Origin of the sequence: Bifidobacterium tissieri (assembly GCF_002259645.1) — a bacterium.
Lineage (GTDB): Bacteria > Actinomycetota > Actinomycetes > Actinomycetales > Bifidobacteriaceae > Galliscardovia > Galliscardovia tissieri.
Window position 1 is genome coordinate 115,344 of sequence record NZ_MWWV01000004.1, and the last position, 57,671, is coordinate 173,014.

Genomic DNA, 57,671 nt, shown 5'->3' on the forward strand with positions numbered 1-57,671 from the left:
GCGAGACCATCATGACGAAGAACCGCCGACGGCCGAAGCGTCGCCCGAGCCGGAACAGGTAGAACCGTTCGGACAGCACGCCGAAGATGATGGCCGAGCATGCGCTGAGCATGGCCGCCGCGCCGATCATGCTTTGCGCGGTGCCGATATCGAATCCGCAGAAGCGCGTCCAGAACACCGACAGGTAGGTGCCGGTGAGGATGGCGCTGCCACCGCCGTAGACGTCGCCGATGGCGAATCCAAGCGCATCGCCGAATGTGATCTTGTCGTGTGATTTACGACGTGAGTCGTGTGAATGGAATCCGCGTGACTGGAATCTCACCGGTCACTCCTTCTCTGCCTCTGTATGCTCATGCGCGCGTGCGCGAATACGGGTGACATGCTACCGCGCGGCATCCGCGACATGAAATCATTCGCCACTTCTTTCCAAAAATGCGACGGCGCGCTGGAAACTGCGAATCTCCAGTCCGCACCGATCGCTGGACGAAGCATGGTCTCACGTCCTCACGCGACGCGGCGTAGGACCGATGCGGCGGACCGATGCGGAGGTAACGACCGGCAGACCAGTGCGGCACAGGGTACAGTGCGGTACAGGTGAGCCGCGCTGTACGTTTTAGTACGGCTGGTTGCCGTGGATGATGATGCCACGCTCGTGCTTGAGGAAGTTGCGCGCGGACTCGCGGTCGATGTCATGGCCACGTTCGAGGCTGCGGTAGACGACGGCGGTCTGCGCTCCCCAGCTGAGGGTTTTGAACGCCTCGTGCGAATCCCATCCATCCTGGGCGATGCCGAGCGTGGGCTCCTGCACGTATCCGTATCCGGCGGCGTTGGCATAGCCGTTGAACGGCAGTCCCCAGGCGTGGTGCTGGTCGAGCAGCGCGCAGTAGGCGTCGGCCTGCGGGAAGTCCTCCTCGCGCGTGCCGGCCTTACGTGCCAGATCGTCGGCGGTGGAACGTTCGTAACCGGAATCCTCCGGCGGTGTGGGCAGCGGCATGTCAGTCCTCTCCTCATGACAATCCATCGTGCCTGCGGAAATGTTCCGTGGCACGTCATGGAACACGGTGCACGCCCGAGCGAAAACGGACGCTGTTTTCCAGAGTCTTTTTTACACCCATTGCCGGTCAACACCACCATCGGTCCCGCGCCTCGGAACACCGGACTCGTCGCCCGGCGGCGACATCGTCAGATGCCGCGGGGACCGGTGCTTTCACGAATGACCAACTTGGTCGGCGTGCTCTGCACCGGCGTACCCATCTCACCCTTCGAGAACCGCGCCAGCAGCGTACGCGCGGCCTGGGAACCGAGCAGACGGGTGGACCGATGAATCGTGGTCAACGCGGGCCAAGCCAGACGGCCCACGATATCGTCATCGATGCCGATGATCGAATAGTCGCGCGGGCACTCATATCCGTTCTTGCGCATGGCGGCGATGAATCCGAGCGCCATCATGTCGTTGTAGGCGACCACCGCACCGGTCGGGTTCCTCAGATATTCGCGGGCCATCTGGAAGCCGCCCTCGTATGTGGGCACGCCCGGCCAGAACCGTTTGATCTTCAGTCCCTCCTCACTGCACGCCTGCGTCAGTTCGGTCCAGCACACGCCCGCCGACCATGAATGCGCCGGTCCGTCAAGATAGGTCAGACGATCGAAGCCGAGCCCCTTGAGATGCGTCGCCGCCTGCCGCATACCCTGCGACACGTCAGTGACCACACTGGAGACTCCTCGAATTATGCGATTGGTCACCACCACCGGCTTGACCTGCGCACATTTGCGGATCATGGAATCGGGCATACGGCTGGACGCCAAGATCGCCCCGTCGGCGTAATACACGGCACGATCGAACGCCACCCGTTCCATGGACGCCGACTCGCACGACTCGCTCACCAGCAGGCCCATGTCCTGACGGGCGCATTCCTGTTGCACGCTGCGCACAATGTCAGTGAAGAACTGATTGGTCATATCCGGCACGATGATGGCGACCAGACCCTTGTGGCCACTGGACGGTCTTGATTCGACCGGGATCTCATGGTAACCGAGCTCGTCGGCGACCTGGAAGATGCGTTTCGTGGTGGCCGGGCTCACGCGTCCCGGCATGGAGAATGCACGCGAGACGGTAGATGGGGAGACTCCGGCGGCTTTCGCAACATCGCGAATCGTGACCTTGTTCATTTCCACTCCATAACAACTAGTGTCTTGTATTCAGGCACGTCTTTGTGCCCAGTGTATGCGCAATGCGAGCGGCATGCGCACTTTTCCGATACGGCACAGTCGACGTGTCGTGTCATCCGAATGCCGAATGAGGTGACGACGATTCCGGTTCCGTGCCGTCCAGGACTCCGGTGCGGCCGTCATCGTTCTGCAGGTATGCGAAATCGCACCCCGAGGCACACAGCCCGGGGTGCGATCAACCGATCACAGGAAAGCACGAATCCGGTATGGCGGCTCCTTTCACATTGCCGGGTACTGCACCGGATGATTATCAGGTGCAGTGAGCATGAGCTAATCAGTGATACGACTACTCGGTGATGCCGTCCTTGAAGATGGCGATCTCGTGCATGCCGTACTCCTCGTTGCGCGTGATCTCCTCGCCGTTGACGGTGGCCATCACATCGGCGATGAAGTCGGGCAGCACATCCTCCATGCGCTCGCTGAGCAGACGACCGGCGTTGAAGTCGATCCAGCGCGAATGCTTGGTGGCAAGCGGCACGTTCGTGGCGACCTTGTACGTGGGCACATACGTGCCGTACGGGTTGCCGCGACCGGTGGTGAACAGCACAATGTTGCAGCCGGCGCTTGCCAGCGCGGAGGAGGCGACCAGATCGTTGCCCGGCGCCTGCAGCAGGGTCAGTCCGGGCTCGGTGGCCTGATGACCGTAGGCGATCACGTCGGTGACCTGGCACTTGCCGCCCTTGCGGATGCAGCCGAGGGACTTGTCCTCCAGCGTGGTGATGCCACCGGCCTTGTTGCCCGGGGACGGGTTCTCGCCGATCGGCTCGTTGTACTTGCGGAAGTAGTCCTTGAAGTCCTTGATGAGCTTGACCACGTCCTCGAACGTCTGCTCGTCCTTGGCCTGACTCATCAGCACCTGCTCGGCACCGAACATCTCGGGCACCTCGGTGAGGACCACCTTGCCGCCCTGTTCGGCCAGCCATTCGGCGAACTTGCCCACCAGCGGGTTGGCGGTCACGCCCGACAGGCCATCGGAGCCGCCGCACTTGACGCCCACGGTCAGCTCGCTGATCGGAATCGGCTCGCGACGATCATGCAGGGCCACCTCGTTGATCTGCTCGAGCAGCTTGGCGGCGGTCTCGTACTCGTCGTCCTCAAGCTGGCAGATCATGAACTTCACGCGATCAGGGTCGTACACGAGCCCATCCTGCAGATCCTTCATCACCTCGTCGCTCGGCTCGGAATCCACGCCGCAGCACCCCATGAGCGGGGTCATCTCGGACTTGAACTGCGGAATCTGGTTGTTCTCACAGCCAAGACCCACCACCAGTACGCCGCCGGCGTTCGGATGCATGGCGATGTCCTGCAGAATGCGCTTAGTCATCTCATGATCGCCGCCCAGCTGGGAGCAGCCATACGGATGATGCGCAATGATGATCGAATCGAACGCGCCGCGGTCCGGATGCAGCGCCTCGAACTGCTTGGCGATGTTGTCGCACAGCGAGTTGATGCAGCCGACGGCCGGCACGATGTACAGGTCGTTGCGCACGCCCACCTTGCCAGTGGCACGACGGTAGCCCTGGAACGTCAGATCACTGGGCTTGCTGCCCGGCTTCACCACGTCCGGCACCGGATCGTACGTGTACTGCAGATCAGGGCCGAGATTCGATTTAGTGTTATGCGTGTGCACCCAGGAGCCCTTGGCGATGTCGCACTTAGCATGACCGATCGAATAGCCGTACTTGATGATCTGCTCGCCCTCGGGAATGTCTTCGATGGCGACCTTGTGACCACGGCCGACGTCCTCGAGCAGAACGACCGGTTCGGCAAGGCCCTCCACCACGACGCTCTCGCCCTTCTTCAGGTCGCGGGCGGCGACGGCCACCTTGTCATGCGGATCAAGATGGATGGTATCCATGATCAACCTTCCTCAACGTATAAAACGTATAAAAACAGCGTGAACGCGTGAAACATGATGCGCTCCCCTCGGCCGTGCCGCACACTCACACACGCCTTCACGCGCGGGATGCGGCACGACCGGGAGGAGTCAAACAAGCGGGAGACTGGATCAGGCCAGCGCCTTGATCAGCGGGCGCATGCCCTCGGCCTTGATCGCGTCAAGGTTCGCCTGCACGGCCTCGGCAAGACCCTCGACCTCGGTGAGATCCTGACCCCACACGGAGGCGTCGGCGAGAATCGTCTCGGCGTAATGCTCCGACTTGGCGGCCTCCTCGAACTTCGCGACCACAGCCGGATCGTCGGAGATGTTGACCGCGCCCTCGGCCAGACCGCCGTAAGTGTAGATCAGACCGGACAGAGCCAGCACCAGACGCTTGGGCAGACCGTTGCCATCCTTCACGTTGTTGAGCAGCACCGGCAGGCAACGGGTCACGTACTTGGCCGCGGAGTTCAGGCCGATCGCGTCGAGCGCATGCTTGACGAACGGGTTGGCGTAGCGCTCCAGCACGGCCTCGGCGAACTTGTTCAGCTCGTCCTTGGGCAGGGACAGCACCGGGATGATCTCCTCGTGCATCTCCTTCTCGATGAACGGACGCACGTCGGGATCGTTCATGGCCTCACCCACGGTGGCCACACCGGCCAGACGGGCCACGGACGCCAGCGTGGTGTGCGGGCAGTTCAGCAGGAACACCTTGCGCTCGCGGTACGGCTTCACGGATTCGGGGGTGACCAGGTCGATGCCAAGCTTCTTGGCCGGCAGCGCCTCGTCGATGGCCTCGGCGTCGCCGGAGACGACCCACAGCAGGAACGGCTCGGCCTTGACCATGTTGTTGTCCACGTAGCCCAGCTCGTTCCACAGCTCCTCGGCGCGATCCTTCGGGTAGCCGGGGACGATGCGGTCGACCAGCGTGTTGAAGAACTTGTTGTCGTTCTCCAGCCAGGCCTTGAAGTCCTCGCCGTAGCCGAACTTGTCGGCCAGCTCGAGCAGGTACTTCTTCAGGGTGTCGCCGTTGTCGGCGATCAGCTCGCACGGGATGATGAGGAAGCCGGGCAGGCCGTTGTCGAAGCGACGCTTGAGCAGGTGGATCAGCTTGGCCGGGTAGCTCTTCGGCGGCACGGTCTCGGCAGTGTCGGAATCGTCAAGCGCGATGCCGGCCTCGGTGGTGTTGGAGATGATGATTCGGGCCTCCGGCTCGTCGGCGAGCGCGAGGTACTCCTCCCAGTCGTCGATGGCGGACAGGCTCTTGCCGATGGAGTCGATCAGCTCGCGGGACTGCACCTGCTCGCCGTTCTTCAGACCTTCGAGGATCACGGTGTACAGGTTGTCCTGGGCGGCGATCTCCTTGGCGCGGCCGAATCCGATCGGCTGCACGACGGCCACGTTGCCGCCGAACAGATCGTTGTTGTTGAGCTGCTGGATCGTCCAGTCGACGAATGCGCGCAGGAAGTTGCCTTCACCGAACTGGATGACCTTGATCGGGCGCTTGGCGGCGTCCGCGGTGGTCAGACCCTTCTCGATGGCGACCTCGGCGTTGAGGACAGGAAGATTGTTGTCAGTCATGGTGTGTTCTCCTGCTTTCTGCTTGGTGAAATGCGGAGCATTCGGCTGTGCTGCGGAATTTCAGTGATCACGAAACACCGTTACAGCTTCGTATTCCAGCACTTCGTCTTGCTGGTTCCCAGCGTATGACCGTCGTTGCCAACACGGTGAAATTGTTGCCAACCGTTGCCTCGTTTCGCTGGAATCGGGCTGTCAAGTCTTGACAAACCAGCAGGAGAACGCTATTGACGCGGCTTCTTTCCCGTCACGCCTCCATCAGCCGCTGGGCGATGGACCGGAACTCGGCGGCGAGCGGGGTATCGGCGAGCGCGCCGTCCTCGTTGAGCACCACCGGTCGGCCGGCCTCACCGTCGATGCGTACCTTGGGTTCGAGCGGCAGCGTGCCGAGCAGCGGCACATCGTACTTGAGCGCGGCGGTGAGCTGTTCGGATACCCGCTGGCCGCCGCCCTCGCCGAAGATGCACAGCTTCTCGCCGTTGTGCTCGTAGTAGCTCATGTTCTCGATCACGCCACACACTTTCATCGGCACCTGCAACGCCACGAGTCCGGCGCGTACGGCCACATCGGAGGCGCTCGGCTGCGGGGTGGTCACCACCACGAGTTCGGCGTTGGGCAACGCCTGCGCCACGGAGATGGCCATATCGCCGGTGCCGGGGGCCAGATCAAGCAGCAGCACGTCGGGCTCGCCCCACCATACGTCGGACAGGAACTGCTCGAGCGAGCGCTGCAGTCGGGGTCCGCGCCACAGGATCGCACGATCGGCACCGGCGAACATGCCGATGGAGATGAGTTTCACGCCCCATGCGGTGACGGGCATGAGCATGCCCTTGAGATTCGTGGGGTGGTCGTGCGTGCCGAACAGCGCCGGCAGCGAGAATCCGTAGATGTCGGCGTCGATGGCCGCGGTGTCGTATCCGAGCGCGGCGAACGTGGCGGCCAGATTGGCGGTGACCGACGATTTGCCGACGCCGCCCTTGCCGGATGCGATGGTGAAGATGCGGGTTTTGGAGCCCGGTTTGGTGAACGGGTTCTCCTTGCGCTGCGCCTTGAGGTCGTTAACCAGTCCGGTGAGCTTCTCCTGGCTCATGGATCCGACGTCGATGTGCGGGATGAGCGTGGCGGCCGGGTATGAGGTCACGGCCTCGTTGATCTTGTCGATAATGGTCTGCGTGAGCGGGCATCCCTCCACGGTGAGCTCTACCTTCACGGTGACGTCCACCACGCTGCGTCCGGAGTCGATGACGTCGCGCGGCATCACGTCGATGCCGGTGATCATGCCGAGATCGGTGATGGACTTGCCCAGTTCGGGGTCGATGACCCGGCTCAGTCGGGAACGCACGTTGCGTTCGATGACATCATTCATTCCCGCTGGATTCGTAGCCGCCATGTCGTTCTCCTTGCAATCTCTCGCACGTACATCAATCCATGTGTCACACTAGCGTGAACCGCCGCATGGTTCCAGATATTCGCACAGGATATCCATACGGATATCGTTGTATTTTGTTGCCGCCGTCATGAAACACGCTATGGAAGGACAAGTAAATACGCCCATCCATATCATGATTCGTGACGACTGTGGATTACAGCCACATGCCCATACCACTTATTGGGCGAGTCGCAAGGCCGTGTATTCCGCTGGCATACGTCATGACGTGTGACGACATGCCGGGATCGTGACCGATGCGAGCGCCCGGAAACGAGGTAACGATGCCGAAGTTCTCCCCCATTCCCGCCGAGCCTATCATCGAGAACGGCGAGGGTTCCGCCGCCGACGGCACGCCGATCCGTACCGTATATATGGAGCAGGAGAACGCGCACGTGGCGTTCGCCCTGACGATTCCCGACGACGATCTGCCGCGTATCACGCACTGGGGCCGTCCGCTGCCGGAGTCCGGCCGTGATGCCGCGCTGCTGCATGCCTACGATGCGTTGAAACCGCAGCGGGTGTCCGGCGCATTGAATGAGACGGCGTGGCCGAGCGTGCTGCCCACACAGGCGGAGTCGTGGATCGGCGAACCGCGGTTCGTGGTCCGTCGCGGCGGTGTGGAACTGTTCTGCCGGTTCGCGGTGACCGATGTCGCGACCAGCGTGCGTGGCGACGTGCCGACCGTGACCGTGACCGCCGAGGACGCCGAACAGGGCGTCGGCGTGGTGTGGACCGCGGAACTCGAACAGGGCGGTCTGATCCGTCAGCGTGTCACCGTGCGCAATCTGTTCGGTACGGATGCCGAGCCGTTGGAGATCGGCAAGGTGGAGCTCGGGTTCGCCCTGCCGGCGAGCGCCACGGAGATCCTGACCACCACAGGTCATCATTTGCGTGAGCGTGCCCCGCAGCGTCAGCCATTGACGATCGGTCGTTTTGAGAAGAGTTCGTGGGTAGGACGCCCTGATTTCGACGCGTCGCTGCTGCTGACGGCCGGCGTGCCCGGTTTTGGGTTCGAACATGGTGAGGCGTATGCGGTGCATGTGGGGTGGAGCGGCAATTCCTGCCTGTCGGCCGAACGTCTGCCGTATACGACGGGGGTGATCGGCGGCGGCGAACTGCTGTTCGGTGGCGAGGTGACGCTGTCCGGTGATGCCGGTGATGCTGATGCCGCCGATGCCGCCGAATACACCACGCCGTGGGTGTATGGCTCGTTCGGTGACGGGCTGAATGAGATCGCCGCCCGTTTCCATGACCATCTGCGCCGCCTGCACCCGAATCTGAGCGCCAAACCGCGTCCGGTGATCCTCAACACGTGGGAGGCCGTGTATTTCAACCATGATTTCGATACGTTGAAGGCGCTGGCTGACAAGGCCGTCGAAGTGGGTGCGGAACGGTTCGTGGTGGATGACGGCTGGTTCGGCTCCCGCCGCGATGACACGTCCGGTCTGGGCGACTGGCAGATCGCGCAGGAGGTGTGGCCGGACGGCCCGAAGAGCCTCAAGGCACTGGCCGACTACGTGCATGGCATCGGACTGGAGTTCGGCCTGTGGTTCGAGCCGGAGATGGTGAATCCGGATTCGAATGTGGCCCGTGAGCATCCGGACTGGATACTCTCCCCCACCGCCGACCGTCTGCCGATGCAGGGGCGCCACCAGCAGGTGCTGGATCTGACGAATCCGGATGCCGCCGCATACATCTTCGATTGCATCGATACGCTGGTGGGCAAGCTGGGTATCGACTACATCAAGTGGGATCATAACAAGCTGGTCACCGAGGCGGGCAGCCGTCGCAGCGGTTGTCCCGCCGTGCACGAGCAGACCGGGGCCGTGTATGACATCTGGCGCAGGCTTAAGGAGAATCATCCGGGTCTTGAGATCGAAAGCTGCTCGTCCGGCGGTGGTCGTGTGGATCTGGGCATTCTTGAATACGCGGATCGTATCTGGGCGTCGGACTGCGTGGACCCGGTGGAGCGCGCCGACATTCAGCGGTACACGTCGCTGCTGGTGCCGCCGGAGATGATCGGCGAGCATGTGGGTGATTCGCCCGCGCATTCCACGCGTCGCGCCACGAGTCAGGAGATGCGTATGGCGATGGCATTCTTCGGCCATCTGGGTGTGGAGTGGAATCTGCTGAGGCAACCGCAGGAGAATCTGGATCTGCTGGCCGGATGGATCGCCGAGTTCAAGAAGCATCGCGAATGGTTCGCGATCGACACGATGGTGCATACGGATTCGCCGGATCCGGCGGTGCGCGTGGATGGCGTGGTCAAGCCGGACCGTTCGGCGGCGATCTACCGGTTCACGCAGCTGACCACGTCGGCCACGTACCCAGCGGCACCGGTGCGTCTTCCGGGACTCAAGCCGGATGCGAACTATCTGATCCAGCCGGTTCCGGTGAGTCTGGATGTCACGGGAGCGACCTCCCCCGCCCGTGAGACGATCACCAACAGCCAGTCAACACTCGGCTGGTGGACCGCCGACGGCACGGTGATGAGCGGTGCCCAGCTGCAGTCCTACGGCTTGCGCATGCCGAGCCTGCACCCGGCCAACGCCATCCTGTTCTGGGCGATCGAGATCTGAACCCTATCCTTAGTGTGATCACACTATCGTGGCGTGGTCACACTATTTCGTTGCAATTGCAAGGATCTGACAGGCTTCTGGTTTCTTAGTGTGATCACACTAAGAAACCAGATTCGGGAGGTAAAGGCCCAGGACCCCGAAGGCCCGAGGGCATATAGAGCCTATAGAGTCCGCTGACTATCGGCCCAACACGTATCGGCGTATCGCGCAGGCGGCGGCACCCTGCGCCCATCGTTCCCAGTCGGAGCCAAGAATCTCGAACGGAACCGCGGACGCCCTGCTGGGACGATATTCGGCGATGCCCTGCCGCACCGATTCGATCTCCATGCCCGCCACATACGCGGATTCACCGGCGACGAACACCTTGAGCGGCATGGTCAGATTGGCCACAAGGCCGATCATCACACCGAGACGGAAGCACTCGCGCATCAGCAGTCGTTTCGCTTGGGTCACGCCGGCGCGCGCGTCACGCACATAGTCGTCGAACGTCATGATCGTACCCATGATCTTCGAATACTCGTCGGCGAGCGAATCATTGGTCAGACATTGTGATCATCCGCGATGACCGTTGCCGCGGAAGCAGCGTGGCCCGTCCGGATCGATGAGCAGATGTCCACCCAATCCCAATGTCTTGTCGGGATGATCCACAACACGGCCATCCTCCACCAATCCGTATCCGATGCCCTCGCCGATCGTGATCAACGCGAACCGGGGCAAGCCCACGCCGGCACCGAACCAGTGCTCATACATGAGCAGTGCGTCAAGATCGTTGTTCGTCACCGTATCGAGTCCGGTGACCTCGCGGACCATGGACGATAGATCGCACGGTTCGATCCACGACAGATAGGGGGCCTCGTCCACCACGTCGTCGGTGATGTGAGCGCCGATCCCCAGTCCGATCATGACCGGCTCCTGGAGCCCGCATCGGATGGCATCCTCACGGCATTGTTCCGCCAATGACGCTACCGCCGACGTCACACCGGACGGCGAACGGTCGGAAAACGACACCACATGAGACGATACGCCGTCGGGCATGCGACATTGCGCGTTGACCAGCACGGCGGTGGCGTCACCGCCGCGAATCTTCACCCCCACGAACGTACGGGCGTTGGCGTTCGCCATCAGTGCCGACTGGGGACGTCCCCGCTCCCCCGTACGCTTCCGCGGCTGGAATCCATACGGCAGATGTCCGCCGGACGTGTCGGCGTCGCCTGTCTCACGCACCACACCCAGATGCATGAGATCGGCGATGATGCGCGACACCGTGCCGGCCGACAGATCGTGCATCTGCGCCAGCGTGGTACGGGCGATGGGCCCGTATTCGAGAATGTCCGCGGCAATCCGACGCATGGCCGGCGAACCTTCGAACCATTGGGCTGGATGCGTGTCTCGTTCGGCCATGAAATCCTCCCGCTCTCTACTGTTCCGGTCTTGTGATCGAGCCGGTTTCATGCAACGGTCACGGAATCGTCAATGGACTTGGCTGGAGCTTCACCGGTCTCCAGCAGATGCCGGAACCCGGCTTCGTCGAGCATGGGCACGCCCAGTGCCTCGGCCTTGTCCGCCTTGGAGCCGGCGTTCGCGCCCACCACCACATACGTGGTCTTCTTGCTCACCGAACCAGCGGCCTTGCCGCCACGGGAGACGATCGCCTCCTTGGCGGAGTCGCGTGAGAATCCCTCCAGCGAGCCGGTCACGACCACGGTCATGCCGGCCAGGGTCTGCGGTGCGGTGTTCGTCTCCACATGCGTGCCCACACCGGCGGTGGTCCACGCGGCGAGGATGCGGCCACGCCAATCCTCGGGATCGCGGGCCGCGGTGAACCAACGCACCACGGATTCGGCGATCTCCGGACCGATGCCGTCGATTTCGGCCAGCTCCTCCGCGCTCGCCTTGCCGATCGCCTCCAGTGAGCCGAGCCGTGAGGCGATGAGCCGCGCGGTGGGAGGGCCGAGCCGGCGGATGGACAACGCCACGAGCACGCGCCACAGGTCCGCCTGCTTCGCCTTGTCGATCTCGGCAAGCATCTTGCGCGTGTTCTCGCCCGGCCGGACGTATACCGGCTGTTCGCTGACGCCACCGCCACGCACCGAACGGGTGTGATGATCCACGATCACCGCGTCTGCCGGTACCGCATAGTCGGGGTAGTCGGCGCGGATCTCCTCCGGCGCGGTCTTGTCGTTGATCTTCTTCGCATCCGTTGGTGCCGTCCAGAACGCCGGAGTCCGGTACCACAGTCCGGAGCCGCCCAGACGCTTGCGCGTCTTTGTGGGGCGACCGGTCTTTGGGCTCACGCCCGGACGCACCTCGATGATCGGCACCTCGCGCCACACGACCACGTCGCGCAGTTGCTCCAGGCCAAGCGAGAACACGTCGGCCTCGCTGGTGAGCACCGGGGTCTGCGGTTCGGGCAGGCGCAGACCGTCCACCGGTTCGTACGGTTCGGGTTCCTCCCCCGGCCCGACCAGGATCTCGCGCAGATTCGGCGCATACGTGTCGGCGGAATCTGGTCGGTTCTCCTCCGGGTTGGTCAACGCGATGGCGCTCTGATCGCCAAGATGCTCGATGTCGAACGCCTTGCGCGAGGCGAGGTTGATGATGCGTTCGGTCAGCTGTGCCGGGCAGCTTTCCACATTGGGGCAACGGATGTCCTTGTCGCCCTCCTTGGCGGGGGCGAGCCGGGTGCCGCAGCTCGGACAGTGTTCGGGCATGACGAATTCACGCAGCTCCGACTCCCGGCCCTTGCGACGATCGAGCACCGGGCCCACGAGTTCGGGAATCACGTCGCCGGCCTTGCGCACCACTACGGTGTCGCCGATGAGCACACCCTTGCGCTTGACCTCGAACGGATTGTGCAGTGTGGTGCGGGCCACGGTCGAGCCGGCCACGTACACGGGCTTGAGCACGGCCACCGGGGTCACGCGACCGGTGCGTCCCACCTGCACGGTGATGTCAAGCAGTTCGGTGTTGACCTCCTCGGGCGGATACTTGTAGGCGATCGCCCAACGCGGCGCGCGCGAGGTGGCCCCGAGACGACGTTGCAGTCCCAGATCGTCGACCTTCACCACGATGCCGTCGAGCGCATGTTCGATGTCGTTGCGATGCTCGCCGTAATAGTCGATCATGTCGAGCACTTCGGCGAACGATGTGACGGTACGGTTGTGCGGCGAGACCGGCACTCCCCACTTCTCATACAGCTCGTATGCCTCGGACTGGTTGTGCACCACGTCGTGCGTTCCGCGCGGATGGTCGGCACCCCAGTCGAGCGTGCCGATGCCGTGTGCGTAGAACGTGAGGTTGCGCGTGGCGGTGATGCGGGGGTCCTTCTGCCGCAGCGAACCGGCGGCGGCGTTACGCGGATTGGCGAACGGCGGACGGCCCTGATCCTCCTGGCGTTCGTTCAGGGCCCGGAAGTCGTCGAACCGCATGAACACCTCGCCGCGCACCTCCACCATGTCGGGGATGTCGTCGGCCGGTCCGCCCAGATTCTGCGGAATGTTGGCGATCGTGCGCGCGTTCATGGTGATGTCCTCGCCGGTCACGCCGTCGCCACGCGTCAACCCCTGTTCGAGTACGCCGTTGCGGTAGATCAGATTCAACGCCAGTCCGTCGATCTTGACCTCGCAGCTCATCGGCAACGGCTTGCCGTCCGGCCAATCGAGGTCGCGGATCACCGAATCGTACCAGTCGCGCAACTCGTCGATGCTGAACACGTCATCGAGACTCATCATGCGGGAGGGATGCCGCACGGACGCGAAATCATTCGAGAACGTGCCGCCGACACGATGCGTGGGCGATTGCGGCGAATCCAAGGATGGAAACGCGGCTTCAAGTCGCTGCAGACAGCGCAAGCGGGCATCGTAGGCGGCATCGGACGCTACCGGCGCGTCATTGACATAGTAGGCGATCTGGTCGGTCTCCACCCAGGCCGCCACCTTGGTCCACAATCTGGCGGCCGCCTCGGAACTCATCGAGACGACGTCAAGACGTTCCAGCCGCAAGGCGTCGGCGTCGCTCTGCGTGAGCGCGGCGATCCATTCGAACGATCCGGGTTCCGCGGCGGACACCGGCGTGTCCTCCACGACATCGCCGTCACCGTCAAGATCCCAGACCAGCTGCGCGTCATCACTCGTCATGCGTCGTCCTTTGTATAGCCGAACAATATGGATAGCCGAACACTATAGTCACGACATAGTCACAAATCGCAACACCATGCCCCAGAAATCCATGCCTCAGGAATCCACTGTACCGATAGCTCCCCTCAGCCGGTTGCGGTCGGCGGGATCGCATCCCCGCCGGCCGCAACCAACACCGTACACGTCGTTACGACGCCGTCACGCGCCCAACGACCGCAGGAACTGGATCTGGATGGCGTTCATGCCGTCATTGTCATCGGTCATACGCGCCGCAGCCATCGACAGCGTGCGCGCCGGCACGAACAGCGCGTTGTCCACACTCACACGGGCCGCATCACGTACGATCGACGCCACTTCGTTCTCCGGCCATACCGGCATCTCATGCTCACGCAGCACGGCCTTGGCCTCATCCACGGTATGCGGCACCGGAATGCACTGCGAACGCGCCCGGGCGAACAGCTCGTTGAGCTCGGATTCGATGGACCCCATGGTGCCGGATGCGATGTGATCGCTCATCAGGTAGGCGGCCGCGGCGATGTCGAAATCGTCACGCATCCACTCGGCGTAGGCCAGACGGTAGTAAGCGAATGCGGCGTCGTCGCGGTCGAGGGCCACGCGCAACGCGTTCAGGCAGGCGGCGCGGGCGGAATCCCAGTCCTGCGTGTTGGCCAGCTGGATGGCGAGCCGCAAGTGGGACAGCGGGTAGGCGGGGGCATAGGCGACCATGGCATTGAGGTGCGGCAGTGCCCTGTCCGGACCGGAGATCTGCGACAGTACGTCAGCGAGTTCCATATGCGCGTAGAACAGGTTGTCCGGAATCAGTACGGTCTTCTCGTCGGGCGTGGCGAACAGCCGGTTGTATACCACGCGTTCGGCGTACGAGTTGAAATAGCGGGGCACTCCGCCGGCGGCCGCGAACAGGTTATCGAGCCTGTCCACGGCGGCTTCGGCGACCTCGACGGCCTTCTGCGTCTCGCCGCCGAACAGCAGGTCTCGGGCCTTGACCCGTTCGGCGTCAAGCTGGTCGGCGAGCCCGAAGTCCGGTTCGGGAGTGTCCCGTCCGTCGATGATCGCGCTGGTCACATCGCCGGCCACCTCGTTGAGTTCGGGGTCACCGATGCGACGGATGACATCCATGGCCTGCCGCGCACGCTCCACGGAGGAGAGCGAGTCGTCGAGCACCAGACGGTGGAAGTGGTTGATCGCACGCTGCAACACGTCCACGCGCTGGATGGACAGTTCGAGCGTATCCTGCGCTCCAAGCACCTTGGCCACCGGTTCGGGGAACCGCTGCTCGCTGAGTTCGGGCGCCTCCTGCGCGCCGGTGGGCGAATACATGACGTCACGCAGATCGAATTCCGCGTCGATGGGCCTGAGCCCGGCGTCACCGTCCACGTCCATGGTGGCGTTGAAGGCACGATACAGGTGCTGTGGCCGGGCGAGGCCCTCCTCCTCGATCATGGTGAGGAAGCGCTCGCGGGTGAAGGTGACGGTGACGAGGTTGCGCACGGTGGGGTTCTTGCGCAGGGCGGCGATCGGGTCGTCGGAGTCGATGTCGTCGTCGGACAGTCTGGTGTCCTGCCCGTCGATCGGACCCTCGTTGAACGGGTTGCCGGACAGATCGATGTCGTCCTCCGACGCGGTATCGCCGTCACCGCCGTTGACATTGCCGATCTCGTCCTGCGGCATGGAGAAGGCGACGGCGTCGATGTCCACGCCTTTCATGAGGTCCTCGAACGCCCTGTCCACGGACTCGTCCCCGTCTGGTTCGCCGACGGCTGGACGGTCGGATTCCGTTTCCGTTGATTCGTCATCCGTTCCTGCGGACTGGTGGTCATCGCCCGTCGTGGTGGGCACCTCGGCCTCGGGCGCCGTCAGCTGTCGTGCGGCGCTGCCGTGGACGTCGCCATCCTTGGGGTCGGCCTTGGTGGCGTTGCCGATCGTGTTGCCGGACCGCATGTCTTCGAACATGTGCAGGGCCTCGCTCATCAGCGAGGAGATCGCCGAGTTCTGTTCGGCGACGGCCTCCTCCAGACCGATGGAATCCACATGCAGCGACACGCGTTCCACGTGATCATCCGCGCCGAAGGCGAGCGCCGCGAGCATGAGGCCGACACGCAGGTTGTAGTCGGTGGATAGGGCGGCCCTGTCGGACTGGCTCAGATCAACCCAGCCGCGTGTACGTTCGTCGTATCGGGTGGTGGGCATCATCGACGTTCCCGCGGTGGTGAAGCCGATGGCCATGTTGCCGTCCTGAAGGCTGGCGCGGAATTCCACATCGAAACGGTAGGGCAGGCGGAGTCGTCGCACCAGTGAGGAGAACGTCTGACGGTACACCCATTCCGATCCGTTGGCATCGTGCACGTTCTGGACGCCACTGGCGCGAACGGCCGTTCCGCTTGTGCCGCTTGTGCCGGTGGCGGCCACGGGATCAGGCGATTCGTTGGCGGTGTCCACGGCGGCCTCGCGCGCGGCCTCCACCATGGCGGCAAGCGCCGCGGTGCCATCGTCGTGGATGGGATCGAACTGCTCGCCGGGCGCATCTTCGATGTCCAATGCGGTGATGGCGGGATTGGTCAGTAGCGCCCAGTCGAGCTGTGACGCCTGGGCGCGGGTGACGGTGTCTTCGGTGGGGTAGGCGCCGAGTCGGGCATTGCGTTCCAGCCACATGCTGACGGCGGCGAACCGGTTGAGGTTGCCTTCGATGCGTAGCGAGGCGAGGGCCGCGGGGAATTCGAGTCCGGAGTCCCAGCCGAAGAAGTAGCCTCCCGAATAGGGTGACGTGTACAGGCGCAGCGGCTCGGCGCCGTGCACGGCCTCCAGTCCTTCGATCTGGTCGAGTGCGCCGGCCTCGTTCATCAGGTCGGCGAAGAGGTCCTCGAGTCCGGAGACGCGCATGCCATGGGCCCGTGCCTGCAGCGTGTCCTTGACGCTGCGTCGGATCGCGCCGATGGGGGCTTCGCGCCGGAGTCGACGGAAGATGTTGCCTGAGCCGAATCCGATCATGAACCCGTTGACGCGCGGAAGGAAGTAGACGGCGAAGAACGCGATGGCCATGGCGTCACGGTATTCGAGGTCGGCGCGCAATTCCGCGGGAAGGTCGGCGCGCAATTGTTCGAGCGTGTAGCGGTTGTCGGATTTGAGCCACGAGGCCAGCCACATCATCTCGCCGTCGTCGCCACGACCGACGATGCCGCCCTGCAGCACGGTCATCGTGTCGTTGCCGATGGTGACGCAAGTACGGTCGGTTCCCTCGAGCCGGCTTTCCGTCACGTGGATCTCGTTTTCCTTGGCGAAGAGGAACACGGGCTCGTCGCGCTGCGTGTCCGGGTTGATGTCCGGCCCGGCGAAGACGCGCCCCTTATTGTCCACGAACGCGATCGGCGTGCAATGATTGCGGTCCGTGAATACGGCCAGCGAGAATCCGCGACCGTGCGATTGCGGGAACTGCGCCCATCCCACGGAAAGCCCGTCGGGCAGACCCGGCAGTTCGGTCAGCAGTCGTCGGTTGACCAGAGGGCCGATCCGGCGGGCGTGCGAGGCGAGTTCACGGAGTACACCGCCGTCGACGCCATGCATGGGACCCACACCCGGGGCGCTGTTCGGATGGTTCGGATTGATATTGGTGTCGGCACTGGGTTCGAACGGATCCGCGCCCCCGTTGGCGCCATTGCCGCCAGACACGAACCGCGACGCCATGGTTTCCAACTCCCCCAAGGCCTGGTGCAGAAGCCGTCCATATCGAAAACGTTTGCGACCATGATTACGCCGGTTGGAGGATGAAGTAGACATACCGTTCATTGTCACAATCCTTGACGACATAGCCCGTGTTTCATGCCAGTAGAGAACACTGCACAAGTCGGTTCGTCCCAGCCTGCAGGACGGTCTGCCACCGCCCGCCCAGTCGCATACCCTCCTACAATGGCTGTGTGACTTGCCGTACCAACTCCCCCGTCAGGGCGCATACCAGCATCATGCGTCACCTGACCCGTCATCGCACCGGTTTGCTGGCCGCGGCGATCATTATCATCATCGAGATCACGCTGGGCAATCTGCCGTTCTGGACGTCGCTGGGAGCCCCTTCGCCCACGTCCATGAACGCTGCGCATGTTGAACTTGGCTCGGGGCTGGTTCAAGGCGGTGATGGCGTACTGCGCGTCATCGATCCGACACAGGCCTATATCGACGCGCCCGTCGCGAATGAGCAGGTGCGGTATGTACGGTATGACTTCGGTGGGGGCTCGCCGAAAAAAGCCGACCTGCATGGTGCCGGCTATTCGTTCGCGTGGAATCTACGGATACGTCTTGACGCGGCGGATGACGCCGCGTGGCATACCGGCAAGGTGATCGACGTCAGCCATGGCGTCGCGGCCACGCATGTGATCCGTAACCGGTCGTATGACGGCAACGTCACCCGTCTGCGTCTGTGGGTTCAGGAAGCACAGAACACGCAGTTCCCGTTCGGCCGGGTCATGGTGAATGTGCATCCGTCATTCCGGATCAGTCCGGTACGTGTGCTGGTCATGGCGGCGACGGCGGCGATACTGATCGCGCTACGACCGCGTTCCCGACTGTATGCCATGCCTTTGGATACTACGGATCGCCGGCAGCGGGCGGCGCTCGCGCTGGCGACGGTGCCGTTCCTGATCTCGTTCGGATTCACGATATGGGCCGGCACCCAGCAGGGTGCGCAGGTGTTCCATCGACCGTTCGCCTACACGTATGACATGGACCAGTACGCCCGGCTTGGCGACGCATTGCTCCACGGCCGTCCATGGCTGGATCTTCCCGTGCCGAAGGAGCTGCTCACCGCGGAGAACCCGTATGATGTGGCGTTCCATGAGCGGCTGCTCGCCACTGGCACGAATGAAGTGTACTGGGATCACGTGTATTTCAACGGCCACTGGTACACATATTTTGGTGTGGTTCCGGCGTTGCTGCTGTTTGTGCCGTTCCAGGCGATCACGTCGTTGTGGATCGAGGGCGGGGCGTGGCTGCCGGCGTCGGTGGCCACGATCATGTTCCTGATCGGTTTTCTGGTGTTCGGGCTGCTGCTCGTCGTCCGTCTGTTCACACGATTCTTCCCTTCGGTGAGCGTGGGGTCCACGATACTGGCGATGATCACGTTCATGTGCGGATCGAACGCCTGGGTGCTGTGGATGCGCCCGTCGTTCTATGAGATTCCCACCGCGTCCGCACTCATGTTCACCATGATGGGCCTATGGTTCTGGCTTGGCGCGCGCAGGGGCGACGAATCCGATGGGTATCGATTGTCACGATGGCGGATCGCCGCGGGTTCCCTGTGCATGGCGTTGACGTTGGGCTGCCGTATGACGTTCATTTTCTGCGCGTTGTTCTTCCTGCCGATCTTCGCCGATGAGATCCGCTCCGGTCTGATATTGCGTCCGATCGGCATGCTGTTGCCGAGACGCTGGCGCATGGGCGTGTGGAAGGAGCAGACTCGCGGTCATCGGATTCCTCCGCGGGTGTTCGCCTCGTGGCGCAATGATCTTGCTGCGGCGCTGCCCGCGTTCGTGGTGTTCGCCGACCTGCTCTGGTATAACCTGTGGCGGTTCGGGTCGTTGCTGGATTTCGGCAACGACTACCAGTTCACGGTGGTGGATCTGACCCGATATCGCGAACCGTTGGTCGTACTGCCGCAGATGCTGCAGTACTATCTGATCCAGCCGCCGCGTATGACGGGGTCGTTCCCGTGGTTGACCGTGCCGTATACGCCGGTGCATCCATGGCAGTATCATGAGCGGATCATCGGCGGCCTGTTCTGGATGATTCCGGTATGTCTGCTGGTGTTCCTGATGCCTGCCATGCGTCACACGCTGCGCCGGCATCGCGCGTGGGGACTGGCGTGCATGTCGCTGGCGCTTGGCGTGTTCGAGTTGTTGTTCGTCAGCTACAAGGGCGGTCTGGACTGGCGTTATGTCTGTGATTTCTCATGGCTGATCACATTGCCGGGCATCCTGATGATCCCGATCATGATGGAATGGGTGAAGACGAAGCTGATGCTCGCCTCCCCCGGCATCATTCGTACCGCCCGTCTGGTTCGGGCGAGTGTGATCACACTGGTGTTGTGGACGTTGTTCATGACGGTGGTCAGTTCGTTCATGACCGGCCGTGCCAGCCCGATGATCACGTCGAATCCTAACGTGTTTTACACCGTCCAATCCTGGTTCGTCTGGTGAGATATCGCCGTCACGGAGTGTCCTCGGCGTTGCGGCGCGCTCAACGTACCTTCGTACGCCTTCGCGTGCCGCGCCTTGAGGACACACGCGTGACGGCGATATCTCAGCTCGTTCCGTCTCCGATTTGAACGAGAACGAGGAATTGGGATGTAGCAGACAAGGCGTACGAAGGTACGCCAAATGCTCTGCGGTGCCGATGACTTGGTCCCATAGTGAAAAATCCACACCACGCGTGTGTCATCAAGGCACGGAAGACGAAGGCGTACGAAGGTACGTCGAGTCTTCCGTAACGCAGATGACACTCCGTGGTGTGGATTTTTGCCCTAGAAGGTGGAGGCGTAATAGGCCGCCCCTACAATGCCCGCGTCGTTGAGGAGCTGGGCGGGGACGATGGGGGTTTTGATGTCGATGTAGGGGAAGAACTTGTCGCTCTTTTTGCTGACGCCGCCGCCGACGACGAAGATGTCGGGGCTGAAGTAGTGTTCGAGAAGGTGATAGTACTTGGTGAGGCGCTTGCCCCATTTCTTCCAGGTGAGTTCCTTGGCGCTGCGGACGGAGTCGGCGGCGTATTTTTCGGAGTCGCCTTTGTCGTCGAGGAGGAGGTGGCCGAGTTCGGTGTTGGGGACGAGGACGCCGTTCATGATGAGGGCGGTGCCGATGCCAGTGCCGAGGGTGGTGGCGATGACGAGGCCCTTGACGTCTTTGGCGGCGCCGTATTGGGCTTCAGCGAGGCCGGCGGCGTCGGCGTCGTTGACGACGTGGACGGTGCGGCCGGTTTGTTCGCACATGAGTTCGTTGATGTCGACGCCGACCCAGGACTGGTCGAGGTTGGCCATGAAGTCAAGGGGACGGCCGGGCTTGACGGGGGCGGGGAAGGCGATGCCGATGGGAGTGCCGTCTTCGACTTCGTAGTGGTCGAGGATCTGCTTGACGATGCCGGCGACGGCGATGGGGGTGGATTCTTCGGGGGTGGGGATGCGGAGGCGCTCGCAGGCGAATTTGCCTTCGCCAAGGTCTACGGGAGCGCCTTTGATGCCGGATCCGCCGATGTCGATGCCGAATGCCTGTGCGGTTTCAATCATGTGTCTTCTCCTCAACGAGATTGATCGGTTGGCCCGCATTGCGAACCTGTATGAACGAATGTACCACCGGCGGGGGCGGTTGCGGGCCGTGTCGATCGGTTTTATGCGTGGTTGTGGGAGAAGGTACGGCGTAGGTTCTCGTGCATGAGGATCATGAGGAGGAGGATGACGCCGAGGTAGTAGGGGTAGAGACCGATGGTGATGTGGTTGGCGATGAGGCCGAAGAACGGTGGCGCGGCGAGGCTGCCGACGTAGGCGCAGGCCATTTGGACGCCGATGACGGCTTGGGATTTGTCGGCGCCGAAGTAGGCGGGGGTGGAGTGGATGACGCAGGGGTAGATGGGTGCGCAGCCGAGGCCGATGGTGATGAGTCCGATGAGGGGGATGATGGTGTTGCCGGCGGGGATGGCCATGAGGATGACGCCGCAGCCGACGAGAACCTGGCCGATGCGGATCATGACGTGGTCGGGGAAGCGCATGGTGAGGAATCCGCTGAGGGCGCGGCCGGCGGTGATGCCCATGTAGAAGAGGCTGGCCCAGGCGGCGGCCTGTTCGGCGTCGATGCCGCGGCCGAGCACCATGTAGCTGGAGGCCCAGAGTCCGGCGGTGGTTTCGACGGCACAGTAGCAGAAGAACATGACGAGGATGGATTTGGCACCGGGGATGGCGAGTACGTCGAGGGGACTGAGTGCCTTGTGGGGTGTGGTGTCGTTGGCTGTGTCGGCCTGGTCGGCACTGGGATCCGCGGTGTTGTCGCTGCGGGTTTTCCAGAGGGGCAGGCTGATGAGAATCAGTGCGGTGAGCACGACTTGGAGGATGGATACCCAGCGGTATCCGGAGTTCCAGGTGTGGCCGCCGGTGAGTGCGTAGTTCATGATGTAGGGGCCGGCGGATGCGCCGATGCCCCACATGCAGTGCAGCCAGCTCATGTGGCGGCTGGTGTAGTGGAGCGCCACGTAGTTGTTGAGGGCGGCGTCGACGGCTCCGGCACCGAGGCCGTAGGGGATGGCCCAGAGGCAGATGACCCAGAAGGCGGGCGCGAAGGAGAATCCGGCGAGCGCGAGCGCGGTCATGGCGACGCTGATGGCGGTGACTTTGCCGGCACCGAGTTTGAGGGTGAGCCGGTCGCTCATGAGTGCGGAGACGATGGTTCCGGCGCTGATGATCATGGAGATCATGCCGGCGTATGAGACGGGGACGTCGAATTGCGGGTACATGACCGGCCATGCGGAGCCGAGGATGGCGTCGGGTAGGCCGAGGCTGATGAACGCGACGTAGATTACGGCGAGCAGCAGGTTGCCCATGGGTCTCTCCTTGTTGGGATCGGTACATGCCGTCGTCATTGATGGGTGAAACGCACCTAGGGCATGTACAAACGTACATGCCCTAGGTTAGAACGTTCCATGCGCGAGACACGCCGTAAAACCTACCAAACGGAAGGTAATTTTCGTTGACGTTGTCAGCCGATCGACGTCAACGACGTGGCCACCGCTATTGCAGTCCCAGTCGGCCGCTCTTCCAGGGACGATGCAGTTTGCGGTCGATGCCGCGCATACGCCACATGCGGTTCTGGGTGTCCACATCACTGAGCAGGTATCCCGCCACGAACGGTCTGCGGAATCCTTCGAAGTCCACGCCATGGCCGATCTCGCCGTAGGCACGCATGCATGCCACGTTCGCGAACTCCTCGGCGAGCAGTTCATGACGCCGGTCGGGATCGAGCGAGTCGTCGCATTCGATAAGCCACTGGCGGATCGAAAAAACGCCACGGATACGACGCTCGTCGATCAGCTTCATCATCGATTCGATGATGCGCAGTCGGTTCGACCAGATCATGTCGCGCAGCACGTCGGCCTCGAATCCGAGGTATGTGGTGCCCGATGCGTCGGCGGCATCCTCGAGTTCGGCCGCCGCCTGCTCCTCGAGCCACTGGAATCCCACGGTACGATAGGCGGCCAGGGCCAGGGATGCACGCCATGCCATGGTGTCGGGATGGTTCTGCGCCACCTTGGACGCCACGATCTGATACGGCTCCTGCAGCGTGGAGTCGGTGAACTCCTCCACGGTACGCTTGCCGGGACGGTAGATCGTGTGGGCGGTGCGGCGCAGTCGCACCACGCTCGACTCGGCTACGCGATGGCAGATCTTGGCGAACTTGGTGGGGTCGAGGCTGGCTCCGCCCACGAGGAATCCGTCGATGCCGTATCGGCGGATGATCGACGCCGCGTTATCCGGCTTGATGGATCCGCCGTACAGGATGCGCACCTTGGCCGCCACGTCGGCGCCGAATGTGGCGTTGATGAAGTCGCGGATGTCGGCGAGCGCCGATTCGATCACGGTGGGGTCCGGCGGGGTGCCGGTGCCGATGCTCCATACGGGCTCGTATGCCACGATCACCTTGCTCATGTCCTCCGGGGAGAGGAGTCGCACGGCGGATACGAGCTGGTTGAGCGCGTAGTCGATGCCGATGCCGTCGTCGCGGCCGAGTTTGGTTTCGCCGATGCAGACGATGGGCGTCATGCCGCTGTCGAGCACCACGCGCATCTTGCGGTCGATCTTCTCGTCGTCCTCGGGGTGGTAGCGGCGTTGTTCAGAATGGCCGAGGAGCACGTATCGGCAGTCGAGCGCGGCGAGCATCTGGGCGCTGATGTCGCCGGTGTAGGCGCCGGCGTCGAGTTCACTTACGTTCTGGGCGCCGAAGAACAGTTCGCCGTTCAGGTCGGTTTTGCGCGCCATATCGTGAATGGCCAGCAGGCTGGTGAAGGATGGCAGTACGCCGGTTTCCACCCGGTTGACGACGGTGCCGGTCTCCTCCATCCGCCGGGCCCAGTTCTGTCCGGACCCGGAGTATTCCAGCAGCCATTGGCCGGCTTGACGGTGGTCAAGGTTCATTTTCCAGTTGCCGATGACCATCGGCGTGCGCAGCACGCTGTCGTTGTACTTCATGATCTCCTATGCACCCCAGTTTTCGATGACGGCCTGTCCCTTGTGGTCGCCGAGGACGACGTAGCGCGCCGTGCCGAGTTCGAATTTGCGACCTTCCGCGGCGGGCAGATCCACCCATGCCATGGTCACGAGTCGCAGGATGTGGGAGTGGGCCACCAGTAGCACGTCCTTGCCTTCGTCGGTGATGGCCTTGGCTTCGTCGGCGATCTTCTTTGCGCGGGCGAACGCCTCGTCGATCGTTTCGCCTTCGGTCAGATGCACGGCCACCTGTTCGCCGTCGGGAAGGGTCTCGACGCGTTCCTCCCCCAGCGACTCCGGCACGGACTGCGGTCCGTCAAACCAGAGGTTCCAGGCACGACCGAGCGCTTCGCCGATCTGTCCGCGGGTGCGACCTTCGGCACGGCCATAGTCCCATTCCATGAGTTCGTCACGGTATTCGGCGTCGAATCCGGCGAGACTCGCGGTTTCGCTGGCGCGCTTGAGCGGCGAGCAGTAGATGGCGGCGAATGGCTGCGGATGGGCGGCGCGCACTCGTTCTCCGGCTTCGACGGCCTGCTGGCGTCCGATTTCGGTCAGCGGCACGTCGGTGCGGCCGGTGTGCTGCCCGGAGACGGCCCAGTAGGTCTGTCCATGACGAAGAAGATACGCTTTTCCTGGCTTCATGATGTTTGCTTTCCTGTGTTGAGTTGGTGTTTGGTGTACTGCCGTGTACGTATGTGGTGCGGCCATCGCACGATGGCCGTATCCCCTTGGGGGCGTGCGCCGACGGACGTCGTTGCCCTCGGCGCATGATGTGTCGGGGTGCGGGCGTTCGCCCGCGTTTCCTCCGTTGGATGTCAGGCCACGACCGGGTCGAGCACTGACTTGTAGGTCACCTCGGTGGCGTGGCCGGCGCTGCCGAGCAGCTGTGCGACCTGCGCGACCTTGGCGGTCATGGCCTTGCGGCCTGCGGCGTTCCACTTGCGCGGATCGAAGAACTTCTTGCCTTCGCGGTGCGAGCGCTGCTTGCCGTCGGCGGCGACGAGGAACGCGTCGATGCCGTTGGTGAACTCGTACTGGGTGTCGGTGTCGACGTTCATCTTGACCACGCCGTCCTTGACCGCCGCACGCACATCCTCCTCGGACGATCCGGAGCCGCCATGGAACACGTACATGTTGCGCACGCCGGTCTTTTCGGCGATTTCGGAGAGCAGCTCGGGCTTGAGGTGCGGGATGACGGCGGTGCCGTGCGCGTTGCCGAAGGCGACGGCCAGCAGGTAGTCGTCCTCGTCGAGTCCGGCGTCGGTGAAGACCTTCTGGATCACGGCCACGTCTTCGGGAGTGGAGTAGACGGCCTGATCGGCGACGCCGTCCTCCATGCCGCCCCACTTGCCGCCGGCCTCGACCTCGAGTACGCCGTCGACGGCCTGGACCATCGGCAGCAGCTCCTTGATGGTGGCTGCGTTGTCGTGAATCTCGTCATGGGATCCGTCGAACATGAACGAGTCGAAGATCTTCTCCTCACCGGCGTCCTTGAGCTTCTTGAGCTCCACGAGCAGCGGCTTGAGCCAGGTGTCCACGTAGTCGGCGTGGCAGTGGTCGGTGTGCAGGATGATCGGCACGTGGTGGCTCTTGCGCAGATCGCGCATCATGCGACCGATGATGATCGACCCCTCGACCGGATCGCCCTTGGGGCTGGCCTGCTTGGCGCCGCCGATGCTCACCTGCACGAATCCCGCGCTGTGCGCCTGCTCCAGTCCTTCCATCGCCGCGATGGCGGTATCGAGGTTGCTGATGTTGATGGCAGGATAGGCATATCCCCCGTTGTGCGCCTCATCAAGCAGATGCTTGACCTCGGTGGCCGTCATCGTAAACGTGTTTCCGGTCGTTTCGCTCATATCCGTCCCCTTTTGGAACCATGTGGGAAATGCATTCATACGGGGGATTCCCATGCGCCCCCGCCATGACCCATGGTCCCACTTTCTGGTCTTGGTTTGCAAGCTCATTCGCATGCAATCGACGACAACGCCCAAAGCTCACATAATCAGCACTCAAGAGCTCACAAATACGTTCATGACGGTCGATTTGAACGAAGCAAACACACATAAATTCGCACAGAATCGAACGACACGCGAACACGAACGGAATCCCATGTGCGTTTCTGTGTTTCCTGAAGAAAAACCGCACATTAAAAACAAACATTTCTTGCGTCCGGCCCTGTCCACGACTTCGTTTTCAAGACCGGACGCCCTGCACAATACCTCGCAATACAACCACGACGGTCGCATCCGTTCGCGGAGACGAAGACCAGTCTCCGCGAACGAACACGACCGTCGGCGAATCTTGATTCGATACGCGCTCACGCCTTGGCCGAGCGACGGACCTTGGCAGGCTTCACCTCAAGATCCCGGACCTCCACGTCGGGAACGTTTTCGGCACGGGTCATGGCGCTGAGCGACCTGATGCGCAGGGATGCGATCAGGCCGATGCATGCGAGCACCGCGGCGAAGACGAATCCGAAACGGGAACCGGTGACGAACGCATGGGCGGAGTCGGCTCCGGCGGCGAGCGCACGGGACTCCCCCATGCCAAGCAGCAAGGTGGCCACGGCCGTGGCGATGGCTCCCCACACCTGCTGCAACGTATTGATGATGGTGCTGCCATCGGTGGCGAGCTGCGGCGGCAGGGCGGCCAATGCCGTGGACTGGGCCGGGCTCATGGTCAGCGGCACGCCGATCATCAGCACCACATGGGCGGCGATGATATACGCCACCGAACTGGTCGTGCCGGCCGCCATGAGCAGCGCCAAGCCGACGATGGAGATCGCCAGACCACTCCGCACCAGAATCTTCGGGCCGATCGCGTCGAACAGACGACCGGAGAGCAGTGACACCACAGCGTTGATCACACCGCCGGGCAGCATCACGAGTCCCGCCATGGCCGCAGGCACGCCCATGCCGTTCTGGATCTCCTGCGGCATGAGGTACATGGCGCACAAGGTGATGCCGAAGTTCATCATCACCACAACCGCGCCGGTGGTGAACTGCGGGATGGCGAACGCACGCAGGTCGATGACGGGAACATCCATACGCAGCTGCCGACGGCTGTAGAGCGCCACGGCGATCACGCCGACCACGAGGATCGTCACGACCGCGGCCGACATGCCGAATTCACTGATCAGGCTCACACCCAGCACCAGACCACCGAATCCGATCACCGAGGTCAGGCAGCTGAACACGTCGATGCACGGACGGGTGAGCGTGTACGGATTGACCATGAACACGATGGCGCACACCAGCGCAACCGCCGCCACCAGCGCGAAGAAGTAGAAGATCCAGCGCCAGCTGAGCGCACCGATGAAGAATCCGGACAGGGTGGGGCCGATGGCAGGCGCGAACATGATGATCAGCGTGGTGGTGCCCATCGCGGCACCGATCCTGTTCTTGGGGAACACTTCCAGCAGCACGGAGAACATCATCGGCAGCACCAGACCGGTGGAGACGCCCTGAATCATACGTCCGGCAAGCAACACGGGGAACACTGGCGCGAAACCCGAGATCAGCGAACCGATCAGGAATGCGCCCAGCGCCACGATCAGCAGGCTTTTGGCACGGAACCACTTCAGCAGCAATCCCACAAACGGCAGCACCACGCCGATCACCAGCAAGTAACCGACCACCAGCCACTGGGCGGTGCCGGCGGGGACGCCGAACGTCGTCATCAGACTGGGTAGCGCGATGTTCATCGACGTTTCGCTCAACATGCCCAGGAACGCGCCCAGGTACAATCCCAGCATCACCAGCGTGGGGTGCTTCACATCCACACGCGCCTTCATCATTTCCGAGTTCTGCCGTGTTTCGGCCATGCTCGTCTCATCCTCCACATTGTCAACATCCGCGTCCGAGCATGACGGAGCACGCCGGCATGATGCGCAGGCGAGATGTGATCGTCAATGGATTTCGGACGCTATTTGCCGCAGGCCCTGGAGACCGCGGCGGCTATCGCATCGATCGTGGAGATCATGGATTCGATATCGTCCATGTTCACCGTGTCCGCCAGTTCCCGTTCAATGCGCTGACGGACACCGACGATGTACCGGTCGATGTAGTCCTCGCCGAGCGGCGTGGCGCGAATCAGCACCACGCGACCGTCGACGGGACTGGCCGTCTTCCTCAGCACACCCATATCGGTCATCTCGCGGATCGCGCGGGTGACGTTGGGCATGCGCATGCCGAGCGCATCGCCGATATCGGACACGCGGGAGCACCCGGTATCGTCACATGTGCGGGTCAGCGCGTCCAATACGCGAACGTGTATCGGACGTACGCCCTTCGGCAGTTCGGGCACCAGATTACGGGTCGACGCCGCGGTATCCATGGCGTGCAGAATCCTGTCAAGCAGGTTGATATCCATGACATCCACCATATCCCGATACCCACAGAACATGTACGGCACTGGTGACCGGATGGCTTCACGATCGATTTTTATTTATATGAGATAACTATCTCCGATAGATAGTTTACGACGGCGATGGACCATGCGACACGCCGATTGCTGAACATGGATTTGGTGTGCCGAATATGGTTCAGCCCCAACGACCCCGGATGCGATACCGACAGTGCGATACCGACGACCACGTCGTGCCGCATCCGGAAGCCCGACATCGCGCGGTATGGCGAGCGGTATGGCGAAGAACCTACGCCAATGCCTCGCGGACCGTGGCGAGAATGGCGCGCACACCGGCCTCGAACACGTCCGGCTCGGGCAGCAGCGACACCGCCAGATATCCGTTGGCCGTCATGTCGAAGAAGAATCCCGGCTGCGCGGTGGCGTGATGTCCGTGAATCAGCAACAACACCAGTTCGCTTTCGTCAATGGACGAGGGGAACCGCACCAGCACGTTCCAGCCGCCCTCCGCTCGGAGCACATTGACCACGCCTAACTCGTCCCCGTCGAGCAGTGCATGCAACGTGGCCAGATTCGCACGGGTCCGCTCCCGCACACGACTCGTCTGCGCGACCGCGTCCTTGAGCAGATCAGGGATCCGGTCGGCGATGATATCGCTCATCGGAAGGAAATCGTCGGCGATCACATCAAGCCTCGCCATGGCCTCGGCCACATCATCGTCGGGGCCGGACACCTGGATCCAGCCGACCTTGGCGTGCGGCGCGGCCAGCATCTTCGAGAATCCGTCGAGCGCAAAGGTGAGCACGCCACGCTCCCCCGCCAGCCGCGCGTTGCCATCGAAGGGTTCAAGCGCGTAATCATAGAACACCTCATCGGCGATGATCGCCACGTCGTGACGCGCACACAACTCCACCAACCGACGACGCTCCTCCGGCTTCACATAGGATCCGGTGGGATTGTTCGGATTGATCAGCACCAGTGCGCGAATGTCCGGAGCCTCATCATCCGTCGCGGATGCGTCCAGCAGCTCCTCGATCTCGGCGATGTCGATCATCCACGACCCGTCGTAGACCTGCGAATATTCCACGGCATCGACGTTCTCCAACCGGGCGATCGACTCGATCAGCGGATACCCAGGCTTGGGAGTGAGCACCGCGTCGCCGGGGTCGCACAGCAGCTTCATCAGCCACGAATACGCCTCGGACGTGGAGCTCAGCAGATACAGCCGATCCGGGTCGGCCGGGCGGTCATTCCGCATACCGTCAGCATCACCGACACCATCGCCGTCCGCGCCGCCGGCCGACAGGAAGTCGGCGAGCGCCCGTCGTGCCTCGGACTGACCGCGCGGGTTCGCCTCGTACACGCCGGGCACGCCCGCCGGCGCCAGCCCGTGACGGGTGGGATTGGAATCATTGAGCTTGGTCAGGGTCACGCCGTCGCGCCGGGCCTGCTGTTCGGCCAGGCTGATGGCGTTGGGGGATGACGTGTCGACGCGATGGGAGAAGCGCATGTCGGACCAGCTCGTTCACCGCTTCGGCGTGGTCGACGACGCCGGCGCAGAAGTCTTCAGCGGCGGCATCGGCTGCCAGTCGGGGTCGTGGAGCAGCTTGTGGGAGTCCCACCAGCCGCGGAAGATCTGCTTCAGACCGTTGCCGATATGACCGCGGTCCACGGCCACCAGACGGATGATCTCCTTGGCGATGGTGGCGATGGTACCCACGCCGAACAGGAAACCACGGTAGTCGCCGTGCGCCATGAAGTACCGGGCCATATAGCCGCGGTTGCGCAGAATGTGGTAACGGTTCATGTCGGAGGTGGAGTTGAGCTGGCGCAGGCCGCCGATATCCCAGTTGCCGATCTCGCGGGTGCGGCGCATCACGCGGTCGGGGACGATGATCGGATTGGTGACCTTGCTGGCGAGATACCCGTAGATCGTGTCATCCCAGTAGATGAAGAACCGGGGGTCGGGGAAACCGATCTGCTCCACGATGTTGCGACGGAACAGGCCGCCTTCGAAGCACATGGTGTTCATCACACGGTAGCCGGCGGGGCCGAATGCGGCCGGTGCGATCGGGTTGGGGATGCCCAGCGGCACTATGAAATGGTACTGCCAGTAGAACGGGCCGCCGTCGTAGTCGTATCGGCTGCCCTGGATCACGTCATGGGTCGGCATCCACTTGGCGAGCTTGGCCATGCCGTCGGGTTCGATGGCCACGTCGTCGTCCATCACCCAGAACCATTCGGCGCCGAGTTCGTATGCCTTCTTCACGCCGGCGGAGAATCCGCCGGATCCGCCGAGGTTGTCGGCCTGCGGCGCATACACCACGCGGTTGAGGTTGCCGTCGGTGTCGGCGATCGTCTTGCCCCACTGCGCGGTGACCTTGTCGGAGAATTCCTCAACCATGGCGCGAGTCTTGTCGGAGTGCTCGTTGTCGACGATCACGATGCGCCACGGCGCGATGGTCGATGCGAGGAACGAGGCGAACAGCGTCTTGAGGAGCTCCTGACGCTTGTAGGTCACCACGACGATGGCGAGCCTGTCCGTCACTTTCCTCTCCTTGCCGTTCTTCCTGCCGTTCGCAGCTGTTGTCTTGGCTGATGTGTTCTCGATCTTCTGCGCAGTCATACCGTCCATTGTGACACTGCCACGCGAAAAAACGGTCTGATATCACGTTCCAGATTCGTCCGATATCGAAAACCCGCCGCGAGGCCTGTTCCATGACGGCTCCTATGCTACAGTCGTGAACGAAGTTTCAGGGCGGGGCGAGATTCCCCACTGGCGGTAACGGCACGATCGGTTTTCACAACGGTCATAGCCGAAGCCCGCGAGCCGCGGAAGGCGGCCGATCCGGTGCGATTCCGGAGCCAACGGTGACAGTCCGGATGAGAGAAACGAGGTGCTCAGATGAGCGTATCTTCGCATACCGATACCCATTCCACAGGCGTGGCCGATTCCGGTCGCTGGTCCACCAAACACATTGCCGTCTACGCGTTGTTCGTGGCGTTGGCCATGGTCACCAGCTTCATCGAACTGCCGATCTTCCCGGCCGCACCGTATCTCAAGTACGATCCGTCCGGCATCGTCTGCCTGATCGCCGGCTTTGCGTTCGGCCCGTCGGCTGCCGTGGTTGTCAGCGTGCTCGGTTTCGTGCCGCATATGTTCGGTGATCCATGGGGTTCGATCATGGCGATCGCCGTGGCATTGGCGCTGAGCGTGCCCGCCTCGGTGATCTACAAGCGCTGGAGGACCCGCAAGGGCGCGACCGTGGGCATTCTCGCCGGCGCCGTGATCGCTTTGGCCATCGCGATCGTGGGCAATCTGCTGATCACGCCGATCTACGCGCATATGACGGTGGCTCAGGTGGCCGCCATGATCGTGCCGATTCTGCTGCCGTTCAACCTGCTCAAGTTCGCCATCCACGGCGTTGTGACCTTCCTGATCTACAAGCCGATCTCCGATCTGCTGAACAGGGTTCGCTGATCCCATCGTTCAGCCATTGCGGTATTTCACACTACGGTGTGCACGTCGTGAACCGATCGACGTGCACACCGTTCTTTGCATTCACCCTTGTCGACCATCCCCGCGAAAGGCGTTCCCGTGACCACTCCCATCCCCATTGCCGTGCTACAGAACGTGCGATTCAGCTACGACGGCGGAACGACGTGGGCACTGGATGACGTGAATCTCAGCATCGCCTCGGGTGAACGCGTGGCGATCGTCGGTGCCAATGGATCCGGAAAATCCACGCTGGGACGGATCATCGCCGGCCTCTCGGCACCGGATTCTGGCATCGTGAAACTTCTTGGACACTCAGTGTTTCACGATGATGCGCCCAACGCCGACGCCTATCGCGCAGCCCGACATGATATCGGAGCGGTGTTCCAGAATCCGGAGGATCAGATCGTCACCACCGTCACCGAGGACGATGTCGCCTTCGGCCCGGAGAACCTCGGTGTCGCCCGCGAACGGATCAGACAGCGCATCACCGACGCCCTGCAACAGGTCGGCATGGACGGCAGCGAGGCCAGGAATCCCACTCGCATGTCGGGCGGACAACAGCAGCGTGTGGCCATCGCCGGCATGCTTGCCATGAAGCCACGAATGCTGGTGCTCGACGAACCCACGGCCATGCTCGATGAGACGGCACGCAAGGATGTCATGCACGTGCTCGCGCAATTGCACGATCAGGGCGTCACGATCGTGCACATCACCCACCGCGAGGACGAGGCGTCGTCTGCCGATCGCATCATCCGCATGGAACATGGCCGCATCATCGACGACGTGACCCCCGCGACGGAGACGACCGATGCCGTCACGAACGACGATTCGCGCTCCTCGTCCGTATTCACGACGTCCGCCGCCTCTCCGAAGCAGTCGGGCGATGGCACCCCGATCGTCACGCTCGCCCATGTCTCCTTCGCCTATGACCAGCATTTCCCCATCTTCCAAAACATGAGTCTCAGTATCGACGCCGGTGAAACCGTGGCGATCATGGGTCGTAACGGCTGTGGCAAATCCACACTCACCCGGCTTCTGTGCGCGTTGGAGACGCCGGATCGCGGTGACATCACCATCGGCGACATCCCAGTGGCACGGGACAATGGTCGGCGTGCCGTGCCGTTGCGCCGCCGCGACCGTCATGCACTGCGGGAACGGATCGGATATGTGATGCAGCATCCCGAACGGCAGCTGTTCGCCGAAACGGTGGCGCAGGACGTGGCGTATGGTCCGCGCAATCTCGGCATTCACGGGGACGAACTCACCGACCGCGTATCGCAGACGCTGGATTCGCTGGGATTGTCCCATCTTGCCGACCGATCCCCGTTCGCCTTGTCCGGAGGACAGCAGCGCATGGTGTCGATCGCCGGCGTTCTGGCGTGCCGACCGCAGATCCTGATCATGGACGAGCCGACGAGCAGTTTGGATGCGACGTCGGCACTGCGCATTCACAGGCTGATCGCTGATCTCAAGGCGCAGGGCGTGACCGTGATCATCGTGACGCATGACGCCGACGAAGCGCAGCTCGCCGACCGCGTGATCATGCTCGACGGCCGGGATTCGATGGCCGTGGGCCCTGATTCCGATGTGACGCCGAACGATCCGGACCGCACTAGGTCCGCGAACGCGACCACATCCATAGCCGCCACGCCCGTCGTGACACGTCCATCGTTCATCGCCCTGCTTGACCCCCGCATGAAGATGGTGCTGTTCCTGATCATGATGTTCACCGCATTCGCAATCGGTACGCCGATGCAACTCGCGTTGGCCGCGATCGTCGTGGCGGCGATTCTGGCCGCTTCACGACTGGGGCCCTTGTCGGTGCTGCATTCCGTACGGGTGCTGCTCGCCCTGTTCGTGATCATGAGCGCACTCAATGTGTTCTTCGTCCGCACCGGCACACCGCTTGCCCATATCGGACCGATTCCCATCACCGATGACGGTTTGTGGACGGCGCTCGTGTATGCCGGACGTCTGGCGCTGGTGGTGATTCTCGGTGCGATACTGCTGGGTACGACCACGCCCGTACGGTTGACCGACGCATTTGAATCACTGCTGTCGCCACTATCGCGATTCGGCATGCATACCAGTGAGATCGCACTGACGATGAGTCTCGCGTTGCGGTTCATTCCCACGTTGACCAAAGAGATGCAGGATGTGATCGACGCCCAGTCAGCGCGCGGAGGCAGCGTGGAATCAGGCTCGCCGGCGCATCGCATTCGCGCACTGACCGCGATCATCGTGCCGGTGTTCGCCGGGGCGCTACGGCATGCCGACAATCTTGGCCTGGCGCTCGACGCCCGTTCCTACGAGGGCGGATCGCACCGCACGCATTACCGGCTGATGCGCGTATCAGGTCGCGATATCGCCTTTGCCTGTGCCGTCATCGTCTATCTCGCCGGTCTCGTCGCATTGGCGTTGATCGCATAATCCGGCATGGACGTGCATGACATGTGACGCATACGCAACAACCATGACAACACGACAAGGGGTGCGGTTCAGATCAGGTCTGAACCGCACCCCTTGTCAATCAGTACGCTGCCAATCAGTGCGATCATGCGATCACCGTGATTATGCAATCATCGTGATCGCTGTCGATCAGCCGTTCACTTGGCCTCTTCCGTACCGTTCTCGCCGGTATCGCCGTCGGAGACGCCCACCGGTTCGGCTTCGGCGGTGGAGGACTCGGACTCGTCCTTCGTCTCCTTCGCCGGTTCGGCATCCAGAATCGGCTTGCCAGTGAACGTGAACTCGCCGAGGATTCCCTCACCCTGCGCGTCCACGAACACGGCCTCGTTATCGCCGAGTTCACCGAGCAGGATCTTCTCGGAGATGGCATCCTCGATGTCGCGCTGGATCACGCGGCGCAGCGGACGAGCGCCCAGCAGCGGATCGAAGCCCTTCTCTGCGAGCAGGTCCTTGGCCTTATCGGTCAGTTCGATCGACATGTGACGCTCGAACAGGCGGTCGTTGAGACGCCTGACGTCGAGATCCACGATCTGGCGCACCTGCGGCTCGGTGAGCTGACGGAACACGATGATGTCGTCCAGACGGTTGAGGAACTCGGGACGGAACTGCTGCTTGAGCTCCGAACTGACCTGATCCTTCATGCGCTGGTAGCTCGTCTCCGTGTTGCCGCCCACGTTGAAGCCGGTGTTCGCGGCCTTGGCGATGTCACGCGTACCGAGGTTGGTGGTCAGGATGATGATGGTGTTCTTGAAGTCCACCTTGCGACCCTGGCCGTCGGTCAGGTGGCCGTCGTCCAGCACCTGCAGCAACGTGTTGAAGATGTCCGGATGGGCCTTCTCGATCTCGTCGAACAGCACCACGGAGAACGGCTTGCGACGCACCTTCTCGGTGAGTTCGCCGCCCTCCTCGTAGCCGACGTATCCCGGAGGCGCGCCGAACAGACGCGATGCGGCGTACTTCTCGGAGAACTCCGACATATCCACGCGGATCAGCGCATCCTCGTCGTCGAACAGGAACTCGGCCAGCGCCTTGGCCAGCTCGGTCTTGCCCACGCCGGTGGGGCCGGCGAAGATGAACGAGCCGGAAGGACGCTTCGGATCCTTGAGGCCCACACGGGCACGACGGATCGAGCGGGACAGCGCGGTAACCGCATCGTCCTGTCCAATGATGCGCTTGTGCAGCTCCTTCTCCATGCTGAGCAGCTTCTTGGATTCGGCCTGCGTGAGCTTGAACACGGGGATGCCGGTGGTGGCGGAGATCACCTGGGCGATGACGTCCTCATCCACGGTCATGGACACGTCGGACTCGCCCTCGCGCCAGGACTTCTCCTTCTCCTTGCGTTCGCCCTCGAGCTTCTCCTGACGGTCGCGCAGCTCGGCGGCCTTCTCGAAGTCCTGGTCCTTGATGGCCTGGTCCTTCTCCACGCTCACCTTGGCGATCTTGGCGTCGATCTCCTTGAGCTCCGGCGGCGCGGTCAGACGCTTGATACGCAGACGGGCACCGGCCTCGTCGATCAGATCGATGGCCTTGTCCGGCAGATTGCGGTCCTGAATGTACCGGGCGGACAGCTCGGCGGCGGACTGCAACGCACCATCGGTGATGGTCACGTGATGGTGGTTCTCGTACCGTTCGCGCAGACCCTTGAGGATCTCGATGGTCTCCGCGATCGTCGGCTCGGGCACCTGGATCGGCTGGAAACGACGTTCGAGGGCCGCATCCTTCTCAATGTACTTGCGGTACTCCTCGGTGGTGGTGGCGCCAATGGTCTGGAGCTCGCCACGAGCCAGCATCGGCTTGAGCATGTCGGATGCGCCCAGCGCACCGTCGGCGGAACCGGCACCGACGATCGTGTGGATCTCATCGATGAACAGCACGATGTCGCCGCGGGTCTTGATCTCCTTGAGCACCTTCTTAAGGCGCTCCTCGAAGTCACCACGATAGCGGGATCCGGCCACCATGGAGCCCAGGTCCAGCGAATAGACCTGCTTGCCCTTCAGCGTCTCGGGGACATCACCCGCATTGATCTTCTGCGCGAGGCCCTCCACGACGGCGGTCTTGCCGACGCCCGGCTCGCCGATCAGCACAGGGTTGTTCTTGGTGCGGCGGGACAGCACCACCATCACACGTTCGATCTCCTTGGAGCGGCCGATGACCGGGTCAAGCTTGCCGGCGGCCGCCTCCGCGGTGAGGTTGCGGCCGAACTGATCGAGAATGGCGGAACCGGTCTGGCTGCCCTTGTTCTGCACGCCGCCGGCATTGGCCAGATCGCCCTTGTCACTGTCGGAGCCTTCGTGGCTGCCGCGGATCAGATCAATGGTGGCGGTGCGCAGCTCGCCCAGATCCACATCCATCTTGATGAGCACCTGGGTGCCCACGCCCTCACCCTCGCGAATCAGGCCAAGCAGGATATGCTCGGTACCGATGTAGCTGTGGCCCAGCTGAAGGGCCTCGCGCAGGCTCAATTCGAGCACCTGCTTGGCATGCGGAGTGAATGGAATGTGTCCGTTCGGAGCGGCATTGCCCTTGCCGATCATCTCCTCCACCTGCTTGCGGGTGGCGTCAAGCTCGACTCCCTTGGAAGCCAGAGCCTTGGCGGCCACGCCCTCACCCTCGCGAATCAGGCCAAGCAGCAGGTGTTCCGTACCGATGTAGTTATGCTGGAGCGCACGTGCCTCCTCCTGGGCAAGCACAATGACGCGCCGCGCACGGTCGGTGAACCGTTCGAACATGCTTTGTCCTCCCTAATAAAACTCTGTATCACTCTACCGATTTGCAGTGACGAACATTCCTCCGCTCTCACATATTGCGCTGTAAACGCAAAAAGACCGGCGGGCACGGCCAAGGCTCCATCATCTTCAATGCTCCGTCGACTATGCTGATGAGTACGACGACGTGAATCAGGAGGTGCATCATGACCAACGATGGCATCCACATCAACGGGGGAACGACGGCCAACGAAGGACTCAAGGACATCGTGGTCGGCGTGGATGGTTCGTCCGAATCCTTCGCCGCCTTGCGTTGGGCGTTGAACGAGGCAGGCAAGACCGGTCAGCATGTGAATGCGGTGTTCGGCTGGACCCACTCATGGGATACGAGCTCCGAGCCGGACGACGACGAATCATGGAAGAAGGTCCGCCACGAGATCGCCCACACGCTGCGAGGCTGGGTGGACAAGGCAGCCAACGGCATTGACTTCAATCCGGAGAATCTCAAGCTCACTTCGGTGAAGGCGTCCGGTTCCACGGCGTTGCTGCAGATCGGCGCGGATTCCCAGCAGATCGTGGTCGGACGACGCAATCTGAATCGAGTCGCACGCTGGTTCCTCGGTTCATCGTCCGCATCCCTTGCCGAGGAGGCGAAGGTGCCGGTGACCGTGGTGCGCGGGGATGAGGACAAGGACTCCCCCATATCCGTGCAGGACAGCATCGCGCGCACGCTTGATCCGGAAGGATTCGCCGGGCATGATCTTCGTCCGGTGGTGGTGGGTATCGATGGGTCCAAGACGTCGAAGCGCGCTCTGGATTTCGCGATCCATGCCGCTTCGATCGATGGCCGTCCGCTGCATGTGCTGTTCTGTTGGCAGATGAAGGATCTGGGCGCGATCGAAGGATACGAGACCACGGTGCCGTCCATCGCGGTAGGCCAGCAGCGTGCCGAGGAGATTCTGGCCTCGGTGACGGAACATGTGCAGCTGCCATCGAATGTGACGATGACGACCAGTGCCTTCCATATCGCCGCCGGCAAGGGATTGGTCAGCGCCTCGCGTTATGCGAATCGCGTGATCGTGGGTTCGCGCGGGCTGTCCGGCCTTGACGCGCACTTCCTGGGGTCCGTTTCCCGGCAGGTGGTGGACGAGGCCGAGTGCACCGTCACCGTGGTGCACTGAAACTGAAGTGCACTGATCAGTGCACTGATCATTCCGTTCAGTCCGATCAGTCCTCAGTCAGTGTAATTAACGGCGAGAGTGATTAATGGCGGTGGCGTCGAGTGTTGTTGACGCCACCGCCGATATGTCATGAGTCGGTGAATTGGATTGGTCTGAGTGACTAGTCGTCATCACTGACTAGTCGTCATCACGATCGGGCATCTGGGACAGGAACATGATGACGTTGCCGTTGCGCACGCCCAGATAATGGCCGTTGTCGTCAAAGGTTCCGGACTCGGCTTCTTCAGCGTTCTCGATGGCTTCGATGTCGCCTCGTTCCTCACGCGGAGCCTGCTCGACGATGTCGATATGCATGTCATCGTAGGCCGGCTTGGACTGAATCCACAGATTGCTCGGCTCCGGAGGCTCGATCTCGGAGTGCTCACCGCAGCCGTGGTCCCGGGAGACGACGCGACCGTCGTCCGGACTCCACTTGTTGGCGCAGACGCCGAACATGAGATTCAGCTCGCCCTGAAGGGGGATGAAGAATCCACACGTCTGGCATGCCAGGCCATCGGCGGTCTTGGTGGACAGCGACTTGGGGCCATGGGGGCCGGAGTACCAGCGCTCCGCAGCCTGCGCCCGACCGAGTGGGGTCAGCACCCTTCTGCGGGACAGTTCGAACTCGTTGGCCACACGAACCTTTGAGGCGAGAGGTTCATCCGTACCGGCAGACGTGGCAGCGGTCTCATCAGTTGGTTCCGACTCGGCCGACGACTCGCCTTGCTCGCCGTTCTCCTTCTCCGAAGAGGCATCCGAATCCGGCTGTCCTTCGGCATCCCGCCTCTCGCCCGGTTCCGTCGGCTTGTCCGATTCGCCGGCCGGCTCTCCGTCCGTTTCCTCCGGCTTGGCCATCTCGGCTTCGGCGGCCTCGGAATCGAATCCCTCCTCAAGACGGGGATCATCGGGCTCCGTGCCAAGAGAATCGGTCACCGCCAGATCGGACGGCAGCAAACGGTCCTTCCACGGTATCCACTGCGGCGGCATGAGCGAATCCTCACCTGGGATCAGTGATGATTCGCTGACCGTCCAGACTCCACGATCCTCATCGTGGTACAACATGACCGACCACTGCCAGCCTTCATAGCCGGGGATATGAGCGGCGAACCGGAAATCGGAAACCCCGTCCTCCAGCTCATGCACGACAAGGAAATCGCCGACCTGCGTATCATCATCGGCCACTTCATAGGCCACGGCATGCGCCATGAGACGCGGATCGGTCACGGCCGTCTCGACGTCGTTCATGACGTCCTCATTCGTGTTATCGGTCACGAGGCATCAGTCCTGAATGTCGAAGTTATCCGCCACGGCACGCAGCAGGGTGGCCAGTTTTTTGGATTCCGCCTGCGACGGGTAACGATGGCGACGTAGCCCGTTGCCGGCAGCGTCGAGCAGCTTGATCAGATCCTCCACGATCGCGGCCATATCGTCCGGCTTGGGACGACTCGCCTTGACCATGGACGGCATGGGGGCGGCCACGGTCACGCCCATGGCCTGAGGGCCCTTGCGTCCGTCGACCACCGAGAACTCCACCTTGGCACCCTTGCGCAACGTAGTGGTGCCCTGAGGCAACGCCGTGGCGGGCATGAACACGTCCTTGCCATCGTCACCGGTGATGAAGCCGTAGCCTTTTTTCGCGTCATACCAACGAACTTTTCCGCTGGGCATACTCAATACACCTCACTGATTACGACAGTCGATCTCTTTGGAAACCGGCTTTGGGCATGCTTACGCCACAAAGCCAAATTACTATTCTATCCTAAGCCTTCGTCGACTGTACGCTCTCAGAGGGATTCTCGTTGGCCGGAGCCGAATGCGGGGCATCCGACGAGGTCGGCTCCACCTCCACGATGGGGATGATCACCGTGAACGTCAGACCGCCGCCATCCGTTTCGGACGCGCAGATCAGACCGTGATGCGCCTTGACCGCGGACTGTGCGATGGCCATGCCCAATCCCGTGCCGCCTTTTTCGCGTGCTCGCGATGGATCGGCCGTATAAAAGCGTTCGAAGATCATCTGTCGGGACTGCGGGGCCATGCCCGGACCGTGGTCGATCACCCTCATGACGGCGAACCGCTGACCTGATCCGGTGGAGGCAGCCACCTGCACCGCCTGGATGAACTGGTCAAGCGAGACATCGGTGGACGGCATCTTGCCGAGATCGACATGCGGCAGGGATGCGGTGAGCACGGAGACGCCCATCTCCACTGGGGAGTCCGATGGTGTGTATCGGTGGATATTGCCGACGATGTTCGTAATGACCTGACGCAGCCGGGCCGGATCGCCCTGGGTCAGGATCGGCTCAAGCTTGCCTTCCGTGAATTCGAGTCGGGCGGGTTCCGGTGCGGTACCGTCCGCGGCGACCAGCGGCGCTTCGGATCCGGTTACCGTCACGCTGCCAAGGCGGATCACGCGTTCGGGATCCAACGCATGTAGGTCCTCCGCGGAATCCGCGATGATGCCATTGAGCTTGACCTTCTGATTCAGATCGATGCCACGCCCTTCGTCCATGCGCGCCAGGGACAGCAGATCCTCCACCAATGCCGCCATACGGGTGCTGGACTTCTCGATGCGATCGATCGACTCATCCGCGCGTTCAAGAGCACCGGGATAATCACGCTGCATCTTGTACAGTTCGGCATAGCCGTGGATCGCGGCGAGCGGCGTACGCAGTTCATGACTGGCGTCGGATACGAACCGCTTCATCTTGTCGGTGGTCTCCTGCTGTTCGCGGAAGCTCTGCTCGATGCGTGCAAGCATCTGGTTGAGCGATGCGGACAGTGACCCGACCTCGGTGTTCTCCGGTGCCGACGGCACACGCTGTGACAGGTCGCCATTGGTGATCTTCGCCGCGGTCTTCTCGATGCGTTTGAGTGGCAGCAACGTTCGGTCCACGGCGATGGTGGCCATCACCGTGGCGAACACGATGGTGGCGATGCCGACCACCAGAAAGTACTTGGTGATGATGCCAAGGGTGTCCTGCATATCGTGCAGGGACAGTCCGATCAGCGCCACGCCACGAATGACCCCACCGCTATCGGGGTCCTTGACCGTGTACTGCAGCGCGACCACGCGCCATGGCGACATGGCCATCTTCAATGACGATCGGCTCACGGACCCGTCCCCCACTTGCACCTGGGCGTCCGTGGTGAAGGGCCGTCCGAACTGGATACCGTCAAGACTGCCCGATGCCGGCAGCTTCGGCACCGACGCCACGCTACCCTGCAGTTTCGGCACCAGTGGCGTGCTCTCGATGTTGTAGTCCGCGTCACGGAACTGCACGAAGTACATGTTGCCGTTCAACGTACTGCTGTTGTCGGTGCGCTGCAGCTGATCGATGTTGTTGATCACCAGACCGGCCTGATTCGTCAGCTGGGTGTCGGTCTTGTCGATGATATAGGCGCTGACAAGCTGACGTACCGCGAACGCGATCACGCATCCGGATACCAGCAGCAGCACCAGAATGATCGAGACCAGTTTGGTGGACAACGACACGGCGTCAAGATGCCGCATGAGAGGATTCTCACGACGGGTTGCGCTCGATTTCGCTCCCTTCTTGACTGGCTTGCCTGAGGCGGTCACGGAATCATGCTCCCGGTGCGGACTTCGGAGAACGGATCATATAGCCGATGCCACGCTTGGTCTGGATCAGCGGATCGACCTTGCGTTCGTTGCCGTCCTCGTCGGTGTACATCACGCCATCCACCTTCTTGCGCAGATAGGAGATGTAGGATTCCACGATCGCGGCGTCGCCGCCCCAGTCGTACTGCCACACGTGGTCGAGAATCTGCGCCTTCGACAGCACACGTCCCTCGTTGTCCATCAGATAGCGGAGCAACTTGTATTCGGTGGGACTGAGCTCCACCACCTGACCGTGACGGGTCACATCGTGGGAATCCTCGTTGATCTCAAGATCGGCCACGCGGATGATCGGATCGTCTTCGGCCTGTTCGCGGGTGCGACGCAGAATGGCGCGGATACGGGCCACGACCTCTTCGAGACTGAACGGCTTGGTGACGTAGTCGTCACCGCCAACGGTGAGACCCATGACCTTGTCCTGGGTGTCATCGCGTGCGGTGAGGAACAGTACGGGAGCGTCGATGCCCTCCTGACGGATGCGGCGGGTCACGGTGAATCCGTCGATATCCGGAAGCATCACATCGAGCACGATCAGATCGGGGTCGGTTTTCTCGATCACCTCGATGGCTTCGGAACCGGAGGCCGCTGTGGCCACTTCAAAACCGGAAAAATGCAGGGACGCCACCAGCAGGTCGCGGATGGACGGTTCATCATCTACAACGACAATCGATGCCTCAATGGATTTGCTCATGCTTCCACCATGCCTTCACCCTCTGGATGTTTCCTGAATGTCGTCTGAGTCATTAGTTGGATTATGCGTGTCGTCCGGGTGATCGTCAGCGGCTTTGGACGATTCGACGTCATCGGGTCCATCGTCGGCGACCGTTCCATCATCGTTATCGTTATCGTCACTGTCACCATCGGCAGCGCCATTCTTCGTGGCCGAATCCGATCCACGACGTGAACGTCGACGCTCACGACGGGCCAACTGCCGTTCCGCGTGGGAACGGGCCTTGGTATGGCCTTTCTTATGCAGCACGAAGAACACCGCGGCAGCGACGACCAACACGACCAACGCCACGATGAACACGACGACTCCGATATGGCTGGCAGCCGTCGGCGTGGACGTGGTCTTGGACGCCTTGATCTGGTCGGTAAGCGCGATGGCCGATCCAGACCAGTCCGGCGTATCGCCGTCCGTCAACGGCTTCAGTGCGGCTGCCGACATCTCCCCTGCGGCGTCCTGCAGCCATTTGTCCGAGTTCTTGGAGATGGCGACTACCAGATTGCCGTCCTCCGATGCCACGGCAAGCAGCACGGTGTTCGCTTCCGGATTGGTGGAGTTGAGCACGTCGGTGGCCCATTCCTCGGGATTCTTGCCGGAGGCGAACTTGGGAAGATACAGCAGCTTCACCGTCACGCCGGTCTCCTGCTTGGTGGATTCGATGGCATCGGTCACCTTGCCAAGGTTGTCTCCAAGCAGATTTTCAGTGTCGGTGATGTTGTCGGTGACGGTCACCGCGCTTTGTTCGTTTTCGGAACCCGTTCCCGTCTGGTCGGCCGACTGTCCCGACTGATCCGTGGGCTGGCTGGACTGATCGGTGGCCTCGTCGGCCCATACCGCCGGCGCGGGAGCGACCATGAGCGAACCGGTCATCGCGATCGTAGCGAATAGCGCGACAAGGGTTCCGATCACGCCTCGCAACGCCGAGGAACCTGTTGCCGGCCTGTCGGCGAGGGGGCTCCATTCGACCACATCGTTCGTAAACTCTGTCTCCACATGCGTGCGTTTCATAGTCTCAACTGTAACGGTTCGGCATCACATCCGACCCGTGTCACAACAAACACCCCCATATCGAAAGGACATATCATGCCCCAATATCAAGTGGATTCGGAACAGATTCAATCGTCATCCGCGGCGGTGTCCGCCTCGGTCACGCAGATTCGCGAGGCCGTGAACGGCATGTACGCCAATCTCAACCAGCTGCAGAGCGTCTGGCAGGGCGGTGCCGCCACCCAGTTCGCTTCGGTTGCCTCACAGTGGCGTGCGGCGCAGCAGCAGATGGAAGCTTCGTTGGAATCCATCCAGAACGCGCTCTCGCAGGCGTCGATGGTCTACTCCGACGCCGAATCCCAGGCCTCTCGCCTGTTCGCCGGCTGATCCCTCACGATCCCCGATCGTTCATACCCAACACAACCAACACAACAAAGGCTCCGATCCATTACGGATCGGAGCCTTTGCCTTTGCTATGCGACTAACGCACTGTTCCGAATGCTATCGGATCAGTAGCCCATGTCGGCGCCAGCGGCCGGAGCGGCTGCCGGCGGTTCCGGCTTGTTGGCCACCACGGCTTCGGTGGTCAGGAACAGACCGGCGATGGAAGCGGCGTTCTGCAGAGCGGAACGGGTCACCTTGACCGGGTCGGTCACGCCAGCGGCGAGCAGATCCTCGTAGGTGTTGGTGGCGGCGTTCAGGCCCTCGCCTTCCGGCAGGGAGCGCACCTTGTCGATCACCACGTCACCGGACAGGCCAGCGTTCTCGGCGATCTGCTTGATCGGGGCCTCGACGGCACGGAAGACGATGGCGGCACCAGTGGCCTCGTCGCCTTCGAGCTTCACATCGGCCTCGGCCTTCTTGGCGGCCTGAATCAGAGCCACACCACCGCCGGGCAGCAGGCCTTCCTCGATGGCGGCCTTGGCGTTACGCACGGCATCCTCGATGCGGTGCTTGCGCTCCTTGGCCTCCACCTCGGTGGCGGCACCGACCTTGATGACGGCAACGCCGCCGGCCAGCTTGGCGAGACGCTCCTGCAGCTTCTCGCGATCGTAATCGGAGTCGGTGGCTTCGATCTCGGCACGGATCTGAGCCACACGAGCCTCGACATCGGCCTTGTCGCCAGCGCCGGAAACGATGGTGGTCTCGTCCTTGGAGACGATGACCTTGGCGGCGGAACCGAGCACGGAGGCGTCGATGGAGTCGAGCTTCAGACCGAGGTCGTCGGACACGACCTGAGCGCCGGTCAGGATGGCCATATCCTGCAGCATCGCCTTACGACGGTCGCCGAAGCCAGGGGCCTTGACGGCGCAGGAGTTGAAGGTGCCACGGATCTTGTTGAGGATCAGGGTGGGCAGAGCCTCACCGTCGACATCCTCGGCGATGATCAGCAGCGGCTTGCCGGACTTCATCACCAGATCGGCGATGTGAATGATGTCCTGCTGGCTGGAGACCTTGCCGGAGGTGAGCAGGATGTAGGGGTTCTCGAGAACCGCGGACTGCTCGTCGGCGTTGGTGACGAAGTACGGGGAGATGTAGCCCTTGTCGAAGCGCATGCCCTCGGTGAACTCGAGATCCAGGCCGAAGCGGTTGTTGTCCTCAACGGTCACGACGCCGTCCTGACCAACCTTGTCCAGGGCCTCAGCGATCTTCTCGCCAACCTCGGGGTCGGCGGCGGAGATCGTGGCGGTGGCAGCGATCTGGTCCTTGGTTTCCACGTCCTTGGCGGCGGCGACCAGTTCCTTCACGATAGCCTCGGTGGCCTTCTCGATACCGCGGCGCAGAGCGATCGGGTTGGAACCGGCAACCACGTTCTTCAGACCTTCGTGGACCACAGCCTGGGCCAGCACGGTGGCGGTGGTGGTGCCGTCGCCGGCGACGTCGTCGGTCTTCTTGGCGACTTCCTTGACCAGCTCGGCGCCGATGCGCTCGAACGGGTCCTCAAGTTCGATTTCCTTGGCGATGGACACACCGTCGTTGGTGATGGTCGGAGCGCCGTAGGTCTTGTCGAGCACGACGTTGCGGCCCTTCGGTCCCAGCGTGACCTTCACGGTGTTGGCCAGCTTGTCGAGGCCGGCGAGCATGCCGGAGCGGGCTTCCTCATCGTAGGAGATGATCTTTGCCATGGTTGCTATCCCTCCAAATGGCTTGTATTACGTATTCACCCTCCGCGCGTGATGCGCATGGCCGTCAGCCACCACGCGTTATCACTCTCACGCTTCGAGTGCTAACAATGAGATTAGCACTCTCGAACGAAGAGTGCCAACTATTCCCGTGGCGAATACGCCAGTGGCGTGAAAAACACCATCGTGCGGCCGTGCTCGGAGCACGATCGATCCGCATCGTCAACGGAGGCGGAGCATGGGCGTGGAAAAGAAAAACGGCATGCCGGACGTGAGGAAATCAGGAACGCGACAAATATCAGACGGGAAGTGCAAATCACGGAAACGGGTATAAAAAAGCCCCGGCGCGACAAACCACACACGCGCCGGGGCCAGCCGGAAAACAGGATGTCAGAGCTTGGTCACCTTAGTGGCCTGCATGCCCTTCGGTCCCCTTTCGGCTTCGAACTCGACCTTGTCCCCTTCGTCCAGAGTGCGATAACCCTGAGCGTTGATGGCCGACCAATGGACGAAAACATCTTCACCGCCCCCTTCGGGAGTGATAAAGCCATACCCTTTGGCTGCGCTGAAGAACTTGACCGTACCCGTTGCCATAACAGCTTCCCTTTGTAGTTGTGATACCGTCCCACGCATGACAAACACAACAACATCATTGAGTCTGACGGTTCGTGCATCTCTTCTTGCACGATTCACACTATAGTAACCGAGACAACGTTTGTTAGCTATCACATCTCCCATTGTCAATGTTTTCGCCGTAAAGGGAGACTTGGAAAATGCCCGGAGACGCCCGGCAGCCGGTCACTGCATCAGCACCACTGTGATCTGCGTGTCGATGTTCTGCGACTGCGCCACCTGCGAGATGCCCAGTTGCGCGGCCACGTCCTGCGCGGTGGCAAGATCCGAGGCATCACGATACCATACCGTGCTCGTCGACGGCAGACTGCCGCGATTGGCGTTCCCGGTGCCCACTGACGTATAGCCCGCGCTGGTCAATGTGGCCGCACGCCTGGATGCCAGACCGCTGGTACGGGTTCCATTCAGGACGGTAACGGTCGACGACCGGTCCACCGTGGCTTCAGGCGAAGCGCTCTCGCTCGGAGATGCGCTTTCGGACGGTGATTCGTTCGCACTCGACGAATCGCTTTCGGACGGCGATGCGCTTGTCGTATCACTGGAGGGCGCGCTCTCGCTCGGCGATTCGGTTTCACTTGCCGATGTGCTCTCCGATGCCTCAGCGGACTGTGAAACACTTGACGAGGAGCCGGACCCGGGCAGCAGATCCGTTCCGGACAACCACACGAACACGCCCAGACCACATAGTACAGCCACAATGATCACGATCAGATACGGCAAAGCGCGTGCACCGAAGCTCCGCGGACCACGATGCAATCCGACAGGTCCCTGCTCGGGCTTGTCGAAGTCATCGGCCGGGTAGACGTGTTGCTTGTCAGACATGGTCACTCCTCATACTTTTCCAACACATAAGAGTGTAGCCGTACGCCCATATGATCGGAATACGCTCCCACCCACCTCTATGATGGAGGCCATGACGATCAAGAATCTTGATGAATTGGTGGAATCCGGATGGGCCCACGCCCTGAAGGACGTGGAACCCCAGGTGCATGCCATGGGGGACTTCCTGCGCGGGGAGCTGGCCCAAGGACGTCGGTATCTGCCGGAGAGCCACAACATTCTCCGTGCATTCACCATTCCATTCGATTCCATCAAGGTGCTGATCGTGGGACAGGATCCCTACCCCACCCCGGGCCACCCCGTGGGACTGAGCTTCTCCGTCGCACCGACGGTCAGTCCCCTTCCGGGCAGTCTACGCAATATCTACACCGAACTCATGGACGACATGCATGTTCCTGCTCCCGCGAACGGCGACCTTACCCCGTGGACCCAGCGTGGCGTCATGCTGCTCAACAGATGCCTGACCGTCCAGGTTGGAAAGCCCGCAAGCCATAGGGGCAAGGGCTGGGAGGCCATCACCGACGCGGCCATCACCGCACTGGACTCCCGGGTCGATGAAACGGGCAGACCCGTACCACTGGTGGCCATTCTGTGGGGTCGTCAGGCGCAGACGCTCGAGCCGTTGCTGCAACATGCGGCGATCATCAAGTCCCCTCACCCCAGTCCCCTGTCCGCACGCTACGGATTCTTTGGATCCAAGCCGTTTTCCAAGGCGAATGACGCGCTTGCGGCCATGGGTGCCGAACCTGTGGACTGGTCTCTCCCGTCGGCGTGAAAGTCGCATGACACGTTACAGTGGAGGACATGGCTTTATTCCCACCTCGACCTTCACACCAGAATGCGGCCGACATGCCTTTGCCCGCACCGAGCGTTCCCTCCCCCATCACGACAGCCGCCACCTCCGCCACCGTCACCCGTGACGATCTGGCCCGCGTACACGAGCTGGCGGAACGTATCCGTCAGCATTTCACACAGGGGCTGGTCGCGCAGACCAAGCTCCGCGAATCGCTGATCACCACGTTCGTGGCCGGTGGCCATATTCTCATCGAATCCGTCCCCGGCCTGGCCAAGACCACGGCCGCTCAGATTCTGGCCACGTCGGTCTCCGGATCCTTCAAACGCATCCAGTGCACTCCGGATCTCATGCCGTCGGATCTGGTGGGCACGCAGATCTTCGACTTCGCCACGCAGAAGATGAGTACGCAGATCGGACCCATTCACGCCAACTTCGTGCTGCTCGACGAGATCAACCGTTCCTCGGCGAAGACCCAGTCCGCCATGCTTGAGGCCATGGCGGAAGGCGCCACCACCATCGGCGGCGAACGCATCGCGCTGCCCAAGCCGTTCATGGTGATCGCCACGCAGAACCCCATCGAGGAGGAGGGCACCTACAATCTGCCCGAAGCCCAGATGGATCGATTCTTCATGAAGACCGTCATGACCTACCCCACCGAGGACGACGAGATCTCCATGCTGGAGATGCTCACCCGTCGCGGCACCGACCAGCAGAACATGGCGGTCAGCCCCACGGCCATCACCATCGCCGACGTGGAATTCCTGCGCGCCAGCTCCCGCAAGGTGCATGTGTCGCAGCCGATCATGAAATACGCCGTCGAACTGGCGCAGACCAGCCGCGGCGGAGGCCCCCGTCCGATCAAGGGACTGTCGAATCTGGTCCGTCTGGGCGCCAGCCCCCGTGCATCGATCGCGCTGACGCGCATCGGTCAGGCGAACGCTCTGCTTGCGGGACGCGACTATGTGATCCCCGAGGACATCAAGACGTTCGCCCATGAGGTGTTCCGCCATCGCATCCTGCTCACGTTCGAGGCGCTGGCGGAGAATGTGAATGCCGATCAGGTCATCGACTCGATGATCGAGGCGGTTCCCGTACCATGATCGCTCCGGAGAGATCCTCCGATCAGGTCCGCCGACGCATCGAATCCCTGGGAACGCGGCTCAGCCTGCCCACCGTATTCCGGGCCCTGGGCACACTGGAGGGCGAGCATCCGTCGGCACGGCGGGGCGCGGGATACGACTATCTCGACATCCGTCCCTACCAGCCCGGCGAGGAGGCCCGCCTGATCGATTGGAAGGCAAGTGCCCGGGCCGCCCGTCCGATGATCGTGGACAAGGAGCGTGAGAGCAACGGCAACGTGTGGCTGCTACTGGACGTTGGCCGTGAGATGCGCGGTCGTACGCCGAGTGGTGAGCGCGCCATTGACGTGGCGGCCAACGCGCTGCGTATGTTCGCCGTGCTGTCGTTGCGCCGCAGTGATGATCTGTCGATCGTGCTGGGTGATTCGCAGAGTATTCGCCGTGTGCCGTTCAACGGCGGTTTCGCGAAGTTCGAGCACGTGTTCGACGGGCTGTTGCGTCGTCGTATGAACCATCCGCGGGATGTGGATGCGCTGATCGATTATGCGGGCAAGATCCGCAACCGGTATTCCCTGGTGGTGATCGCCACCGACGAGACCGCGTGGACCGAGGAGCAGGCCCATGCCCTGCGTCTGGTGGCGCAGACGCATCCGTTGGTCATCGTGAGCGTGGCGGCGTTGAACCCGTTCCGCCATACGGAGCATTTTGATCGCATAGTGGACGCCCGCAATGGTCGGGCCGTACCGGCGTTCCTCCGCACACCCACCATGGCCAAGGATGTTGCAACGCATCGCGAATTCGCCGCAACGGCACTGAGCCGCGAGCTGGCTCGCACCGGTTCCACCATGGTGCGCGGCGGTTCGAGCGAGGCGATGTTCAATGAATTCATCTCCCTGGTCTCCACCACGCTGGCGAGAAGCGGATTCCCCCGCCTCAACGTTCATGCCCCGCAGATGAGGGGAGGCGTCGCATGATCATGGTGATGGCGGCGAAGGGATTCGCACCGTTGGCGACCACCGACATCACGCCGTATGTGACGGCGATGCTGATGCTGATCGTCGTCGCCGTGGCGCTGGCCGCGCTGGCGATCGTGACGTCCCGTCCTCGCGGACGCACGTCCTCCGCAACCGGCGCGCATCGATCCCTGTCGGATAAGAGCGAATGGCTTGCCGAGATCGAGGACGTTCGATTCCGTTTCCAGACCGGTGAGATCGGTGCGGACGATGCGTTCAGCGAACTGGCCGGCATCGCCCGTCGGTTCGCGTCCGACCGTCTGGACCGCGATGTGACCAATCACACGCTGGCGGAACTGCATGCCGTTCCGCGTTCCCGTAGTAATGGCAAAGGACTTGATTTGCTCAGACAGACGATCTCCGCATTGTATCCGCCTGAATTCGCCGATGCGACGACCCAGTCGCATGCCGGTGCCGTCTCGGTGGATGAAGCTGCGGGATGGGTGTCGAATCTGGTGGAGAGGTGGCGCTCCTGATGTCGTCCCTGATTACGTTCCGATGGCCGTGGGCGCTTGCCGCGATCATCGTGCTGGCGGTGCTTGCCATCCTTGCATGGCGCTGGTCCGCACGCACCGCGCGCAAACCGGAAGCCGTGCACGACATTGTCGAACGCCCCGACACCGCTGCAGTGTGGAATCTTGATCACGATCTCGACACCGAACACACCTCCGCCCGTTGGCGTCTGTGGAAGGCGACCAATCGTCTGGCGGTCGCACTGCTCGCTCTGACGCTGGCCGTGGCCATCGTGCTGACCGCACGACCGTCGAAGGTCGATTCCGAGTCGAGCGACGGATCGTCCCGTGACATCATCCTCTGTCTGGACGTTTCGGGCTCGACGCTGCCCTATGACCGGCAGGTCATCGCCACCTATCTGGATCTGATCCAGCATTTCCAGGGCGAGCGCATTGGTCTGAGCATTTTCAATTCGACATCGCGAACGGTGTTCCCGCTTACCGACGACTACGATCTCGCCAAGCAACAGTTGTCGTACGCCAATACGATTCTCAAGGGCGTGGTGGATCAGGACAGCATCGACAAGATGAGCGACAAGCAGTACCAGCAGGTGTCGGACTGGCTGGAGGGCACGCAGAACCGCAAGGACGTGACTTCGCTGATCGGCGATGGCCTGATCAGCTGCGCGGCCATGCTGCCCGAGTTCTCCACGACGGGGAATGCGGCGGTGAACGCCTCCGCCAGGAACCGCAGCGCCTCAATCGTGCTGGCCACCGACAACGTGCTGTCCGGCACTCCGGTCTATCAGCTTGATCAGGCACTCGACCTGACCGAAAAGTCGTCGATCGTGGTGGATGGCCTGTATTCCGGCCCCACGCAATCGGTGAACGACCAAACAACCACCGACATGAAGACCCAGATCGAAGCCCACAACGGCATTTTCCTGACGCAGGATTCCGGATCCTCCGTGGACGCTCTGGTCCGCAGGATCGAACGCCAGCGTGAGAACGACAATGAGGACCGCAACCAGTCGAATCTGGTGGATGCACCCCAGTACTGGGTGCCGGTTGCGCTAGTGTTGTTCGCCGCGTTCCTGATCACGGCGGGGAGGTTGAGACGATGAACGTATCCAACGGCCTGTCCACTTTGCGCGGCCTGACACTTGATCCGATGTTCGGCTGGATCATCTCCCCCATATTAGCCGTGGCCGTGGTGGGGCTGACCGTCGTGCTGACCGTGCGTTCGCTGCGACAGCGTCCCTATGCCGATGCCACCGCGGTGGATTGGACACGACGTATTCTGGCGTCCGTCATGCTGGCCGTCATGCTGCTTACTCCGAGCGTGACGCTCAAGACGGAAAGCCGAGCGGTGAACGCCACGGACGTGTTCATCGCCGTCGACGTCACCGGATCGATGGGCGTGTCCGACGCGCAGTATGGATCCGAGCAGACGATGAGCCGTATCGATGCCGCCCGTCAGGCGGTCAACGGCATCACCAAGCTCTATCCGGACGCGAGTTTCGCCGCAATCGCATTCGGGGCGTCGGGCACGCTTGAAGTGCCGCTCACCCCTGATGCGCGGGCCATTGACAACTGGGCCGAAACCCTGTCGTTGGAGCCCACGTCCGCCTCGTCGGGATCAAATCTGGACAAGGCGGTCGATCCGCTGCTGCTGGCCACGAAGAACACCCGCAACCAGCATCCGGACGACGCCATCATCGTGTACTACATCTCCGACGGTGAGCAGACCAGTACCAAGTCACGCCGAACATTCTCCTCGTTGAGGGCCTACGTGAACGGCGCGCAGACCATCGGCGTCGGCTCACCGGATGGCGGGCAGATCCCACAGATCGCTGACGACGGATCGACTGCGGACGGGCAGTTCGTCACCGATCCGTCGACCGGTCAGCCCGGCATCTCCAAACTCGATGAGAAGACGCTCAAGGCCATCGCCGACGAGATGAGCGGAACCTACGTGCATGTCGATGCCGGCCGCACCCTGGACCAGCGCGATGTTCAGCAGACGTCGAAGGAATGGCGCATGCAGAGCACCTACAAGCAGCGGGACCACAACGTTCCCGCCATCTGGCCGTTCGCCATCGTGCTGGCGGCACTGATGCTCTGGGAGGCCGTGGCCTGGATGCGTACGTCAAGGAGGCTGCTATGAGCAGGACAACGTCAACCCACAGGACGCACAGGTCCCACAAGGCGCATGTCGGCTCCCATCCCCATCGGTACAACCGCCGGGCGATCATGCCGGTTCCCGTCCGTATCGTTCTGGGTGTGCTCGCCGTGATCGCACTGGCCGCCGCCGGCGTGTCGGCGGCGAACTGGTCGGCATTAACGACCAACAATACCGCCGTGAACGGGCTGAACGCCACGATAGCCGCCTACAACAGGGATTCGCCCGATCTGGAGAAGCTCCGCACGGCACAGCAGCAGACCGATGCGCAATTCGCCGACGCACAGCGTCTTGATGCGCTCCAACTGCCTGGCGTACGCGAAACGATCGCGACCAATGCCGCGGAATCGGCGCGCCTGACCAAGCAGATCGAGTCGGATCTGAAGAAGAGCAGCGGTTCCGACTCCGCACAGACGGCCAGCGGCCAGCAGGCGGGATCCTCGAATAACGGCGATGGCTCGTCCGACACGGATAAGATCAACAAGCTGCTTGAACAGAACAAGCAGAAGATCGACATGAAGAACGTGCCGGATACGTCATCCACGACCGAGGGCTCCAACGACGAGTCATCCGCCAAACCCTGGTGATCCCTAGTGATGGCAGGGCGTCATCCGTTGGGCTGCGGCTGAAAAGAGTACGGCACGATCATGATGGATGAGGAGACTTCCTGGCAATACGGGCATGCGATGACAACGCACATCGCCGACATTACCGACATCGCCGGCTCGCATGGTCAGGGGGCTCCATTCGACCACATTGGCGCATTCCCCTATTGGTCATCCGTCATGGCGTGATTGAATCACGGCATGACACAGCTTTACCAATACATCGCATCCAACACGGTCGACGTCATCAACCAGTCGGACGACATGCTCTCCAACGCAGCCAACGGGCTCAACATCTTCGAAGGCTGCCCCTGCCCAACGGTCCTCCAGGAGTCCCGGGCGCTTATTTCATCATTCGCAATCGCCCACGCCACCATGGCGCGCGATCTGACCGAAGCCCTCGCCCAGGCGAAGGCCCTCACCTGGGAGGGGCCGGCGGGAGAACGATTCCACAAGGACGTGGACGGCGCGCTGGTATATTCCCAGGCCGCGGAGAACGGCGCGGAGCTCACACTCCGATTCATCGAAAGCGCAGAGGCCCAGATATGAATGCACGCGTCGAAACCCACGTCTACGGCGGCCAGGGAACCGCCACCCACGCCAATCTCGACGAGTTCGGCACCGTGGCCACAGTGCTCAACGAGATGGTCGATCCCACGGCCCGCGTAGGAGCCGATTGGAGAACCGCCGGCCTGGATCTGTTCACCATCCGGACCAAGGCGCCGATCTGTCCGAAGATATTCGGCGCACGGATGCCGCAACTGCAGGCGTCATCCCCAGAGGCGCCGACCGATGCCGCGAATCCACCCAACGCGACCATCCAGCATGTATCGCTCAACTACTCACTCGTCACCAACCACATCAACGAACGCGCCGACGAAGCGGTGGTACTCGCACAGAAGATGCAGGATCTGGCCGACAAACTCACCGAGGCGTATTCGATGTATTCCGAGGCCGACGATCTCGCTCGCCGTCTGTTCGGCGAGGGACTGCAATTGGGAACGACGATGAAACCCGGTCTCGGAGTTCTGGCTTTGGGCGCCACCGCAATAGGAAGCACCATCGCCGGTTCGATCAAGGAGGGCAAATTCAATCCGATATATGCCATCACCGGAACCTCGAAGATGCACGAAGGTATGCTCTCCGCACTCGGCTCGGCGATCGTTAACGGCGATCAGGACCGCTCCGAACGAGCGCTCAAGGGACTCGAGGAGTCCAACGAGGTCAATCAGGCCGCCGGCATTCTCGCGGAGCACACGTCCAAGATCAGGGACGTTCTATTCGGCAATAAGCTCACCGTCTCGCAGATTCACCCGAAGAAGGGCATCGGCGAAACACGATCCATCGAGGACACGCTGACCAACGTGCACGACATGCGGCTCAACGATGTTCCCTATGGCTCCATAGCCATTCAAAAGTACCGGCGCGAGGACGGTTCCACGGCATGGATGGTGACCATCCCCGGCACCGACGGAAAATTCGATTCGCCGTTCGATTGGCTTACCAACATGGAGCTCATGAGCGACAAGCATCGTGCAACGGCCGACAGCGTCCGCATGGTCGACGAGGCCATGCGTCAGGCCGGCATCCAGCCCGGCGATCCGGTGGCGATGGTAGGGCATTCGCAGGGCGGCATCGTCGCCGCGACCATGGCCTCCGACTTCGCCGACAAATACAACATCAAGCATGTGGTCACAGCCGGCTCCCCCATCGCCAACCACTCGATCAAGGATGGCATAACGGTGACCAGCGTCGAAATAGAGGACGAACTGGTGTCGGCGCTCGACGGCGCACCCAACCCCAGCAATCCCGACTGGGTCACCGTGAGCGGTACCAGCCCGCCCATGGGATCCGACAAAGGCACCGTCGTGGAGGGCAGCGGCAACAGGAAGTTCCTCACCCACGGCATGGAATACATGAAGGCCGCCTATCGAAACGCGCAGGAACAGGGCGGACCGGCGTTGTACGATCACGAGCAGCGATTCAAACAGACGATCAACGGCACACTGGAGGAGACCACCTACTGGCGAGGCAAAATCTCACATGGCGCGCAGGGATCCGACTGATCCGCCAGCCGATTGTCCGTCACCGTTTTCAAGGCCGTTCAGGGTACGGCTTCACGTATTGTGGTGTGCATGAATCTGACTGATATCTCCCCCGCAATCGCATTGAGCCCTCTGGACGGCCGCTACCACAAGCAGACCACCGCGCTGACCGAATACATGAGCGAACCCGCGCTGAACCGCGAGCGCATGCGCGTCGAGGTCGAGTGGATGATCCTGCTGGCCAACGGCATGGGCAACGGCCCGATCGTCGGCGGCGTCAAGCCCTTCACCGATGCCGAGATCGAATACCTGCGCGCCATCCCCGAGCAGTTCGGTGCCGAAGGCATCAAGCAGCTGGCGGCCCATGAGGCCATTACCCACCACGATGTGAAGGCCGTGGAATACTACATCGACGACTATCTGGACAAGGCCGCCGAAGCGCTGGGCACCGAGACCGAGCTGTCCCGTCTCAAGCCGCTTGTGCACTTCGCCTGCACGTCCGAAGACATCAACAACCTCTCCTACGCTCGTTGCATCAAGAACGCCGTGGAGAACGTGTGGCTGCCCGCCGCCGAGAAGATCGTGGATCATCTGGCCGAGAAGGCGGACGAATACAAGGACAAGGCCCTACTGTCCCTGACGCATGGCCAGCCCGCCACCCCCACCACGCTGGGCAAGGAGCTTTCGGTGTATGTATATCGTCTGCGCCGCCAGCTCAGTCGTATCGCCGAGCAGGAGTATCTGGGCAAGATCAACGGTGCCACCGGCACGTTCGGCGCGCATATGGCCGCCTACCCGAATGTGGACTGGGTCGCCGTCTCCCGCGAGTTCGTGGAGACCCGCATGGGGCTGACCTGGAATCCGCTGACCACGCAGATCGAAAGCCATGACTGGCAGGCCGAGCTGTACGGCGCGATCAGCCACACGAACCGCATCCTGCACAATCTGGCCGTGGACGTGTGGATGTACATCTCGCGCGGCGTGTTTGCGCAGGTGCCGGTGAAGGGTGCCACTGGCTCCTCCACCATGCCGCACAAGGTGAACCCGATTCGTTTCGAGAACGCCGAGGCGAACCTGGAGATCTCCTGCTCGCTGCTCGACACCCTTGCCGCCACGCTGACGGAGAGCCGTTGGCAGCGCGATCTGACCGACTCCACCACGCAGCGCAACATCGGCTCCGCGTTCGGATACAGCCTGCTGGCGCTCAACAACCTTATGGGCGGCCTGGAATCCATCCACCCGAACGATGTGGTGATCGCCCGCGAGCTCGATGAGAACTGGGAGGTGCTCGGCGAGCCGATCCAGACCGCCATGCGCGCCGCCGCGCTCGAGGGACGCAAGGGCATGGACAACCCGTATGAGAAGGTCAAGGAGCTCATGCGCGGTCATTCCATCTCCAAGGAGGATGTGGAGAACTTCATCGCCACGCTCGACTTCGACGAGGAGACCGCCAAGCGTCTGAGCTCCCTGACCCCGGCCACCTACACGGGAATCGCCAGCCGACTTGTCGACTTCGACTGATCCCCGTCGCGCATCCGGCTCAGCCGGTTCGCCTGGTTCATCCGATGACGCCGCCACTCCGACATCCGTGCTCACGTCCGTACCGACGGAGGCGGGCATGCTTCAGGAGGGCGGCGTCGCCGTTTCCGACACCGTTGCCATTGCCGACACTCCCCCGCAGCGTGTCCATGACTTCTCCGATCTGGTCAATGCGGCCCTCACGGTGGCCGTCGCCGTGGTCATCATGTTGTCCGCGGTGTATCTGCGGGGCATTTCCACGGGCGTCGAGGCCGATGTGCATCATGCCGGTCTGCTGTTCGGCTGGCTGGTGGAGCTGCCGTTGTCGATGCTGCAGCAGATCGTCGCCGTGCTCATCGTGGTATCCGTGCTCGGTCAGCTGATCCTCGGCCGGGAATGGGTGCAATCGGTCACGGCCACGGTGTCGATGTTCCTCGGATTCGCCATGGCCGGCGTGGCCAGCTGGGCGATCGGCTCGTTCGGTGCCGATGTGCTGGTTCAGGCTCTGGACTCCAGAGGCGTGATCGGCGGCGCGCTGCTGCCGGACATCTTCGCCGGTCTGTCGGCCTTCCTTACCGCAGCCGGGCCTCATCGGGTGCGTGGCAGTGTCAAATGGGGATGGAACACGCTGATCGCCATCGCCGCGCTGTTCATGATCATTTCGGTGGATCCGATCGCAGGGGTGGCGGTGGCG

The 57,671-nt window shown here is 62.2% G+C and carries 46 protein-coding genes and 1 riboswitch (2 of these 47 cut by a window edge); of the genes, 18 read left to right on the forward strand and 28 right to left on the reverse strand.

The annotated features are described in order from the left end of the window. From BTIS_RS03490 to BTIS_RS03515, 6 genes are all read right to left on the reverse strand, one after another. Nucleotides 1–322: the 5' portion of an MFS transporter gene (locus tag BTIS_RS03490; protein ID WP_094662692.1), read on the reverse strand. 1,247 nt of this gene lie to the left of the window's left edge; 322 of the gene's 1,569 nt are visible here — the first part of the coding sequence; the start codon lies at nucleotides 320–322; its stop codon lies beyond the left edge, outside the window. A 291-nt stretch (nucleotides 323–613) separates the two neighbouring features. Continuing rightward, nucleotides 614–994, reverse strand: a complete 381-nt coding sequence (locus BTIS_RS03495; RefSeq protein ID WP_094662694.1) for a hypothetical protein — start codon at nucleotides 992–994, stop codon at nucleotides 614–616. 188 nt (nucleotides 995–1,182) lie between these two features. After that, nucleotides 1,183–2,169, reverse strand: coding sequence for a LacI family DNA-binding transcriptional regulator (locus BTIS_RS03500; RefSeq protein WP_094662696.1), 987 nt, complete (start codon nucleotides 2,167–2,169; stop codon nucleotides 1,183–1,185). Between the two features lie 346 nt (nucleotides 2,170–2,515). Continuing rightward, nucleotides 2,516–4,087 (reverse strand): UxaA family hydrolase, encoded by a 1,572-nt coding sequence (locus tag BTIS_RS03505; protein ID WP_094662698.1) that lies wholly within the window; start codon nucleotides 4,085–4,087, stop codon nucleotides 2,516–2,518. Between the two features lie 150 nt (nucleotides 4,088–4,237). Beyond that, complete coding sequence (locus BTIS_RS03510) at nucleotides 4,238–5,689, reverse strand: tagaturonate reductase (RefSeq protein WP_094662700.1); 1,452 nt, start codon at nucleotides 5,687–5,689, stop codon at nucleotides 4,238–4,240. A gap of 244 nt (nucleotides 5,690–5,933) precedes the next feature. Continuing rightward, the gene (locus BTIS_RS03515; protein WP_094662702.1) at nucleotides 5,934–7,052 is read right to left on the reverse strand and encodes an Mrp/NBP35 family ATP-binding protein; all 1,119 of its coding nucleotides are present in this window, start codon (nucleotides 7,050–7,052) and stop codon (nucleotides 5,934–5,936) included. A gap of 344 nt (nucleotides 7,053–7,396) precedes the next feature. Between BTIS_RS03515 and BTIS_RS03520 the strand changes: the two genes are divergently transcribed. Beyond that, the gene (locus BTIS_RS03520; RefSeq protein WP_094662704.1) at nucleotides 7,397–9,694 is read left to right on the forward strand and encodes an alpha-galactosidase; all 2,298 of its coding nucleotides are present in this window, start codon (nucleotides 7,397–7,399) and stop codon (nucleotides 9,692–9,694) included. Nucleotides 9,695–9,871: 177 nt separating this feature from the next. Here the strand turns inward: BTIS_RS03520 and BTIS_RS03525 are convergent, their stop codons facing one another. The 4 genes from BTIS_RS03525 to BTIS_RS03540 form a co-directional block, all read right to left on the reverse strand. Continuing rightward, entirely contained in the window at nucleotides 9,872–10,198 is a 327-nt protein-coding gene (locus tag BTIS_RS03525) for a hypothetical protein (protein ID WP_094662706.1), read from the reverse strand. Between the two features lie 48 nt (nucleotides 10,199–10,246). After that, nucleotides 10,247–11,095: an ROK family protein gene (locus BTIS_RS03530; protein ID WP_158216822.1), complete on the reverse strand. Its 849-nt coding sequence runs from the start codon at nucleotides 11,093–11,095 to the stop codon at nucleotides 10,247–10,249. 47 nt (nucleotides 11,096–11,142) lie between these two features. Next, nucleotides 11,143–13,830 (reverse strand): NAD-dependent DNA ligase LigA, encoded by a 2,688-nt coding sequence (ligA, locus tag BTIS_RS03535; RefSeq protein ID WP_094662710.1) that lies wholly within the window; start codon nucleotides 13,828–13,830, stop codon nucleotides 11,143–11,145. A gap of 198 nt (nucleotides 13,831–14,028) precedes the next feature. Continuing rightward, the gene (locus BTIS_RS03540; RefSeq protein WP_094662712.1) at nucleotides 14,029–17,529 is read right to left on the reverse strand and encodes a tetratricopeptide repeat protein; all 3,501 of its coding nucleotides are present in this window, start codon (nucleotides 17,527–17,529) and stop codon (nucleotides 14,029–14,031) included. A 230-nt stretch (nucleotides 17,530–17,759) separates the two neighbouring features. Here BTIS_RS03540 and BTIS_RS03545 point away from each other — a divergent pair, with 230 nt between their 5' ends. Then, entirely contained in the window at nucleotides 17,760–20,030 is a 2,271-nt protein-coding gene (locus tag BTIS_RS03545; protein WP_158216823.1) for a hypothetical protein, read from the forward strand. A gap of 323 nt (nucleotides 20,031–20,353) precedes the next feature. On the opposite strand, the gene ppgK is transcribed toward BTIS_RS03545, so the two are convergent. The 9 genes from ppgK to BTIS_RS03590 all read right to left on the reverse strand — a co-directional run bounded on the left by ppgK (nucleotide 20,354) and on the right by BTIS_RS03590 (nucleotide 31,079). Next, nucleotides 20,354–21,112: a polyphosphate--glucose phosphotransferase gene (gene ppgK, locus BTIS_RS03550; RefSeq protein ID WP_094662716.1), complete on the reverse strand. Its 759-nt coding sequence runs from the start codon at nucleotides 21,110–21,112 to the stop codon at nucleotides 20,354–20,356. A gap of 101 nt (nucleotides 21,113–21,213) precedes the next feature. Then, the gene (locus tag BTIS_RS03555; RefSeq protein ID WP_094662718.1) at nucleotides 21,214–22,416 is read right to left on the reverse strand and encodes an MFS transporter; all 1,203 of its coding nucleotides are present in this window, start codon (nucleotides 22,414–22,416) and stop codon (nucleotides 21,214–21,216) included. A gap of 187 nt (nucleotides 22,417–22,603) precedes the next feature. Next, a complete protein-coding gene (gene tpiA / locus BTIS_RS03560) occupies nucleotides 22,604–24,058 on the reverse strand; it encodes a triose-phosphate isomerase (protein ID WP_094662720.1) in 1,455 nt (484 codons plus the stop codon). A 6-nt stretch (nucleotides 24,059–24,064) separates the two neighbouring features. Further along, the gene (locus tag BTIS_RS03565; protein WP_308810402.1) at nucleotides 24,065–24,721 is read right to left on the reverse strand and encodes a histidine phosphatase family protein; all 657 of its coding nucleotides are present in this window, start codon (nucleotides 24,719–24,721) and stop codon (nucleotides 24,065–24,067) included. Between the two features lie 173 nt (nucleotides 24,722–24,894). Next, nucleotides 24,895–25,935, reverse strand: a complete 1,041-nt coding sequence (locus tag BTIS_RS03570; RefSeq protein ID WP_158216824.1) for a class II fructose-bisphosphate aldolase — start codon at nucleotides 25,933–25,935, stop codon at nucleotides 24,895–24,897. Between the two features lie 461 nt (nucleotides 25,936–26,396). Further along, nucleotides 26,397–27,902 carry an MDR family MFS transporter gene (locus BTIS_RS03575; protein ID WP_094662726.1) on the reverse strand — a complete coding sequence of 502 codons (1,506 nt, stop codon included), beginning with the start codon at nucleotides 27,900–27,902 and terminating at the stop codon, nucleotides 26,397–26,399. A 101-nt stretch (nucleotides 27,903–28,003) separates the two neighbouring features. Beyond that, nucleotides 28,004–28,450 carry a MarR family winged helix-turn-helix transcriptional regulator gene (locus BTIS_RS03580; RefSeq protein WP_158216825.1) on the reverse strand — a complete coding sequence of 149 codons (447 nt, stop codon included), beginning with the start codon at nucleotides 28,448–28,450 and terminating at the stop codon, nucleotides 28,004–28,006. A 283-nt stretch (nucleotides 28,451–28,733) separates the two neighbouring features. After that, the gene (locus BTIS_RS03585) at nucleotides 28,734–29,954 is read right to left on the reverse strand and encodes a pyridoxal phosphate-dependent aminotransferase (RefSeq protein WP_094662730.1); all 1,221 of its coding nucleotides are present in this window, start codon (nucleotides 29,952–29,954) and stop codon (nucleotides 28,734–28,736) included. A gap of 15 nt (nucleotides 29,955–29,969) precedes the next feature. Then, complete coding sequence (locus BTIS_RS03590) at nucleotides 29,970–31,079, reverse strand: glycosyltransferase family 2 protein (protein ID WP_094662732.1); 1,110 nt, start codon at nucleotides 31,077–31,079, stop codon at nucleotides 29,970–29,972. Between the two features lie 110 nt (nucleotides 31,080–31,189). Then, a riboswitch (FMN riboswitch) is annotated at nucleotides 31,190–31,343 on the forward strand. 6 nt (nucleotides 31,344–31,349) lie between these two features. Here BTIS_RS03590 and BTIS_RS03595 point away from each other — a divergent pair. Beyond that, the gene (locus BTIS_RS03595; protein ID WP_094662734.1) at nucleotides 31,350–31,925 is read left to right on the forward strand and encodes an ECF transporter S component; all 576 of its coding nucleotides are present in this window, start codon (nucleotides 31,350–31,352) and stop codon (nucleotides 31,923–31,925) included. 117 nt (nucleotides 31,926–32,042) lie between these two features. Then, entirely contained in the window at nucleotides 32,043–34,373 is a 2,331-nt protein-coding gene (locus BTIS_RS03600; protein WP_094662736.1) for an energy-coupling factor transporter ATPase, read from the forward strand. Between the two features lie 176 nt (nucleotides 34,374–34,549). Here the strand turns inward: BTIS_RS03600 and BTIS_RS03605 are convergent, their stop codons facing one another. Further along, nucleotides 34,550–37,141, reverse strand: coding sequence for an ATP-dependent Clp protease ATP-binding subunit (locus BTIS_RS03605; RefSeq protein WP_094662738.1), 2,592 nt, complete (start codon nucleotides 37,139–37,141; stop codon nucleotides 34,550–34,552). A 182-nt stretch (nucleotides 37,142–37,323) separates the two neighbouring features. On the opposite strand from BTIS_RS03605, the gene BTIS_RS03610 reads away from it, so the two are divergent. Continuing rightward, the gene (locus BTIS_RS03610; RefSeq protein WP_094662740.1) at nucleotides 37,324–38,298 is read left to right on the forward strand and encodes a universal stress protein; all 975 of its coding nucleotides are present in this window, start codon (nucleotides 37,324–37,326) and stop codon (nucleotides 38,296–38,298) included. A gap of 177 nt (nucleotides 38,299–38,475) precedes the next feature. On the opposite strand, the gene BTIS_RS03615 is transcribed toward BTIS_RS03610, so the two are convergent. The 5 genes from BTIS_RS03615 to BTIS_RS03635 form a co-directional block, all read right to left on the reverse strand. Then, nucleotides 38,476–39,582, reverse strand: a complete 1,107-nt coding sequence (locus BTIS_RS03615) for a DUF3027 domain-containing protein (RefSeq protein ID WP_094662742.1) — start codon at nucleotides 39,580–39,582, stop codon at nucleotides 38,476–38,478. Nucleotides 39,583–39,615: 33 nt separating this feature from the next. Next, nucleotides 39,616–40,005: a cold-shock protein gene (locus BTIS_RS03620; protein ID WP_094662744.1), complete on the reverse strand. Its 390-nt coding sequence runs from the start codon at nucleotides 40,003–40,005 to the stop codon at nucleotides 39,616–39,618. A gap of 91 nt (nucleotides 40,006–40,096) precedes the next feature. Beyond that, nucleotides 40,097–41,851, reverse strand: a complete 1,755-nt coding sequence (locus BTIS_RS03625; RefSeq protein ID WP_094662746.1) for a sensor histidine kinase — start codon at nucleotides 41,849–41,851, stop codon at nucleotides 40,097–40,099. A 73-nt stretch (nucleotides 41,852–41,924) separates the two neighbouring features. Then, nucleotides 41,925–42,668: a response regulator transcription factor gene (locus tag BTIS_RS03630; RefSeq protein WP_094662748.1), complete on the reverse strand. Its 744-nt coding sequence runs from the start codon at nucleotides 42,666–42,668 to the stop codon at nucleotides 41,925–41,927. A 15-nt stretch (nucleotides 42,669–42,683) separates the two neighbouring features. Beyond that, nucleotides 42,684–43,697 carry a TPM domain-containing protein gene (locus tag BTIS_RS03635; protein ID WP_143248858.1) on the reverse strand — a complete coding sequence of 338 codons (1,014 nt, stop codon included), beginning with the start codon at nucleotides 43,695–43,697 and terminating at the stop codon, nucleotides 42,684–42,686. Nucleotides 43,698–43,787: 90 nt separating this feature from the next. Between BTIS_RS03635 and BTIS_RS03640 the strand changes: the two genes are divergently transcribed. After that, a complete protein-coding gene (locus BTIS_RS03640) occupies nucleotides 43,788–44,078 on the forward strand; it encodes a WXG100 family type VII secretion target (RefSeq protein ID WP_094662752.1) in 291 nt (96 codons plus the stop codon). A 122-nt stretch (nucleotides 44,079–44,200) separates the two neighbouring features. On the opposite strand, the gene groL is transcribed toward BTIS_RS03640, so the two are convergent. From groL to BTIS_RS03655, 3 genes are all read right to left on the reverse strand, one after another. Then, nucleotides 44,201–45,817 carry a chaperonin GroEL gene (groL, locus tag BTIS_RS03645; RefSeq protein WP_094662754.1) on the reverse strand — a complete coding sequence of 539 codons (1,617 nt, stop codon included), beginning with the start codon at nucleotides 45,815–45,817 and terminating at the stop codon, nucleotides 44,201–44,203. A gap of 387 nt (nucleotides 45,818–46,204) precedes the next feature. Next, nucleotides 46,205–46,408 (reverse strand): cold-shock protein, encoded by a 204-nt coding sequence (locus tag BTIS_RS03650; protein ID WP_094662755.1) that lies wholly within the window; start codon nucleotides 46,406–46,408, stop codon nucleotides 46,205–46,207. Nucleotides 46,409–46,612: 204 nt separating this feature from the next. Continuing rightward, nucleotides 46,613–47,269, reverse strand: coding sequence for a LytR C-terminal domain-containing protein (locus BTIS_RS03655; RefSeq protein WP_094662757.1), 657 nt, complete (start codon nucleotides 47,267–47,269; stop codon nucleotides 46,613–46,615). 91 nt (nucleotides 47,270–47,360) lie between these two features. Between BTIS_RS03655 and BTIS_RS03660 the strand changes: the two genes are divergently transcribed. The 12 genes from BTIS_RS03660 to BTIS_RS03710 all read left to right on the forward strand — a co-directional run. Further along, nucleotides 47,361–48,062 carry a uracil-DNA glycosylase gene (locus BTIS_RS03660; RefSeq protein WP_094662759.1) on the forward strand — a complete coding sequence of 234 codons (702 nt, stop codon included), beginning with the start codon at nucleotides 47,361–47,363 and terminating at the stop codon, nucleotides 48,060–48,062. A 74-nt stretch (nucleotides 48,063–48,136) separates the two neighbouring features. Continuing rightward, the gene (locus BTIS_RS03665) at nucleotides 48,137–49,183 is read left to right on the forward strand and encodes an AAA family ATPase (protein ID WP_476695606.1); all 1,047 of its coding nucleotides are present in this window, start codon (nucleotides 48,137–48,139) and stop codon (nucleotides 49,181–49,183) included. Further along, a complete protein-coding gene (locus BTIS_RS03670; protein ID WP_094662763.1) occupies nucleotides 49,180–50,136 on the forward strand; it encodes a DUF58 domain-containing protein in 957 nt (318 codons plus the stop codon). The genes BTIS_RS03665 and BTIS_RS03670 overlap by 4 nt, the downstream gene beginning before the upstream one ends. After that, on the forward strand, nucleotides 50,133–50,651 hold the full coding sequence (locus BTIS_RS03675) for a hypothetical protein (RefSeq protein ID WP_094662764.1): 519 nt from the start codon (nucleotides 50,133–50,135) through the stop codon (nucleotides 50,649–50,651). Before BTIS_RS03670 ends, BTIS_RS03675 begins: the two co-directional genes overlap by 4 nt. After that, on the forward strand, nucleotides 50,651–51,751 hold the full coding sequence (locus BTIS_RS03680) for a vWA domain-containing protein (RefSeq protein WP_094662766.1): 1,101 nt from the start codon (nucleotides 50,651–50,653) through the stop codon (nucleotides 51,749–51,751). Before BTIS_RS03675 ends, BTIS_RS03680 begins: the two co-directional genes overlap by 1 nt. Before the next feature lie 23 nt (nucleotides 51,752–51,774). Beyond that, nucleotides 51,775–52,794 carry a vWA domain-containing protein gene (locus tag BTIS_RS03685; protein ID WP_420807007.1) on the forward strand — a complete coding sequence of 340 codons (1,020 nt, stop codon included), beginning with the start codon at nucleotides 51,775–51,777 and terminating at the stop codon, nucleotides 52,792–52,794. Continuing rightward, nucleotides 52,791–53,396 (forward strand): DUF6466 family protein, encoded by a 606-nt coding sequence (locus BTIS_RS03690; protein WP_094662768.1) that lies wholly within the window; start codon nucleotides 52,791–52,793, stop codon nucleotides 53,394–53,396. Before BTIS_RS03685 ends, BTIS_RS03690 begins: the two co-directional genes overlap by 4 nt. Nucleotides 53,397–53,456: 60 nt before the next feature. Next, nucleotides 53,457–53,603, forward strand: coding sequence for a hypothetical protein (locus BTIS_RS11835; protein ID WP_158216826.1), 147 nt, complete (start codon nucleotides 53,457–53,459; stop codon nucleotides 53,601–53,603). Nucleotides 53,604–53,615: 12 nt separating this feature from the next. After that, nucleotides 53,616–53,963, forward strand: a complete 348-nt coding sequence (locus tag BTIS_RS03695) for a hypothetical protein (protein ID WP_094662770.1) — start codon at nucleotides 53,616–53,618, stop codon at nucleotides 53,961–53,963. Further along, nucleotides 53,960–55,480 carry an esterase/lipase family protein gene (locus BTIS_RS03700; protein WP_094662772.1) on the forward strand — a complete coding sequence of 507 codons (1,521 nt, stop codon included), beginning with the start codon at nucleotides 53,960–53,962 and terminating at the stop codon, nucleotides 55,478–55,480. The genes BTIS_RS03695 and BTIS_RS03700 overlap by 4 nt, the downstream gene beginning before the upstream one ends. A 69-nt stretch (nucleotides 55,481–55,549) precedes the next feature. Beyond that, entirely contained in the window at nucleotides 55,550–56,980 is a 1,431-nt protein-coding gene (purB, locus tag BTIS_RS03705; protein ID WP_094663084.1) for an adenylosuccinate lyase, read from the forward strand. Nucleotides 56,981–57,077: 97 nt separating this feature from the next. After that, nucleotides 57,078–57,671, forward strand: the 5' end (the start) of a protein-coding gene (locus BTIS_RS03710; RefSeq protein WP_094662774.1) for a lysylphosphatidylglycerol synthase transmembrane domain-containing protein. The gene runs 1,839 nt beyond the window's last position; only the first 594 of its 2,433 coding nucleotides appear in the window; the start codon lies at nucleotides 57,078–57,080; its stop codon lies off the right edge, out of view.

Coding starts and splice junctions, on each gene's coding strand:
- BTIS_RS03660 (WP_094662759.1), top strand. CDS start 47,361: ATGACGATCAAGAATCTTGATGAATTGGTGGAATCCGGATGGGCCCAC.
- BTIS_RS03655 (WP_094662757.1), bottom strand. CDS start 47,269: ATGTCTGACAAGCAACACGTCTACCCGGCCGATGACTTCGACAAGCCC.
- ligA (WP_094662710.1), bottom strand. CDS start 13,830: ATGACGAGTGATGACGCGCAGCTGGTCTGGGATCTTGACGGTGACGGC.
- BTIS_RS03690 (WP_094662768.1), top strand. CDS start 52,791: ATGAGCAGGACAACGTCAACCCACAGGACGCACAGGTCCCACAAGGCG.
- BTIS_RS03515 (WP_094662702.1), bottom strand. CDS start 7,052: ATGAATGATGTCATCGAACGCAACGTGCGTTCCCGACTGAGCCGGGTC.
- BTIS_RS03555 (WP_094662718.1), bottom strand. CDS start 22,416: ATGGGCAACCTGCTGCTCGCCGTAATCTACGTCGCGTTCATCAGCCTC.
- BTIS_RS03530 (WP_158216822.1), bottom strand. CDS start 11,095: ATGGCCGAACGAGACACGCATCCAGCCCAATGGTTCGAAGGTTCGCCG.
- BTIS_RS03680 (WP_094662766.1), top strand. CDS start 50,651: ATGTCGTCCCTGATTACGTTCCGATGGCCGTGGGCGCTTGCCGCGATC.
- BTIS_RS03630 (WP_094662748.1), bottom strand. CDS start 42,668: ATGAGCAAATCCATTGAGGCATCGATTGTCGTTGTAGATGATGAACCG.
- tpiA (WP_094662720.1), bottom strand. CDS start 24,058: ATGAAGTACAACGACAGCGTGCTGCGCACGCCGATGGTCATCGGCAAC.
- BTIS_RS03565 (WP_308810402.1), bottom strand. CDS start 24,721: ATGAAGCCAGGAAAAGCGTATCTTCTTCGTCATGGACAGACCTACTGG.
- BTIS_RS03570 (WP_158216824.1), bottom strand. CDS start 25,935: ATGAGCGAAACGACCGGAAACACGTTTACGATGACGGCCACCGAGGTC.
- BTIS_RS03520 (WP_094662704.1), top strand. CDS start 7,397: ATGCCGAAGTTCTCCCCCATTCCCGCCGAGCCTATCATCGAGAACGGC.
- purB (WP_094663084.1), top strand. CDS start 55,550: ATGAATCTGACTGATATCTCCCCCGCAATCGCATTGAGCCCTCTGGAC.
- BTIS_RS03700 (WP_094662772.1), top strand. CDS start 53,960: ATGAATGCACGCGTCGAAACCCACGTCTACGGCGGCCAGGGAACCGCC.
- BTIS_RS03675 (WP_094662764.1), top strand. CDS start 50,133: ATGATCATGGTGATGGCGGCGAAGGGATTCGCACCGTTGGCGACCACC.
- BTIS_RS03625 (WP_094662746.1), bottom strand. CDS start 41,851: ATGCGGCATCTTGACGCCGTGTCGTTGTCCACCAAACTGGTCTCGATC.
- BTIS_RS03525 (WP_094662706.1), bottom strand. CDS start 10,198: ATGGGTACGATCATGACGTTCGACGACTATGTGCGTGACGCGCGCGCC.
- BTIS_RS03495 (WP_094662694.1), bottom strand. CDS start 994: ATGCCGCTGCCCACACCGCCGGAGGATTCCGGTTACGAACGTTCCACC.
- BTIS_RS03510 (WP_094662700.1), bottom strand. CDS start 5,689: ATGACTGACAACAATCTTCCTGTCCTCAACGCCGAGGTCGCCATCGAG.
- BTIS_RS03615 (WP_094662742.1), bottom strand. CDS start 39,582: ATGAACGACGTCGAGACGGCCGTGACCGATCCGCGTCTCATGGCGCAT.
- BTIS_RS03670 (WP_094662763.1), top strand. CDS start 49,180: ATGATCGCTCCGGAGAGATCCTCCGATCAGGTCCGCCGACGCATCGAA.
- BTIS_RS03500 (WP_094662696.1), bottom strand. CDS start 2,169: ATGAACAAGGTCACGATTCGCGATGTTGCGAAAGCCGCCGGAGTCTCC.
- BTIS_RS03595 (WP_094662734.1), top strand. CDS start 31,350: ATGAGCGTATCTTCGCATACCGATACCCATTCCACAGGCGTGGCCGAT.
- BTIS_RS03505 (WP_094662698.1), bottom strand. CDS start 4,087: ATGGATACCATCCATCTTGATCCGCATGACAAGGTGGCCGTCGCCGCC.
- ppgK (WP_094662716.1), bottom strand. CDS start 21,112: ATGATTGAAACCGCACAGGCATTCGGCATCGACATCGGCGGATCCGGC.
- BTIS_RS03610 (WP_094662740.1), top strand. CDS start 37,324: ATGACCAACGATGGCATCCACATCAACGGGGGAACGACGGCCAACGAA.
- BTIS_RS11835 (WP_158216826.1), top strand. CDS start 53,457: ATGATGGATGAGGAGACTTCCTGGCAATACGGGCATGCGATGACAACG.
- groL (WP_094662754.1), bottom strand. CDS start 45,817: ATGGCAAAGATCATCTCCTACGATGAGGAAGCCCGCTCCGGCATGCTC.
- BTIS_RS03540 (WP_094662712.1), bottom strand. CDS start 17,529: ATGGCGTCGCGGTTCGTGTCTGGCGGCAATGGCGCCAACGGGGGCGCG.
- BTIS_RS03650 (WP_094662755.1), bottom strand. CDS start 46,408: ATGGCAACGGGTACGGTCAAGTTCTTCAGCGCAGCCAAAGGGTATGGC.
- BTIS_RS03585 (WP_094662730.1), bottom strand. CDS start 29,954: ATGCGCTTCTCCCATCGCGTCGACACGTCATCCCCCAACGCCATCAGC.
- BTIS_RS03620 (WP_094662744.1), bottom strand. CDS start 40,005: ATGCCCAGCGGAAAAGTTCGTTGGTATGACGCGAAAAAAGGCTACGGC.
- BTIS_RS03695 (WP_094662770.1), top strand. CDS start 53,616: ATGACACAGCTTTACCAATACATCGCATCCAACACGGTCGACGTCATC.
- BTIS_RS03580 (WP_158216825.1), bottom strand. CDS start 28,450: ATGGATATCAACCTGCTTGACAGGATTCTGCACGCCATGGATACCGCG.
- BTIS_RS03575 (WP_094662726.1), bottom strand. CDS start 27,902: ATGGCCGAAACACGGCAGAACTCGGAAATGATGAAGGCGCGTGTGGAT.
- BTIS_RS03590 (WP_094662732.1), bottom strand. CDS start 31,079: ATGGACGGTATGACTGCGCAGAAGATCGAGAACACATCAGCCAAGACA.
- BTIS_RS03640 (WP_094662752.1), top strand. CDS start 43,788: ATGCCCCAATATCAAGTGGATTCGGAACAGATTCAATCGTCATCCGCG.
- BTIS_RS03605 (WP_094662738.1), bottom strand. CDS start 37,141: ATGTTCGAACGGTTCACCGACCGTGCGCGGCGCGTCATTGTGCTTGCC.
- BTIS_RS03665 (WP_476695606.1), top strand. CDS start 48,137: ATGCCTTTGCCCGCACCGAGCGTTCCCTCCCCCATCACGACAGCCGCC.